The 56193-nt window shown below is 70.6% G+C and carries 54 protein-coding genes and 2 tRNA genes (2 of these 56 cut by a window edge); 36 read left to right on the top strand and 20 right to left on the bottom strand.

Translation table 11 applies throughout. The features are described from left to right. Positions 1 to 574, top strand: partial view of a polysaccharide deacetylase family protein gene (locus tag AB0E24_RS39500; protein WP_069863647.1) — the 3' portion only. 230 nt of this gene lie to the left of the window's left edge; 574 of the gene's 804 nt are visible here — the last part of the coding sequence; the start codon falls outside the window, past its left edge; the stop codon is at positions 572 to 574. A gap of 95 nt (positions 575 to 669) precedes the next feature. On the opposite strand, the gene gntA is transcribed toward AB0E24_RS39500, so the two are convergent. The 4 genes from gntA to AB0E24_RS39480 form a co-directional block, all read right to left on the bottom strand. Beyond that, positions 670 to 1362, bottom strand: coding sequence for a guanitoxin biosynthesis heme-dependent pre-guanitoxin N-hydroxylase GntA (gene gntA, locus AB0E24_RS39495; protein WP_283886487.1), 693 nt, complete (start codon positions 1360 to 1362; stop codon positions 670 to 672). Between the two features lie 287 nt (positions 1363 to 1649). Further along, positions 1650 to 5660: a non-ribosomal peptide synthetase gene (locus tag AB0E24_RS39490; RefSeq protein WP_359384427.1), complete on the bottom strand. Its 4011-nt coding sequence runs from the start codon at positions 5658 to 5660 to the stop codon at positions 1650 to 1652. A 323-nt stretch (positions 5661 to 5983) separates the two neighbouring features. Next, positions 5984 to 6058 (bottom strand) — tRNA-Cys (locus AB0E24_RS39485). A gap of 253 nt (positions 6059 to 6311) precedes the next feature. Then, the gene (locus AB0E24_RS39480; protein WP_359384425.1) at positions 6312 to 7187 is read right to left on the bottom strand and encodes an alpha/beta fold hydrolase; all 876 of its coding nucleotides are present in this window, start codon (positions 7185 to 7187) and stop codon (positions 6312 to 6314) included. A 196-nt stretch (positions 7188 to 7383) separates the two neighbouring features. Between AB0E24_RS39480 and AB0E24_RS39475 the strand changes: the two genes are divergently transcribed. The 9 genes from AB0E24_RS39475 to AB0E24_RS39435 all read left to right on the top strand — a co-directional run bounded on the left by AB0E24_RS39475 (position 7384) and on the right by AB0E24_RS39435 (position 16917). Continuing rightward, positions 7384 to 8289 carry a LysR family transcriptional regulator gene (locus AB0E24_RS39475; protein WP_069863657.1) on the top strand — a complete coding sequence of 302 codons (906 nt, stop codon included), beginning with the start codon at positions 7384 to 7386 and terminating at the stop codon, positions 8287 to 8289. A gap of 173 nt (positions 8290 to 8462) precedes the next feature. Next, positions 8463 to 9032, top strand: coding sequence for a cysteine dioxygenase family protein (locus AB0E24_RS39470; RefSeq protein WP_359384422.1), 570 nt, complete (start codon positions 8463 to 8465; stop codon positions 9030 to 9032). Then, entirely contained in the window at positions 9029 to 10135 is a 1107-nt protein-coding gene (locus tag AB0E24_RS39465) for a YeiH family protein (protein WP_359384421.1), read from the top strand. Before AB0E24_RS39470 ends, AB0E24_RS39465 begins: the two co-directional genes overlap by 4 nt. A gap of 306 nt (positions 10136 to 10441) precedes the next feature. Then, entirely contained in the window at positions 10442 to 11935 is a 1494-nt protein-coding gene (locus AB0E24_RS39460) for an MFS transporter (RefSeq protein WP_069863661.1), read from the top strand. Positions 11936 to 11968: 33 nt separating this feature from the next. Further along, positions 11969 to 12166: an Arc family DNA-binding protein gene (locus tag AB0E24_RS39455; protein ID WP_069863663.1), complete on the top strand. Its 198-nt coding sequence runs from the start codon at positions 11969 to 11971 to the stop codon at positions 12164 to 12166. Next, the gene (locus AB0E24_RS39450; protein WP_079257839.1) at positions 12166 to 12540 is read left to right on the top strand and encodes a type II toxin-antitoxin system death-on-curing family toxin; all 375 of its coding nucleotides are present in this window, start codon (positions 12166 to 12168) and stop codon (positions 12538 to 12540) included. The genes AB0E24_RS39455 and AB0E24_RS39450 overlap by 1 nt, the downstream gene beginning before the upstream one ends. Before the next feature lie 111 nt (positions 12541 to 12651). Continuing rightward, positions 12652 to 14448 (top strand): DEAD/DEAH box helicase, encoded by a 1797-nt coding sequence (locus AB0E24_RS39445; protein WP_079152962.1) that lies wholly within the window; start codon positions 12652 to 12654, stop codon positions 14446 to 14448. An 899-nt stretch (positions 14449 to 15347) separates the two neighbouring features. Further along, positions 15348 to 15989: an IclR family transcriptional regulator gene (locus AB0E24_RS39440; protein ID WP_069863676.1), complete on the top strand. Its 642-nt coding sequence runs from the start codon at positions 15348 to 15350 to the stop codon at positions 15987 to 15989. A gap of 142 nt (positions 15990 to 16131) precedes the next feature. Beyond that, entirely contained in the window at positions 16132 to 16917 is a 786-nt protein-coding gene (locus tag AB0E24_RS39435; protein WP_069863678.1) for a S16 family serine protease, read from the top strand. On the opposite strand, the gene AB0E24_RS39430 is transcribed toward AB0E24_RS39435, so the two are convergent. From AB0E24_RS39430 to AB0E24_RS39415, 4 genes are all read right to left on the bottom strand, one after another. Further along, positions 16856 to 18280 (bottom strand): MFS transporter, encoded by a 1425-nt coding sequence (locus AB0E24_RS39430; RefSeq protein WP_359384416.1) that lies wholly within the window; start codon positions 18278 to 18280, stop codon positions 16856 to 16858. The two genes, AB0E24_RS39435 and AB0E24_RS39430, sit on opposite strands and share 62 nt — an antisense overlap. A 1-nt stretch (position 18281) precedes the next feature. Beyond that, positions 18282 to 18485: a hypothetical protein gene (locus AB0E24_RS39425; protein ID WP_069863683.1), complete on the bottom strand. Its 204-nt coding sequence runs from the start codon at positions 18483 to 18485 to the stop codon at positions 18282 to 18284. Between the two features lie 23 nt (positions 18486 to 18508). Beyond that, positions 18509 to 19105, bottom strand: coding sequence for an ArsR/SmtB family transcription factor (locus AB0E24_RS39420; RefSeq protein ID WP_232639515.1), 597 nt, complete (start codon positions 19103 to 19105; stop codon positions 18509 to 18511). A gap of 94 nt (positions 19106 to 19199) precedes the next feature. Continuing rightward, on the bottom strand, positions 19200 to 19667 hold the full coding sequence (locus tag AB0E24_RS39415) for an Lrp/AsnC family transcriptional regulator (RefSeq protein WP_069863687.1): 468 nt from the start codon (positions 19665 to 19667) through the stop codon (positions 19200 to 19202). A gap of 158 nt (positions 19668 to 19825) precedes the next feature. Between AB0E24_RS39415 and hppD the strand changes: the two genes are divergently transcribed. The 3 genes from hppD (at position 19826) to AB0E24_RS39400 (ending at position 23786) form a co-directional block, all read left to right on the top strand. After that, entirely contained in the window at positions 19826 to 20974 is a 1149-nt protein-coding gene (hppD, locus tag AB0E24_RS39410) for a 4-hydroxyphenylpyruvate dioxygenase (protein ID WP_069863689.1), read from the top strand. A 331-nt stretch (positions 20975 to 21305) separates the two neighbouring features. Then, a complete protein-coding gene (locus AB0E24_RS39405) occupies positions 21306 to 22301 on the top strand; it encodes a phage baseplate protein (RefSeq protein ID WP_232564529.1) in 996 nt (331 codons plus the stop codon). Between the two features lie 117 nt (positions 22302 to 22418). Next, the gene (locus AB0E24_RS39400) at positions 22419 to 23786 is read left to right on the top strand and encodes an FAD-binding oxidoreductase (RefSeq protein ID WP_069863693.1); all 1368 of its coding nucleotides are present in this window, start codon (positions 22419 to 22421) and stop codon (positions 23784 to 23786) included. Between the two features lie 68 nt (positions 23787 to 23854). Here AB0E24_RS39400 and AB0E24_RS39395 read toward each other — a convergent pair whose 3' ends face one another. After that, positions 23855 to 24904, bottom strand: a complete 1050-nt coding sequence (locus AB0E24_RS39395; RefSeq protein ID WP_100807096.1) for an NAD(P)-dependent alcohol dehydrogenase — start codon at positions 24902 to 24904, stop codon at positions 23855 to 23857. Between the two features lie 137 nt (positions 24905 to 25041). Then, positions 25042 to 26037 (bottom strand): helix-turn-helix transcriptional regulator, encoded by a 996-nt coding sequence (locus AB0E24_RS39390; RefSeq protein ID WP_359384412.1) that lies wholly within the window; start codon positions 26035 to 26037, stop codon positions 25042 to 25044. Between the two features lie 304 nt (positions 26038 to 26341). On the opposite strand from AB0E24_RS39390, the gene AB0E24_RS39385 reads away from it, so the two are divergent. From AB0E24_RS39385 to AB0E24_RS39375, 3 genes are all read left to right on the top strand, one after another. Next, positions 26342 to 28015: an RDD family protein gene (locus AB0E24_RS39385; RefSeq protein WP_359384410.1), complete on the top strand. Its 1674-nt coding sequence runs from the start codon at positions 26342 to 26344 to the stop codon at positions 28013 to 28015. Between the two features lie 149 nt (positions 28016 to 28164). Further along, complete coding sequence (locus AB0E24_RS39380; RefSeq protein ID WP_069863701.1) at positions 28165 to 28740, top strand: RDD family protein; 576 nt, start codon at positions 28165 to 28167, stop codon at positions 28738 to 28740. 78 nt (positions 28741 to 28818) lie between these two features. After that, positions 28819 to 29325 carry an RDD family protein gene (locus AB0E24_RS39375; protein WP_069863703.1) on the top strand — a complete coding sequence of 169 codons (507 nt, stop codon included), beginning with the start codon at positions 28819 to 28821 and terminating at the stop codon, positions 29323 to 29325. 46 nt (positions 29326 to 29371) lie between these two features. On the opposite strand, the gene AB0E24_RS39370 is transcribed toward AB0E24_RS39375, so the two are convergent. Beyond that, the gene (locus tag AB0E24_RS39370) at positions 29372 to 29647 is read right to left on the bottom strand and encodes a hypothetical protein (protein WP_079257832.1); all 276 of its coding nucleotides are present in this window, start codon (positions 29645 to 29647) and stop codon (positions 29372 to 29374) included. A gap of 319 nt (positions 29648 to 29966) precedes the next feature. On the opposite strand from AB0E24_RS39370, the gene AB0E24_RS39365 reads away from it, so the two are divergent. Next, complete coding sequence (locus tag AB0E24_RS39365; protein ID WP_359384406.1) at positions 29967 to 32354, top strand: immune inhibitor A domain-containing protein; 2388 nt, start codon at positions 29967 to 29969, stop codon at positions 32352 to 32354. 134 nt (positions 32355 to 32488) lie between these two features. Next, complete coding sequence (locus AB0E24_RS39360) at positions 32489 to 32803, top strand: hypothetical protein (protein WP_069863709.1); 315 nt, start codon at positions 32489 to 32491, stop codon at positions 32801 to 32803. Between the two features lie 124 nt (positions 32804 to 32927). On the opposite strand, the gene AB0E24_RS39355 is transcribed toward AB0E24_RS39360, so the two are convergent. Continuing rightward, on the bottom strand, positions 32928 to 33512 hold the full coding sequence (locus tag AB0E24_RS39355) for a nicotinamidase (RefSeq protein ID WP_079257830.1): 585 nt from the start codon (positions 33510 to 33512) through the stop codon (positions 32928 to 32930). Positions 33513 to 33571: 59 nt separating this feature from the next. After that, the gene (locus AB0E24_RS39350) at positions 33572 to 34918 is read right to left on the bottom strand and encodes a nicotinate phosphoribosyltransferase (protein ID WP_069863713.1); all 1347 of its coding nucleotides are present in this window, start codon (positions 34916 to 34918) and stop codon (positions 33572 to 33574) included. A gap of 82 nt (positions 34919 to 35000) precedes the next feature. Here AB0E24_RS39350 and clpS point away from each other — a divergent pair, with 82 nt between their 5' ends. From clpS to AB0E24_RS39310, 8 genes are all read left to right on the top strand, one after another. Then, positions 35001 to 35312 carry an ATP-dependent Clp protease adapter ClpS gene (gene clpS / locus AB0E24_RS39345; RefSeq protein WP_069863715.1) on the top strand — a complete coding sequence of 104 codons (312 nt, stop codon included), beginning with the start codon at positions 35001 to 35003 and terminating at the stop codon, positions 35310 to 35312. Then, on the top strand, positions 35312 to 35923 hold the full coding sequence (locus AB0E24_RS39340; protein WP_099013906.1) for a DUF2017 domain-containing protein: 612 nt from the start codon (positions 35312 to 35314) through the stop codon (positions 35921 to 35923). The genes clpS and AB0E24_RS39340 overlap by 1 nt, the downstream gene beginning before the upstream one ends. A 213-nt stretch (positions 35924 to 36136) precedes the next feature. Beyond that, on the top strand, positions 36137 to 37552 hold the full coding sequence (locus AB0E24_RS39335; RefSeq protein ID WP_069863719.1) for an amino acid permease: 1416 nt from the start codon (positions 36137 to 36139) through the stop codon (positions 37550 to 37552). Between the two features lie 150 nt (positions 37553 to 37702). Next, positions 37703 to 38128: a M67 family metallopeptidase gene (locus tag AB0E24_RS39330; protein ID WP_069863721.1), complete on the top strand. Its 426-nt coding sequence runs from the start codon at positions 37703 to 37705 to the stop codon at positions 38126 to 38128. 91 nt (positions 38129 to 38219) lie between these two features. Further along, entirely contained in the window at positions 38220 to 38336 is a 117-nt protein-coding gene (locus AB0E24_RS39325) for a putative leader peptide (protein WP_313905793.1), read from the top strand. Between the two features lie 92 nt (positions 38337 to 38428). Continuing rightward, positions 38429 to 38761, top strand: coding sequence for a MoaD/ThiS family protein (locus AB0E24_RS39320; protein WP_069863723.1), 333 nt, complete (start codon positions 38429 to 38431; stop codon positions 38759 to 38761). Further along, on the top strand, positions 38761 to 39711 hold the full coding sequence (locus AB0E24_RS39315; protein WP_069863725.1) for a PLP-dependent cysteine synthase family protein: 951 nt from the start codon (positions 38761 to 38763) through the stop codon (positions 39709 to 39711). The genes AB0E24_RS39320 and AB0E24_RS39315 overlap by 1 nt, the downstream gene beginning before the upstream one ends. A gap of 189 nt (positions 39712 to 39900) precedes the next feature. Further along, on the top strand, positions 39901 to 40653 hold the full coding sequence (locus tag AB0E24_RS39310) for an MBL fold metallo-hydrolase (protein WP_079257827.1): 753 nt from the start codon (positions 39901 to 39903) through the stop codon (positions 40651 to 40653). Positions 40654 to 40731: 78 nt separating this feature from the next. On the opposite strand, the gene AB0E24_RS39305 is transcribed toward AB0E24_RS39310, so the two are convergent. The 4 genes from AB0E24_RS39305 to AB0E24_RS39290 form a co-directional block, all read right to left on the bottom strand. After that, on the bottom strand, positions 40732 to 42039 hold the full coding sequence (locus AB0E24_RS39305) for a glycosyltransferase (protein WP_359384400.1): 1308 nt from the start codon (positions 42037 to 42039) through the stop codon (positions 40732 to 40734). Next, positions 42036 to 44159 (bottom strand): peptidase domain-containing ABC transporter, encoded by a 2124-nt coding sequence (locus AB0E24_RS39300; protein WP_359384398.1) that lies wholly within the window; start codon positions 44157 to 44159, stop codon positions 42036 to 42038. Before AB0E24_RS39300 ends, AB0E24_RS39305 begins: the two co-directional genes overlap by 4 nt. A 63-nt stretch (positions 44160 to 44222) precedes the next feature. Then, positions 44223 to 44417 (bottom strand): hypothetical protein, encoded by a 195-nt coding sequence (locus tag AB0E24_RS39295; RefSeq protein WP_069863733.1) that lies wholly within the window; start codon positions 44415 to 44417, stop codon positions 44223 to 44225. Positions 44418 to 44651: 234 nt separating this feature from the next. Then, positions 44652 to 45917 (bottom strand): PTS transporter subunit EIIC, encoded by a 1266-nt coding sequence (locus AB0E24_RS39290; protein ID WP_069863735.1) that lies wholly within the window; start codon positions 45915 to 45917, stop codon positions 44652 to 44654. A gap of 225 nt (positions 45918 to 46142) precedes the next feature. Here AB0E24_RS39290 and AB0E24_RS39285 point away from each other — a divergent pair, with 225 nt between their 5' ends. From AB0E24_RS39285 to rdgB, 4 genes are all read left to right on the top strand, one after another. Then, positions 46143 to 46376 carry a PTS sugar transporter subunit IIB gene (locus tag AB0E24_RS39285; protein WP_069863737.1) on the top strand — a complete coding sequence of 78 codons (234 nt, stop codon included), beginning with the start codon at positions 46143 to 46145 and terminating at the stop codon, positions 46374 to 46376. Positions 46377 to 46463: 87 nt separating this feature from the next. Beyond that, positions 46464 to 47195 carry a ribonuclease PH gene (gene rph / locus AB0E24_RS39280; protein ID WP_069863739.1) on the top strand — a complete coding sequence of 244 codons (732 nt, stop codon included), beginning with the start codon at positions 46464 to 46466 and terminating at the stop codon, positions 47193 to 47195. A 79-nt stretch (positions 47196 to 47274) separates the two neighbouring features. Continuing rightward, positions 47275 to 47670 carry a hypothetical protein gene (locus AB0E24_RS39275; protein ID WP_069863740.1) on the top strand — a complete coding sequence of 132 codons (396 nt, stop codon included), beginning with the start codon at positions 47275 to 47277 and terminating at the stop codon, positions 47668 to 47670. 43 nt (positions 47671 to 47713) lie between these two features. Next, positions 47714 to 48349 (top strand): RdgB/HAM1 family non-canonical purine NTP pyrophosphatase, encoded by a 636-nt coding sequence (rdgB, locus tag AB0E24_RS39270; RefSeq protein ID WP_069863742.1) that lies wholly within the window; start codon positions 47714 to 47716, stop codon positions 48347 to 48349. Between the two features lie 66 nt (positions 48350 to 48415). Here rdgB and AB0E24_RS39265 read toward each other — a convergent pair. Next, positions 48416 to 48499, bottom strand: a tRNA-Leu gene (locus AB0E24_RS39265). A 58-nt stretch (positions 48500 to 48557) separates the two neighbouring features. Then, positions 48558 to 49025, bottom strand: coding sequence for a thioredoxin-dependent thiol peroxidase (bcp, locus tag AB0E24_RS39260; protein WP_102934811.1), 468 nt, complete (start codon positions 49023 to 49025; stop codon positions 48558 to 48560). A gap of 139 nt (positions 49026 to 49164) precedes the next feature. On the opposite strand from bcp, the gene AB0E24_RS39255 reads away from it, so the two are divergent. Both AB0E24_RS39255 and AB0E24_RS39250 read left to right on the top strand, forming a co-directional pair. Continuing rightward, complete coding sequence (locus tag AB0E24_RS39255) at positions 49165 to 49527, top strand: DUF3618 domain-containing protein (RefSeq protein ID WP_069863746.1); 363 nt, start codon at positions 49165 to 49167, stop codon at positions 49525 to 49527. 120 nt (positions 49528 to 49647) lie between these two features. Beyond that, complete coding sequence (locus AB0E24_RS39250; RefSeq protein WP_051886695.1) at positions 49648 to 49950, top strand: GroES family chaperonin; 303 nt, start codon at positions 49648 to 49650, stop codon at positions 49948 to 49950. Positions 49951 to 50646: 696 nt separating this feature from the next. On the opposite strand, the gene AB0E24_RS39245 is transcribed toward AB0E24_RS39250, so the two are convergent. Further along, positions 50647 to 52992 (bottom strand): transglycosylase domain-containing protein, encoded by a 2346-nt coding sequence (locus AB0E24_RS39245; protein ID WP_351382780.1) that lies wholly within the window; start codon positions 52990 to 52992, stop codon positions 50647 to 50649. 277 nt (positions 52993 to 53269) lie between these two features. Here AB0E24_RS39245 and AB0E24_RS39240 point away from each other — a divergent pair, with 277 nt between their 5' ends. The 4 genes from AB0E24_RS39240 to AB0E24_RS39225 all read left to right on the top strand — a co-directional run. Then, positions 53270 to 54070: an ABC transporter permease gene (locus tag AB0E24_RS39240; protein ID WP_069863750.1), complete on the top strand. Its 801-nt coding sequence runs from the start codon at positions 53270 to 53272 to the stop codon at positions 54068 to 54070. 34 nt (positions 54071 to 54104) lie between these two features. Beyond that, positions 54105 to 54881, top strand: a complete 777-nt coding sequence (locus AB0E24_RS39235; protein WP_351382862.1) for an ABC transporter permease — start codon at positions 54105 to 54107, stop codon at positions 54879 to 54881. 25 nt (positions 54882 to 54906) lie between these two features. Continuing rightward, positions 54907 to 55860: an ABC transporter ATP-binding protein gene (locus tag AB0E24_RS39230; RefSeq protein WP_069863753.1), complete on the top strand. Its 954-nt coding sequence runs from the start codon at positions 54907 to 54909 to the stop codon at positions 55858 to 55860. Positions 55861 to 56132: 272 nt separating this feature from the next. Beyond that, a protein-coding gene (locus AB0E24_RS39225; RefSeq protein WP_231981434.1) for a DUF1707 SHOCT-like domain-containing protein crosses the window boundary here: on the top strand, positions 56133 to 56193 show its 5' portion. It continues 731 nt past the right edge of the window; 61 of the gene's 792 nt are visible here — the first part of the coding sequence; the start codon lies at positions 56133 to 56135; the stop codon falls past the right edge of the window.

Below are 56193 nucleotides of genomic sequence, written 5' to 3'. Positions count from 1 at the left end.
CAAGGGCGCCAAGGGCGTCAACATCACGATCGACGACGGTCCGGATCCGACCTGGACCCCGCAGGTCCTCCAGGTGCTCGAGGCCAACGGCGTCAAGGCCACCTTCTGCATGGTCGGTCCGCAGGCCCAGGCCCATCCGGACCTGGTCAAGGACGTGGTCGCGGACGGGCACCGGCTGTGCGACCACTCCATGTCGCATGACACGGCGATGGACACCAAGTCATCCGCCTACCAGTCCAAGGAGATCCTCGACGCCCAGCGAATGATCACCAAGGCGTCAGGGGGCGTCAAGCCGCTCTACTACCGTGCTCCGGGCGGTGCGTTCACCCCGTACAGCCGTCAGATCGCCGCCTCGCGGGGCATGCGGCCGCTGGGCTGGAACGTGGACTCCAAGGACTTCGAGAAGCCGGGGGTCGAGGCCATGGTCAACACCGTCAAGAACGAGATCTCCAGCGGCCCCACCGTGCTCTTCCACGACGCGGGCGGCGACCGCGGCCAGACGGTCGAAGCGCTGCGCCAGGTCCTGCCGTGGCTGAAGCAGGAGGGGTACAGCTTCGGTTTCCCCGTGCGCTGATGGCCGTTCGCGCGGCGCGAGCCCCCGGGAACGATCCTGGTCACCGTGTCCGTCGGCGGCGGGCGGATGGCGCCCGCCGCCGACGGACACTCCGCTCAGGCCGGGGGCGGACCCGTCAGAGCGGGCTCGCGCTCGCCCTCGCGGGCGGTGAACGGGCACTGCCAGTCGGCCGGCTTCGGGCGGCCGGAGTAGCGGCGGGCCTCGGAGAGCTCCTCGTACTCGAGCAGGTTGGGGTTGATATCGCCCTGGAGCTGGATGTCCTGTTTGCGTATCTTCTCCGCGAGCCGGTCCCACATCTCGGCGGCCTTGATGCGGTCGAACTGCTCATGCGAGTTGAAGGCCAGCATCGGGAAGGGAGGACGGCGGCCCCAGCGGCGGTGGGTCTCGTGCAGACCGATGACGAAGAAGGGGTGACCGGCGACGCTGTAGGCGAACTCCCTGGCCTGCGGATCGGACGAACGGCCCGCGGCCCAGCGATAGGACCGGGAGTCCTGTTCGTGGAGCAGCTGGAGCTGTTCCCACAGCAGCTCCTCGAACCGCAGCTCATCCACCCCGCGAGGCCGCTCGAAGGTCGCGATGAAGCTCGTGAACGACCGGTGGCTCCAGTCGGCCGAGTCCACGAAATCCGCGAGATCGAGTGCCATCAGCCGGGCCGAATCATCGGATCCCATCAGGTCGTAGTGACGATGGGTGATGCCACCCTTGCGCCAGGCGGACCGTCCCGCCAGGCAGGCGAACCGGTCCCCCAGAATGAACCGCTCCACCTCGTCACGTGCGTCCACTGTCATGGCCAGCCTTCCTTCCAACTACCTGCCTCCTCGCTGGGAGCTCATCTCCTTCTCCGCATTCGAAGGCGCCCACCCTGCTCACCTGCGTAGGAGAGCAGGAGAACGAGATGGGTCGCCTGGCTGAATTGTGATCGTCAAGGGCCGATCGGCGAAATCCGCCGGCCGCCCGTCCCAGTGGACGGGACGGGCCGTCACCTCCCACCGCCCGCCTATGGCCCCGGCGAGGTGTTCGCCGGGCCGGGGCCGCCCCGAGGGAGCGGCCCCGGCCCGGAACCGAGCCCGGCCGTTCAGCTTCCGGCGCGGTCCAGCGCTGCCGCGATCACCGGGCCGATCCGGTCCAGGGATTCCTCCCGCATCATCCGGTAGTGGTGATCGGGGATGCCGTGCACCACCAGGGCGCCGTCCACGAAGGGCAGCCAGCCGTCCGCCACATGCAGCGCGTCGCGCCGGTAGCCGGGGATCTCCTCCATGGCCCGGAACATCAGCATGTCGCCGTGGAACCGCTCGGGCGCGAACTTCCGCATCAGCTCCTGGTCGTTGAGCAGGATGTCCAGCAGCGGGAAGCTGGTCTCGCCCGCCAGCAGCCGGGGCGGCAGCCCGGTCTCCCGGCAGAGGTCGGCCACCAGATCGGCGGTGCCCTCGGCCCCGTCCGGGTGTGCCTCCAGCCAGCCCGGGGCGAAGATGTCGCCGCCCCCGATGTCGTCGAGCAGCACCCCCAGCCACTGGCGCTTGCTGAGCTCCGGTGCGCCGGGCAGCGCCTGGGCGTTGTCGGGGTAGGCATCGACCACGGCCAGCACGGCGACCTCCTCGCCCCGGTCCTGGAGCCGGGTGGCCATGGCGTGTGCGATCAGCCCGCCGAAGGACCAGCCGAGCAGGTGGTACGGACCGGACGGCTGGACGGTGCGGATCTGCTCCAGATAGTCGGCGGCCATCTCCTCGACGCTCGCCGGGAGGACGTCCGGCTCGGTCAGCCCGCGCGCCTGGAGGGCGTACACCGGCTGGTCCGGGGCGAGATGGCGGAGCAGCCCGGTGTACGACCAGCCGAGGCCGCCGCCGGGGTGGACGCAGAACAGCGGTGGGCGCGGCCCCTCGCCGCGCAGCGGCAGCAGGATGTCCAGCGGCTGGCCCTGGTGCGCCCCGGCCGGGCCCGCGGCGTCCAGGCGGGCCACCAGCCGGGCGACGGTGGGCGCCTCGAAGAGGTCGCGCATCGACAGTTCGGTGGCCAGCGCGGCGCGGGCCTGGCTGGCCAGCTTGGAGGCGAGCAGCGAATGGCCGCCGAGCAGGAAGAAGTCGTCGTCGATGGTGACGCCGTCGACGCCCAGGACCTCGCCGAAGAGCGCGCACAGCGTCTCCTCGCGCGGGGTGCGGGGCGCCCGCCCGCCCGTGGTGGCCTCGAAGGAGGGCGCGGGCAGCGCGGCGCGGTCCAGCTTGCCGTTGGCGTCCAGCGGAAGGGCGTCGAGGACCACCAGCGCGCTGGGCACCATGTGCTCGGGCAGCACCTCGCCCAGCGCCTCGCGGGCCGCGGCGGCGTCCGGCGGGGTGTCTCCGGCGGCCGTCACATAGGCGACCAGCCGCTGGTCGCCGGGCCGGTCGGCGCGGACCGCCGCGGCCGCCCCGGCGACCTGCGGGAGCGCCCGCAGCGCCGCCTCGACCTCGCCCAGCTCGATGCGGAAGCCGCGCAGCTGGACCTGGCCGTCGGTGCGGCCCACGTACTCGACATCGCCGTCCGGCAGCCTGCGGGCCAGATCGCCGGTGCGGTACATCCGGGTGCCGGGCGGGCCGTAGGGGTCGGCGACGAACCGCTCGGCGGTCAGGGCGGGCCGGTTGAGATAGCCGCGGGCCAGCTGCGCCCCGGATACGTACAGCTCGCCGGTGACCCCGGCCGGGCAGGGCTTCAGTGCGGTGTCGAGGACGTACATCCGGGTGTTCCACACCGGCCGGCCGATCGGCACCGGTCCCTCGCCGCCGGGCGCCGAGGGGTGGTGGGCGATCTGGATCGTGGTCTCGGTGGGCCCGTAGAGGTTGTTCAGCGGCACACCGGGGAACCGCTCGTGGAACCGCTCGGCGGTCTCCCGCGGCAGCGCCTCACCGCCGCTGGAGGCCCGCCGCAGCACACCCGCGCACGCGTCGGCGGCGTCCGGCTCGGCGAGGAACGCCTGGAGCATCGACGGCACGAACTGGAGCGTGGTGATGCCCTCCTCGCGCACCGTGCGGACCAGGTACGCCGGGTCCTTGTGGCCGCCGGGCCTGGCCACCACCAGGGTCGCGCCGCTGAGCAGCGGCCAGAAGAACTCGCAGACCGAGGCGTCGAACCCGGCCGGGGTCTTCTGGAGCATCCGGTCCCCGGTGGTGAGGCCGTACGCGTCCTGCATCCACTCCAGGCAGTTGGCCACGGCCCGGTGCGGTACGAGGACGCCCTTGGGGCGGCCGGTGGAGCCCGAGGTGTAGATGATGTAAGCGGGGTGCTCGGGGTCGATCGCCACCTTGGGTGTGGAGTCCCTCGTGGCGTCCCAGGGGCCCGAGGTGTCCACGACGTCCAGCAGCAGCCGCCGCACACCACTTCGCGCGGGCAGCGCCGCGGCGCTGTCGGCACGGGTGACGACGAGGGCGGGCGCCGCGTCGTCGAGCATGTACGCCAGCCGCTCGGCCGGGTAGTCCAGGTCCAGGGGCAGATACGCGGCCCCCGTCTTCAGCACCGCGATCAGCGCGATGACCAGGTCGGCGGAGCGGGGCAGGGCCACTCCGACGGTGCGCTCGGGCCCGGCGCCGCGCGCGATGAGCACCTTGGCCAGCCGGTTCGCCGCCCGGTCCAGCTCGGCGTAGGTGACCGCGGTGCCGTCGCGGACCAGGGCCTGGGCACCGGGGGTCCGGGCGGCCTGGGCCGCCAGCAGCTCCGGGAGGGTGGCGCCGGAGATCGGATGCGCCGTGTCGCCCGGCGCGCCCAGCACCTGCCGGCGCTCCTCGGCGGACAGCAGCTCCAGGGAGCCGACGGTGCGCCCCATGTCGGAGGTGTCGGAGAGGGAGCGCAGCAGGCCGAGATAGCGCTCCCGGTGGGCGATGAGGGCGTCCTCGGTGTAGAGGTTGGAGTTGGCGTTGAGGTCGATCCGGATACCGGTGCCGTCGGACCGGTCGTACCCCATGATCGAGAGGTCCTCGACGGTTCCGTTGGAGAGGTTGTGGCCCTTGACCCGGTGACCGGCGAAGTGGAAGTCGTAGTCGTACGTCATGATGTTGACGTGCGGGCCGAGCAAACCGTTTCCGCCGTCCGGGAGTCGCAGATCCCGGGCCAGGTCGATACGGCGGTAGCGCTGATGGCGAAGGGCCTGCCTGACTTCCCGTGAGACCTGCCGTATCAGCTCCCGTATTCGCATATCCGTGCGCACCTGTATGCGCAGCGGCACGACATTGGCGAACATCCCGGGAATGGCACGGGCGATGGCATCGGTACGGCCCGATACCGGCAGCGTCAGAATGATGTCGGATTTACCGGTCAATCGATGCAGATACAACGCGGTCGCCGCGATGATCATAGCCGACCAGTGGGTGGCGTATTTACGCGCGGCGGCCCGCAGCTCGACCGCTTCCGCCTCGGTCAGGTAGGCGGTCTGCCGGAGAACGGTGGAAAGTTCCCTGGTGGGGTGGGTGGAAAGTCGTGCCGGACGCGGAGAATCACCGAAATGTTCCAGCCAGTACGCTCGATCTTTGGCGAAATCCGGTGAGGCCCGGTATTCCGCGTCCTGGTCGACCATCGCCCGCAGCGAGCCGAAGGCCGTTTCCCCCTCGGCCGGATCGGTCCCCGTCATGAGCGCGGTGTACACCTCGGCGGCCCGCCGGCCCAGCAGGGCCGCCGATCCGGCGTCCGACACGATGTGGTGCGTGCCCTGGTACCAGAGGAACCGCTCGGGCTCCACCTTGAGCAGGGCGAACGAGAACGCCGGATAGTCGCCCAGCTTGAGCGCCCCCGTGGCCAGGTCGTTCTTCATCCACCGCTCGGCCGTGGCCCAGGGGTCGTGCTCGCCGGTGAGGTCCAGCTTCGGCAGTTCCCAGTCGGTCACCGGGTCCAGGATCTGCCAGGGCTCCCCGTTGTCCTCACCGACCCGCACGTTGTAGGGCTCGGCCTCCGCCACGGCCCGGCGCAGGGCCCGCTCGAATATCTCGGTGTCTATCGGTCCTTGGATCTCCAGGTACTCACCGACCCGGAAGGTGGTGCTCTCCGGCGGCTCCAGCTGCTCGATGAACCAGATCTCACTCTGGCCGGTCGTGAGCGGCAGTCGGGCGGCCGGTACGGCGGGCTGCACATTTCCCCCACTGAGAAAGGGACGCGGTCGAAAAAGATGGCCGATGACCGGGAGTCGTTATTCCGCGCGGTCGCAGGCACTACATCGCGACCCTATGAGACGGAATTGCACTCAGTGCGGGGGTCAGGAGACCGTTCGGTGGCGAGACTGTGAAAATCGCCGCGCCCCTAGGGATTTACCTGGTGCACACCGCGATTCCGGGACGGCCGGATGGCGTCCACGAGCATGCGCCCCGCGGGCGCGTGTGTCCAGAGGATGTCCGGGAGTTCGCCGAGAGGCAACCCAATGCGCGGACGTCCGGTGAGGACGCCCGCGCTGGTGCGTGGAGGCCGTGGCGGGAATCGAACCCACGTAACTCGATTTGCAGTCGAGCCCCTCAACCACTCGGGCACACGGCCGATGTCGTGCTGTGTTCTCGACGATAGGGCGGGGGCGGGGCCGGGACAACGGCGCGGCGGGGGCCGCCATACGACTGACACACTGCGTTCATGGCGGCCGGGGGAGTCCGCCCGGGACGGGACGGGCCCCGGTTCGCGGCGCGGTGCGGGGCTTCCGGTTACGCCGTGGGGCGGCGCCCCGGATCACGGTGTGGGGCGATGTGCCAGGTCACGCCGTCGGGTGCGGTCCGGTTCACGGCGGCAGAGACCCGGTTCACGCCGTGGGGCGCTGGGTCAGGAAGTCCTCGATCGCCTGGCGGAAGAGATCCGGCTCGTCGACCCATGGATAGTGGCCCACCCCGGGCAGCGGCCGCACCTGGCCGTCCGGGAAGGACTCGGCGACCAGCTCCCCGGCGCGCATCCCGGTCACCGCGTCCCGGTCGCCGGTGACCGCCAGCACCGGGCACGGCACCTCGCGCAGCCGGGTCAGCACCGCGCGCCGTCCCGCCTCGTCGACGCCCTGCCAGAAGCCGGCCCGCGCCACCGGCCCCAGCTGCTCGCCCTCGCTCTCGGCGTGGGCCCGCTGGGGCTCCTCCCAGCGGCCGTACGCCATGGGGGCGGCCTGGAGCAGCAGTCCGCGCATCTCGGCGAGGTCGGTGGTGTCGGGCAGCAGCTGGACCGCCGTGTACGCCTCCTGCCACCACGGCTCGTCGGCGCGGGACTCGAAGATCTCCCGGGCGTCCTCGGGGAGTTCGCCCTGGAGCCGGGCGCCCGGGCAGACCAGGATCAGCCGGCTGAGCGGCTCGGGGTGGGCGGCCGCGTACGCCTGGGCCGTGGCGGCGGCCGCGTCATGGGCGAGCAGCGGGAAGCGGGCGAGGTCCAGATGGCGGCGGAGCGCCTCGAGGTCCTCGGCGAGCCCGGGAAAGGCGTAGCCGCTGGGGTCGACGGCCGGTGGCGAGTCCCCGGTGCCGCGGCTGTCGGGGATGACGAGGGTGTGATGGGCGTTCAGGCCGCCGAGGTCGCCCAGATACGCGGCGTCCCGCCCCGGCCCGCCCGCCAGGCAGATCAGCGGTGGCCCGGCCGAGCCGTCCCGGGCCTCCAGGACGCGGTAGGCCAGCTCGGTTCCGTCGTACGAGGTGTAGTGCGGCATGGGGTCAGCTTGCCCCAGCATCGCCGTCTTGACCGTGCTCGACCCGGTGAGCCCGGGCACCGGTGTGGCGCCGCGACGTGCCGCGGCGGCCCGGGTGACGGAAAAGCGCCGGTAGGGGTGATCTTGTGCGGCCCCAAATCGCGCTTATGGTTTCCGTCCCCCTCTCCGTCTCTCCGTCTCTCCGTATGATGCGAACGTGTTCGATTCCCGGCACATCAAGACGTTCCACGAGGTGGTCCGCTCCGGCTCCTACTCCGGGGCCGCCCGCGCACTCGGCTATACCCAGCCGGCCATCACCCAGCAGATGAAGGCGCTCGAACGGGCCGTCGGCAGTCCGCTGTTCATCCGGGTCGGCCGGGGGATGCGGCTCACCGAGGCGGGGGAGACCCTCGCCCGTCACGCCGACACCATTCTGACCAGCATCTCCACCGCCCAGCAGCAGATGAACGCCATCACCCGGCTGCGCTCGGGCCGGGTGCGCGTCTGCGCCTTCCCCAGCGCCAACGCGACCCTCATCCCCGAGGCCATGGCCCGGCTCGCCGCCGCCCATCCGGGGGTGCGGGTGGAACTGCTGGAGGGCGAGCCGCCGGAGTCGCTGGGGCGGGTGGTGCGCGGGGAGTGCGACATCACCCTCGCCTTCACCTATCCCGGGCTGCGCGAGGAGACCCCCGCCGAGCTGGTGGAGATCCCGCTGCTGGAGGACCAGCTGACGGTGCTGCTGCCGACCGGGCATCCGCTGGCCAGACGGCGGGCGGTCAAGCTGGCGGAGCTGAGCGAGGAGCGCTGGATCGCCGGATGTCTGCGGTGCCGCGCCAATTTCCTGCACGAATGCGCCGAGCAGGGCTTCGCCCCCGACATAGCCTTCACCACCGACGACAATCTGGTGGTGCAGAGCATGGTCGCGGCGGGGCTCGGCGTGGCGATGATGCCGGGTCTGGTGCTGTCGTTCCTGTGCCATCAGAAGGTCACCGGGCGCGCCCTGGACCCCGCCTCGCGCCGCCGGGTCTCGGCGTATGTGCTGCGCGAACATCTGGGGATACCGGCCACCGCGCGGGTGCTGGAGGAGCTGAAGACGGTGGCCGCGAACCGGGTCGGATGCTGAGCGGCGGTGCGCCGACCGTTCGTGGCCTGACCGTCCGTGCCCGGACCTCCCATGGCCTGACCGCCCGTGCCTTGACCGCCTATGCCCTGACCACCCATCCATAAGCGGAGCTTGGGGGCGGCTCAACAACCTGTCGTTGGACGTGATGGAGCGGGCGGCAGGACGCTGCCACCATGACCACCCCGACCGCGTATCCGTCCTCCCGCCTTCTCACGGCACGCCTCGGCGCGTTCGTCGGCGACGTCCGCGAGGTGGTCGGACGGGGCCTGGCACCCGATGTGACCGCCTATCTGGTGGGCGAGCGGCTCGCGCCCCACCTCGGCGCGGCCGATCTGCTCACCTCCGAACAGCGCGAGGGCGACCCCGACCGCTACCGCCAGCACATCCTGCACGCCGAGCCCGACGGCAGCTTCTCGATCGTCGCGCTGGTATGGCTGCCCGGTCAGCGCACGGCGATCCATGACCATGTGTCCTGGTGTGTCACCGGCGTCCATGAGGGCGAGGAGCACGAGCGGCGCTACCGCCTCGTCCCCGACGGTCCGGGTTCACGGCTGATCGCGGTCGAGGACGTGGTCAACCCGCGGGGCGCGGTGTGCGGTTTCGCGCCGCCCGGAGATATCCACAGGGTGTGGAACGCCTGCGGGACCAAGGCGATCTCGATCCATGTCTACGGGGCGGACATCGCCCGCCTGGGCAGCAGCGTCCGGCGGGTCTACGAGCTGCCGACGGCGGACGGCCAGTGACGCTGACCGCCGCGCCCGGCCGGGCGCGGCAGGCCGCCGGATGGCGGCCGCCCGCCACGTCGTACGGGCTCGGGCTCGCCGTGGCCGGGGTCGCGGCCGCCTGGGGCGTCCACCGGCTGCTCCCCGCCGTACCCCTGCTGACCGCGGCCGTGGTGCTGGGCATCGTCGCCGCGCATCTGCCGGGGGCCCGCGGACTCGTCCGGGGCGTCTGCCGCGCCGGGCTCTCCCTCGCCGGGAAGCGGCTGATGCGCCTGGGCATCGTGCTGCTCGGGCTCAAGCTCAGCCTGAACGATGTGCTGGGCCTCGGCTGGGCCACCGTGGCGATGGTCCTGGGTGTGGTCGCCGCCACCTTCTGCGGCACCTGGTGGCTCGGCCGCCGGATGGGGCTGCGCGGCGATCAGCCGCTGCTGATCGCGACCGGCTACTCGATCTGTGGGGCGTCCGCGATCGGCGCGGTGAGCGAGGTGTCGGACAGCGATGAGCGCGATGTGGCCACCTCCGTGGCGCTGGTGACGCTGTGCGGCACGCTCGCCATCGCCGTCCTGCCGCTGCTCCAGCACCCCTTGGGGCTCGGCGACGCGGCGTTCGGTCGGTGGGTGGGGGCCGGCGTGCACGACGTGGGCCAGGTCGTGGCGACCGCGCAGACCGCGGGGCCGGCGGCGCTGGGCGACGCGGTGCTGGTCAAGCTGGTACGGGTGGCCCTGCTCGCCCCGCTGGTCGCGGTGCTCGCGACATCCGTACGGGCGCGGGGGCGCGTCAAGAGGACCGGGGGCAGCGGGAGCCAGGAGATCGGCGGCCAGGAGACCGGGGGCCAGGAGGCCGGGGGTCAGGAGGCGAAGCGGCGGCCGCCGCTGGTGCCGCTGTTCGTCCTCGGCTTCCTCGCGATGACCGCCCTGCGCAGTACGGACGTCCTGTCCACCGCCGTGCTGGACACCGCCGCCACCGCCCAGGAACTCCTCCTCGCCGCCGCCCTCTTCGGCCTCGGCAGCGCCGTCCACCTCCCCTCGCTCACCCGCACCGGCGCCCGGGTCGCCGCGCTGGGGCTGTGTGCGTGGGTGGTGATCGCGGGGGCCTCGTACGGGGGCGTCCTGCTCACCACGTAGGGCTGCGCCTGGACTCACCGCGTAGGGCCATGGACGGACTCACCGCTTAGGACCAACGGGCGGACTCACCGCGTATAGCCACGGCCGGAGGAGACGCCGTCGATCGTCCGCGGCGCCGTCGTGGCCGGCCGCGCCCACGCGGCGGAGCCGCATATCGGCACAGCCGCATATCGACCGAGCCCGGCGCCCTTCGGGGCGCCCCTCGAACCGCGGCCGACTTCCGCCGATCTGCTTAGGGCCAACGGCCGAGCGCGGCTCCGTCCCGCGACAGGTGTGACATCCGGGAACGCCACTTACCCTGACGCCATGACCCCTCGTGACCCCCATGACGCCGACGCCGCCGTCGCGGACGGCGCCCCGCCGCCCCAGGCGTCCGCCGTCCCCGCCGTCCGTCCCGAGCCGGACGGCGGAGACCTGGGCCTGGAAGGCGGCGGCGACACCGTATGGGGGAAGCGCTACCGCGCCCTCACGCTCGGCATCGTCACCGTCGTCTCCCTCATCGCCTTCGAGGCGAGCGCGGTCAACACCGCGATGCCGGTCGCGGCCCGCGCGCTGGACGGGGTCGAGCTCTACGCGTACGCCTTCTCCGCCTACTTCACCGCGAGCCTGTTCGCGATGGCGCTGTCGGGGGAGTGGTGCGACCGCAAAGGGCCGCTGACGCCGCTGTTCACCGGGATCGCGGCGTTCGCCGCCGGGCTGCTGGTGGCCGGTTCGGCACAGCGGATGTGGATGTTCGTGGGCGGGCGCGCGATACAGGGCATAGGCGGCGGGCTGGTGATCGTCGCGCTGTACGTGGTGGTCGGCCGCGCCTATCCGCAGCGGCTTCAGCCCGCCGTGCTGGCGTCCTTCTCCGCCGCCTGGGTGCTGCCCGTCATCGTCGGCCCGCTCGCCGCCGGGACCGTCACCGAGCAGGCCGGCTGGCGCTGGGTCTTCCTCGCCATCCCGGTGCTGGTGGTGCCGCCGCTCGCGGTGATGCTCCCCGCGCTGCGCGCCCTGCCGCCGAGCGAGCGCTCCGCGGGTATGAACCGCCGCCGCATCCTGCTCGCGCTCGCCGTCGCGGTCGGCGCCGGGCTGCTCCAGTACGCGGGCCAGGACCTCAGCTGGCTCTCCCTCGTCCCGGCCGCCGCCGGGCTCGCCCTGCTCGTCCCCTGCGTACTGCGGCTGCTGCCCAAGGGCACCTTCCGCGCCGCCCGCGGACTGCCGTCGGTAATCCTGCTGCGCGGGGTGGCGGCGGGGTCCTTCCTGGGCGCGGAGAGCTTCGTCCCGCTGATGCTGGTGACCCAGCGCGACCTGTCCGCCACCGCCGCCGGGCTCTCCCTCACCGGTGGCGGACTCACCTGGGCCCTGGGCTCGTACACCCAGAGCCGCCCGCGTCTGGAGCCGCACCGCGAACGGCTGATGGGCCTCGGCATGCTGCTCATCGCCGTGTCCATCGCCACGGTGCTCCTGGCCCTCACCGACTCCGTCCCGGCCTGGATCGTGGCGGTGGCCTGGGTGATCGGCGGCTACGGGATGGGGCTGGCCATCTCCAGCGGGAGCGTGCTGCTGCTGAAGCTCTCCCGGCCGGAGGACGCGGGCAGCAACTCCGCCTCCCTCCAGGTCTCCGACGCCCTCGGCAACATCACGCTGGTCGGCCTCAGCGGCGTCCTCTTCGTCACCTTCGGCGGCGGCGACATCGCCGTCACCGGCCCCACGGCCTCCCACCAGCCGGCCGCCTTCGGGGCGGTCTACGTGGCGATGGCGGCGGTGGCGCTGGTGGGGGCGTGGGTGACGACGCGGCTGCGGCCAGAAAGCCGATAGCACCACGTAGTACCACGCAGTACCATCAGGCGCATGGCCGCGCTGAATCTACGTTTTACGGACGAAGAGCTCGACGCCTTGCGCAAGCGCGCGGAGGCGGAGGGCCGGAGCATGCAGTCGTTCGCCCACGACGCGGTGATGGCGGCGATCAATGAGCACTCCCGGCGGTTCGACGAGGCCGCCGACCATGTGTTGCGGGTGAGCGAAGAGCTCAACCGGAGGCTCGCCTGATGCACTACCTCACGCTGCCCGAGCTGCTGAACCTCGCCGAGCGCCTCGGGGAGAGCGAAGTGCGCGACTACGGGTTGCTGGAGTCCGCGCTGGCCCGTCCGCAGGCGAGTGTGTTCGGGCAGGACGCCTACCCGGACGTGTGGCAGAAGGCTGCGGCGCTGATGGAGTCGTCGGCTCGCAACCACGCCTTGGTGGACGGCAACAAGCGGCTCTCCTGGTACGCGACCTGGGTCTTCCTCCACATCAATGGGCATCCACTGCACGCGGACTTCGACGTCGACGAGGCCGAGCGCTTCGTACTGAGCGTCTGCCAGGGCGAGCTGGACGTGGCGAAGATCGCGGAGGGGCTGACCCGGTTCACGGAAAGAATGTGAGTCTGATCCCACCCTCGGGTGGGATCCCCGCGTACCCCGAAGCGTGAAGGACGGCACCGGTAGGCTGACGCGGTTCCCGATCGACCTCGCCGAGCCAGCCCGACGGAGACCGTGAGTACTACTGCCGCCTCCACCAGCCATCACCTCTCGCCCGCCTTCCCCGGCCGGGCTCCCTGGGGTACCGCGAGCAAGCTGCGCGCCTGGCAGCAGGGCGCATTGGACAAGTACATCCAGGAGCAGCCGCGGGACTTCCTCGCGGTGGCGACCCCCGGCGCCGGTAAGACCACCTTCGCGCTGACCCTCGCCTCCTGGCTGCTGCACCACCATGTCGTCCAGCAGGTGACGGTCGTCGCGCCGACCGAGCATCTGAAGAAGCAGTGGGCGGAGGCCGCCGCGCGGGTCGGCATCAAGCTGGACCCGGAGTACAGCGCGGGCCCGCTGGGCCGGGAGTACCACGGGGTCGCCGTGACCTACGCGGGCGTCGGCGTCCGGCCCATGCTGCACCGCAACCGGATCGAGCAGCGCAAGACGCTCGTCATCCTCGACGAGATCCACCACGCCGGCGACTCCCGTTCCTGGGGCGAGGCGTGTCTGGAGGCGTTCGAGCCGGCCACGCGGCGGCTCGCGCTCACCGGCACCCCGTTCAGGTCCGACACCAACCCCATCCCCTTCGTCACCTACGAAGAGGGCAACGACGGCATCCGGCGCTCCTCCGCCGACTACACCTACGGCTACGGCAACGCGCTCTCCGACGGTGTGGTGCGCCCCGTCATCTTCCTCTCCTACAGCGGCAACATGCGCTGGCGCACCAAGGCGGGCGACGAGATCGCGGCGCGGCTCGGCGAGCCGATGACCAAGGACGCCGTCTCCCAGGCGTGGCGCACCGCGCTCGATCCGCGCGGCGACTGGATGCCGAATGTGCTGCGCGCCGCGGACCAGCGGCTGAGCGAGGTCCGTAAGGGCATCCCGGACGCGGGGGCGCTGGTCATCGCCGCCGACCAGGACTCGGCCCGTGCGTACGCCAAGCTGATCCGCGAGATCACCGGCACCAAGGCGACGGTCGTGCTGTCCGACGAGGCGGCGGCCTCCCAGCGGATCGAGGACTTCAGCGGCTCCGACGACCGCTGGATGGTGGCCGTCCGCATGGTGTCGGAGGGGGTGGACGTGCCCCGGCTGGCGGTCGGGGTGTACGCGACCACCATCTCCACCCCGCTCTTCTTCGCCCAGGCCGTCGGCCGTTTCGTACGGTCGCGGCGGCGCGGCGAGACCGCGTCCGTCTTCCTCCCCACCATCCCGATGCTGCTCGGCTTCGCCAACGAGATGGAGGTCGAGCGCGACCACGTCCTGGACAAGCCGAAGAAGGACGGCGAGGAGGAGAACCCGTACGCGGAGGAGGAGAAGCTCCTCGAGGAGGCCGAGAAGCAGCAGGACGAGGACACCGGCGACCAGGACCAACTGCCCTTCGAGGCGCTGGAGTCGGACGCGGTCTTCGACCGGGTGCTGTACGACGGCGCCGAGTTCGGTATGCAGGCGCATCCGGGCAGCGCCGAGGAGCAGGACTACCTCGGCATCCCGGGGCTCCTCGAACCCGACCAGGTGCAGATGCTGCTCCAGAAGCGGCAGGCCAAGCAGATCGCGCACAGCCGCAAGAGGCCGGACACGGAGGCGGATCTGCTGGAGCTTCCGGCGGAGCGGCGGCCGGTGGTCACCCACAAGGAGCTGCTGGAGCTGCGCAAGCAGCTCAACTCGCTGGTCGGCGCGTATGTCCACCAGAGCGGTAAGCCGCACGGCGTGATCCACACCGAGCTGCGCCGGGTCTGCGGTGGTCCGCCGAGCGCGGAGGCGACGGCGGGGCAGATCCGCGAGCGGATCAAGAAGGTTCAGGAGTGGGCGACGCGGATGCGGTGACGCGGGCGCGCTGAGGCGCGGCTCTTTCCCCTCCCCGCCCCTTCCCGAACCTGGGGCTCCGCCCCAGACCCCGGGTCCGGGGGTGGAGCCCCCGGGTGCCCCTTGGTGGGTTGGCGCGCCAGTGTGGCGGGTCCTGGTGGCTGGGGTGGTGTGCCGAGCGGTTTTTCCGCTCCCCGCCCCTTCCCGAACCTGGGGCTTCGCCCCAGACCCCGGGTCCGGGGTTGGAGCCTTCGGGTACTGCTTGGTGGGGTGGCGCATCGGGCGGTTTTTCCCGTCCCCGGGCCTTCCCGATTCCTGGGGCTTCGCCTCAGGCCCCGGGTTCGGGGGAGCCCCCGGATGCCCCGTGGTGGGTTGGCGCGTCAGGGTGGTGGGTCTTGGTGGCTGGGGTGGCGTGTCGGGTGGCTTTTCGCCTCGCCGCGCTTTCCCGATTCCAGGGCTTCGCCTCTGGGGCTCGGGGGCTGGGCAAAGCTCGACCGGGGGCCTCTTGCCGCTCCTTTCTGCGGCGTCTCCGCGTGGTCCCGGGGTCCGGGGCGGAGCCCCGGTTTCGGGAAGGGGCGGGGAGGGGAGCGGCCCGCCGCAGGCGGCTCGTACTGCGCAACCCCCTTTCGAAAAATTTCATGAACCGGTCGCAGACCCTCCTCGCGAACCCGGGCGAACCGGGGTGATCTGGGGTGCGCAGATGTCGCACACTTTGGCAGGTCCGCTCGGATTCTGGACAAACCCTTCCGCAAAACGGACCGGCTCGCTAGCGTTCGGGCACGCACACGCCCCGTGGCAGCGCCGCCGCGGAGCGCAGCCGGTGCGTGACCACCGCGACCGGCGGCCTCTTCGCGCGCCGTCGTCGGGACCGGCGGGGCACCTCACGAAGGGCCGCCACTCATCACCGAGGAGGGGGCGTCGTGACCGCGGAGACCTCTCAGACGCTCGACCGGGGACTGCGCGTCCTCAAACTGCTCGCCGACACCGACCACGGGCTGACCGTGACCGAGCTGTCCAACAAGCTCGGCGTCAACCGCACCGTGGTCTACCGGCTGCTGGCCACCCTCGAGCAGCACTCCCTCGTCCGCCGGGACATCGGCGGGCGGGCGCGCGTCGGGCTCGGCGTGCTCCAACTGGGCCGCCAGGTGCATCCGCTCGTACGGGAGGCCGCGCTGCCCGCGCTGCGCTCCCTCGCCGAGGACGTCGGCGCGACCGCCCATCTCACCCTGGTCGACGGCACCGAGGCGCTCGCCGTCGCGGTCGTCGAGCCGACCTGGACCGACTACCACGTCGCCTACCGGGCCGGATTCCGGCATCCGCTCGACCGGGGCGCCGCCGGGCGCGCGATCCTCGCCGCCCGCGCCGGCCGCCCCGACGACCCCGGGTACGCCCTCACCCACGGCGAACTGGAGGCGGGCGCGAGCGGCGCGGCGGCCCCACTCATCGGGGTGACGGGGATAGAGGGCAGCGTCGGGGTCGTGATGCTCTGCGACTCGGTGCCCGAGCGGGTCGGCCCACGCGTGGTGGACGCGGCCCGGGAGGTCTCGGACGCCCTGAGCTGAGCATGCGCCGTAGGCGCGTGGGGCCCGGGGCGTGGCGGCATTCAGGACACGGCGGTGTCCAGGGCATGGCGACGCGCCGTCCGGCGGCCCCCGGGGCCGGGGCGGCGCCTCATGCGTCCCGGCGGTCAACTAGATTCGCACCATGCCTGCCGTCTCCCCCCGCGCCCGCCTCCTCGCGCTCTGCTCCGCGCCCGTGCTCGCCCTGCTCGCGGTGGCCGTGTTCGCGCCGCTGCCGTTCACCGTGGCCCAGCCCGGTTCGACCGTGAATGTCCTGGGTGCCAACCGCGGCAAGCAGGTGATCAGCGTCTCGGGGGCCGGCACCCGTAAGACCACCGGGCAACTGCGGATGACGACGATCCTGGCGACCGGCCCGGACGCCACCGTCCGGCTGAAGGACGTGATCAGCGGCTGGTTCGCCACCGACCGCGCGGTGATGCCGCACGACTCGGTCTACGTCGGCGGCACCACCAAGGAGATCGAGCGGCACAACGCCGAGGAGATGGAGAAGTCCCAGTCCTCGGCCACCACCGCCGCGCTCGGCTATCTCCACCGCTCCCCGCGCGAGGTCAAGGTCACCCTGCGCCTCGCCGACGTCGGCGGTCCGAGCGCCGGGCTGCTCTTCTCCCTCGGCATCGTCGACAAGCTGGACGGCGACGGCCGTGGCGGCGATCTCACCGGCGGTCGGACGATCGCGGGCACCGGCACCATCGACGCCAAGGGCAAGGTCGGGGCCGTGGGCGGGGTCCCGCTGAAGACGCAGGCCGCCAAGCGCGACGGCGCCACGGTCTTCCTGGTGCCGAAGGCCGAATGCGCCGACGCCACGGCCGAGCTGCCCAAGGGGCTGCGGCTGATCCCCGTCACCACCCTCAAGGGTGCCGTGACGGCTCTGCGGACGCTGCGGTCGGGCGGAGCCGTCCCGCACTGCTGAGCGATACCGCAGCCTCCTTGCTCACCGCCGTCTCCCTGTCCATCGCTGTCCCCTTGTCCGCGGCCGCGCCTTCGTCCGCCGCAGTCCCCACATCCATCCCGCGCCAGGCCGGGAAGACCAGCGGACTGAGCGTGGCCAGGAAGTAGACGCCGCCGGTCACCAGGAAGGCGGCGGTCAGCCCCACCCCCTCCACCAGACAGCCGGCCGCGAGCCCGCCGAGCGGCATCACCACCCACACCCCCGCGGTGAGCGCCCCCGAGACCCGGCTGCGCAGCTCATCGGGTACGGCCTCGTACGTCACCGTGGTCAGGATCGGGTTGAGCATCCCCGCCGCGACCCCGCTGGCCGCCATCGTCACGGCGAGCGGCGACACACCGGGGACGAACGCGGCGACCAGGAAGCGCGGCATCCCGCACACCAGGAAGCTCACCGCGAAGACGGTCCGGCGCGGAAAGCGGTCGCCCACCGCCCCGTACAGCAGCGCCCCCACCAGCGCACCGCCGCCGAACAGCGCGGTGAGCAGCCCCAGTTCCACCGAACCGCCCAGGTGCCGCTCGGCGTGGACGGGCAGCAGCACGGAGGACAGGCCCTGGTCGAGCCCGTTGGTGACCATGACCATCAGCACGATGGCCAGCAGCAGCCGATGGCGCAGCAGGAAGCGGTACCCCTCGGCCAGCTCCGCGCGGTAGGCGCGCGCGGACACCGGTACGAGGGGCTTCCGTGGCGCGGCGGCGGGCAGCCCGCGCAGCCCCGCCATGATCAGCAGTGCGGACGCCGCGAACGTCGCCGCGTCCAGCAGCAGCACGGCGGGCGGGCCGAGCAGCGCGATCAGCAGCCCGCCGAGCGCCGCGCCCATCATCCGGGCCCCGCGCGAGGCCCCGTCGTAGAAGCTGGCCGCACGGCTGAGGGTGGTGCCCGCCCGTTCGGCCAGCGCGGGGACGAGCACCTGGCGGGCGGTCTCGCCCGGTGCGTGGAGCAGCCCGGAGAACGCCATCAGCGCGCACAGCTGCCAGAACCGCAGCAGACCCGCGAAGTGCAGCACCGGAATCGCGGCGACGGCTACCCCGCACAGCGAGTCGGAGGCGATGGACACCCGTCGGCGGCCGATCCGGTCGATGACCGGCCCGCCGATGACGGCGGACACGACCACCGGCAGGGTCGCGCAGAAGGACACCAGCCCGGCCTTGGCGGCGCTGCCCGTGGTTTCCAGGACGAACCACGGGACGGCGATCAGGGTGAGGGAATTGCCCGCGATGGAGACGGTGTTGGCGGCGAGGACGAGTAAGAGAGGTCTTCGGTCCCCGCTGTTCCGGCCCCCGCTGTTCCCCCGGCGCGATCTGTCTCCTCTGTCGTCGGAGTCCATGTCAGTGGTCGAACCGGGCGGTCAGACCGGATTGCGGCAGCCGTGGGGTGGCCAGCCGCAGCCCGACCTCCACCAGCGTCCAGCCGACCCGGGCGCGCAACACCCCGGCGCGGGCGGGGCGGGAACGGGGCGCCTCGCGGGCCTCGCGGTGGAGTTCCTCGGCGCGTATGTGGTGCAGCCACAGATGGATGTCGTCGCCGTACATATGTGGTTCCCCCCAGGAATCGGTCAGTCCTCGTCGCGCGGGAAGGCGTGCAGATGGACGCGGTACGGGGCGGAGCCCTCGGTGTCCCGGTCCACTTCCTTCTCGCGGTAGCTCTCGATCACTTCGTGCACCCTGTCGCGCATTTCGCGGGCGAGTTCAGGGGTGAGGCGCATATAGAAGTCGCTGAGGTCCGAGGCGATCCGCCACTCCTCCGACCAGTCGTGCAGGGTGCCCAGAAAGGTGGACATCTCCTGCGTGTGCTGGGTGGCCACCTCGTGCAACGCGGTGTTCACCGCTCCCCGCACGGCCGGGTCGGGGTGGGCCAGGAACTTTTCGGCGTTCCAGCGCGTACCCCTGTGCACCGCCTTCCACCACCGCTCCCGCCCCTTGCCCCGCTCCGGGTCGTCCTTGACGAAGCCATGGGTGGCCAGCTGTCGCAGATGGTAGCTCGTGGCGCCGCTGGACTCGCCCAATCTGTCGGCCAGTTGGGACGCGGTGGCCGGTCCGTACTCGCGCAACGCACCGAGCAGACGCATTCGCAGCGGATGCGCGAGGCCGCGCAGGGAGCGTGGGTCGAGTACTCGGACTTCGTCGGACACAGGCTGTTCGTTCTCTGCCATGCGCGGCAGCCTAAGCATGCAAAGACTCAGTTGCAACATCTTCTTTGCAACGGAGTCTTTGGATCCGCTTCAAGGGCTCCCCGGACCTCGATGCTCAGTCCCGCGCCGCCTGCCGCACCAGCGGGATGATCCGCAGCGGAACCGGGTTCTCCATCACGATCGCCGTCGAGGCCCGGACGATCCCCTCGAACCCCACCACCAGGTCGATCACCCGCTGGAGATCGGCGTTGGAGCGGGCCACCAGGCGGCAGAGCATGTCGCCGTGGCCCGTGGTGGTGTGCAGCTCCAGCACCTCCGGGACGGTCGCCAGATGAGCCCGTACATCAGGCCCCTGCCCCTGTTTGATCTCCAGCGTCGCGAACGCGGTGACCGGATAGCCGAGCGCCGCCGGGTCCACATCGGGCCCGAAGCCCCGGATCACCCCCTGCGTCCGCAGCCGGTCCAGCCGCGCCTGTGCCGTACCACGGGCGACGCCGAGGCGGCGCGACGCCTCCAGCACTCCTATCCGCGGTTCCTCGGCGAGCAGCTCGATCAGCCGGGCGTCGAGCGCGTCGATTCCCATGCGGTCCCCCCTTGGGCTCCGGGTTCTCCTGAGGCGTTCTCTGTGACGGTAGTCACCCTGTACAGGATGCGCTGTCGCGGCAGGCTCTACCTATACACACTGACCAGCATTTTCGCGAAGTGTTGCGCACCTTGAGCCATAGGGGGACGCTGCGAAGTATGACTGAGACGACAGAGATGATGCAGCAGGGAGACGCACGGCACGCCGACCCGTTCCCTGTGAAGGGGATGGACGCGGTCGTCTTCGCCGTCGGAAACGCCAAGCAGGCCGCGCACTACTACGCCACCGCCTTCGGTATGAAGCTCGTCGCCTACTCCGGCCCGGAGAACGGCAGCCGGGAGACGGCCAGTTACGTCCTCGTCTCCGGCAGCGCCCGCTTCGTGTTCACCTCCGTCATCAAACCGGTGAGCGCCTGGGGCCGCTTCCTGGCCGAGCATGTCGCCGAGCACGGCGACGGCGTGATCGACCTGGCGGTCGAGGTGCCGGATGCGCGCGCCGCGTACGCGTACGCCGTCGAGCACGGCGCCTCCGGGATCGAGGAGCCGCATGAGCTCAAGGACGAGCACGGCACGGTGGTCGTGGCCTCGATCCGCACCTACGGCGACACCCGTCACACCCTCGTCGAGCGCACCGGCTACGACGGCCCGTACCTCCCCGGCTACGAGGAGGCCGAGCCGATCGTCGAACCGGTGGCGCGCAGGAACTTCCAGGCGATCGACCACTGCGTCGGCAATGTGGAGCTCGGCCGGATGGACCGGTGGGTCCGCTTCTACAACGACGTCATGGGCTTCACCAATATGAAGGAGTTCGTGGGCGACGACATCGCCACCGAGTACTCCGCGCTGATGTCGAAGGTCGTGGCGGACGGCACCCGCAAGGTGAAGTTCCCGCTCAACGAGCCCGCGGTCGGTAAGAAGAAGTCCCAGATCGACGAGTACCTGGAGTTCTACGGCGGCCCCGGCGTCCAGCACATCGCGCTCGCCACCAACGACATCGTCGCCACGGTGCGGGCGATGCGCGCGGCCGGGGTGCGGTTCCTGGACACCCCGGACTCGTACTACGAAACCCTGGGAGAGTGGGTCGGCGACACCCGCGTCCCGCTGGAGACCCTCCGTGAGCTGAAGATCCTCGCCGACCGGGACGAGGACGGCTATCTGCTCCAGATCTTCACCAAGCCGGTCCAGGACCGGCCGACCGTCTTCTTCGAGCTGATCGAGCGGCATGGCTCGATGGGCTTCGGCAAGGGCAACTTCAAGGCGCTGTTCGAGGCGATCGAGCGCGAACAGGCCAAGCGCGGCAACCTCTGACCGCCACGCGACCGCCGCGTGGGCAGGCGGGCCACGGCCCGCCCGTCTGCCCGCGTCGGCTCGGCGGCCTGACGGCGTCGGCGCGGCCCCGCCCGTATCGGCACGGCAGCCCGCCCCGTATCGGCACGGCCCCGCCCGTCCCCTCCCTCAATTCCGGTCAAATCCCGTCGACTCCCGTGCACCTGCGCCGCTGATGCCAGAAAAAGCGAACACCTGAATGGGAGCGCTTCCCCAAGGTCTACACTCACGGCGATCTGTTCACTCCAACACGGCGTGTTCACACGGGAGTTGTTGAGTATCAATGCACACGGAAAAGTACACTGCGGGGCGTTTGACCAGGCGTAGGTTCACCCTCGGTGGGGGAGTCGCCGCCGCCGGCGCGCTCGGCGCCTTCGCCGCCCGCGCCGGGGCCGCCACCGTGGCGGGGGGCCGGTTCGAGCTGTCGGTGCCCTCCACCCAGCTGATCCGCGAGAAGACCCCGCACAACTCCACCGTGGTGCAGTCCTTCGCGTTCGACGACATCAACGGGCATCTCTACACCGTCCAGCTGATGGAGGGCGGTATCCAGCTCAGCGGGGAGTCCGCCCCCGTCTCCGGCGCCGACCGCGCCGCCCACGGCGATCTGTGCGTCACCAAGCTCTCCCTCGCCGGTGCGAAGCTGGGCTCGATGTACCTCAAGGGATTCGGGCACGGTGTCGCCATGGGCTGTGAGCCGGTCGGCTCCACCGCCTATCTGTGGACCGAGACGGACGCCAACCCCGACTCCGGCTATGGGCGCGCGATCAGCCGCTTCAAGTTCGCCGACGGCACCGTGCTGTCGTCCGGTTCGTCCTCGCTGGTCAAGCACCGCCCCGTGGCGGGCTCCACCAGCAACCAGCCCGCCGTCGACATGCTCAACCGCCGGCTGCTGCTGCGCTACCGCCTCGACGGCGAGGCCCGCTACCGGCTGATGAGCCTCTCCGGGGTCAGCGCGGGCGACTACACCGCCGTGTACGACGACATACCCCAGACCGGCGTCGAGGACGGCGAGGTCTTCCAGGGCTTCACGGTCCTCGGCGACTACGCCTACCAGATGACCGGCACCGCCTACACCGACGAGGGCGGCGCCAACCCGCCCTCCGGCCACGGCAACACCTATGTCTCGTGCATCGATCTGCGCACCGGTGAGCTCGTCCAGCGCGCCCGTACCGAGGCCGCCTACTCGCTGGGCTACCGCGAGCCCGAGGGCATGGCCGTCCAGCTGTCCAGCCCCCGCCGGCTGTGCATGGGCTTCGCCTCGGGCGCCGCAGGGGACCGTAAGGTCAGCGTCTACTTCAAGGCGCAGTAGCGCCCACGAAGCCCGCCACCCCACGGCCTTCCCCACGGCCCTCCCGGCGGTTCCCCGAGGTAATCCGTACGCTCCCGCGATCTTCCCCGGGCGCTTCCCGGGTGCGAGTCTGGAGATATGACGGACCTCATCGAGCTGCTGCGGGAGGGCCTCCCCGAGGAGGCGGTGCTGACCGACCCCGATGTGACCGGTGCCTACGCCAACGACATGGCCAGCTTCTGCGAGGCGGGCGCGCCCTCCGTGGTCGTCCTCCCGCGCACGGTCGAGCAGGTGCGGCACGTCTGCCGTACCGCCACCGCGCTGCGCGTCCCGGTCGTGCCCCAGGGCGCGCGCACCGGTCTGTCGGGCGCGGCCAACGCGTCCGACGGCTGCATCGTGCTGTCCCTGGTCAAGATGGACCGCATTCTGGAGATCAACCCGGTGGACCGGATCGCGGTCGTCGAACCGGGCGTGATCAACGCGACCCTGTCCCGCGCGGTCATGGAAAAGGGCCTCTACTATCCGCCGGACCCCTCCAGCTGGGAGCAGTGCACCATCGGGGGCAACATCGGCACCGCGTCCGGCGGGCTGTGCTGTGTGAAGTACGGCGTCACCGCCGAATACGTCCTCGGGCTCGATGTCGTCCTCGCCGACGGCCGGCTGCTGACGACCGGCCGCCGCACCGCCAAGGGAGTCGCGGGCTACGACCTGACCCGGCTCTTCGTCGGCTCCGAGGGCAGCCTCGGCATCGTCGTCCGCGCGGTCCTCGCCCTCAAGCCCGCCCCGCTCGAACAGCTGGTCCTCGCCGCCGAGTTCCCCTCCACCGCGTCCGCCTGCGACGCCATCTGCCGGATCATGGAGCGCGGCCACGCGCCCTCGCTGCTGGAGCTCATGGACCGTACGAGCGTCCGCGCGGTCAACGCGATGGGGAACATGGGCCTGCCGGAGTCCACCGAGGCCCTGCTGATGGCGGCGTTCGACACCCCGGACCCGGCCCCCGACCTCGCCGCCGTCGCCGAGCTGTGCACGGCGGCCGGGGCGACGGAGGTGGTTCCGGCCGAGAGCGCCGCCGAGTCCGACATGCTGCTCCAGGCCCGTCGGATGACGCTTCCGGCGCTGGAGGCGGTCAAGGGCGTCACCATGATCGACGACGTCTGTGTGCCCCGCTCCCGGCTCGCCGAGATGATCGACGGCACGGCCGCCATCGCCGAGCGGTACGACCTGACCATCGGCGTCGTCGCCCACGCCGGGGACGGCAACACCCATCCCACGGTGTGCTTCGACGCGGCCGACCCCGATGAGTCCCGGCGCGCCCGTGAGTCCTTCGACGCCATCATGGCGCTGGGCCTGGAGCTGGGCGGCACCATCACCGGTGAGCACGGCGTCGGCGTCCTCAAACGGGAGTGGCTGGCGCGTGAACTGGGGCCGGTGGGGGTGGAGTTGCAGCGCGGTATCAAGCAGGTCTTCGATCCGCTGGGCCTGCTCAACCCCGGCAAGCTGTTCTGAGGCCGTCCGGACCCGGGGGTGGTCCGGACGGCCTCGGCCTGATCACGCCGCCGGTGAGGCGGCGTCGATCACGCCTTCAGGGAAGCGATGTCGATCACGAAGCGGTACCGCACATCGCTGCTCACGACGCGGTCGTAGGCTTCGTTGATCTGCTCGCCGTCGATCAGCTCGATCTCCGCGCCGAGCCCGTGCTCGGCACAGAAGTCCAGCATCTCCTGCGTCTGCCGGATACCGCCGATCTTCGAGCCGGCCATCGTCTTACGGGCCCCGATCAGCGAGAACTGGTTGAAGGCGCTGAGGTTCTCCGGCGCGCCCACGTGCACCAGCGTGCCGTCCCGCTTCAGCAGCGAGAGATAGCCGTCCAGCGGGAGGTTGGCCGAGGTGGTGTTGACGATCAGGTCGAAGGTGCCGGCCAGTTCGGTGAAGGTGGCCTCGTCGCCGGTGGCGTAGAAGTGGTCGGCGCCCAGCCGCAGCCCGTCGTCCTTCTTACGGAGCGTCTGGCTCAGCACGGTCACCTCGGCGCCCATCGCATGGGCGATCTTCACGCCCATGTGGCCGAGGCCACCGAGGCCGATGATGGCCACATTCTTGCCGGGCCCGGCGTTCCAGTGGGCCAGCGGGGAGTAGAGGGTGATCCCGGCGCACAGCAGCGGGGCGGCGATGTCCAGCGAAATCCCCTCGGGGATGCGCAGGACGTAGTTCTCGTCCACCACGATGTGGGTGCTGTAGCCGCCATAGGTGGGGGAGCCGTCGTACGCCGTGGCGTTGTACGTCTGCACCTCGCCCTTGAGGCAGAACTGCTCCTCGCCCGCGAGGCAGTTCTCGCACTCGCGGCAGGAGTCGACGAAGCAGCCCACGCCGACCCGGTCGCCCACGGCGTACCTGGTGACACCGGGGCCGACCTCGGCGACCACACCGGCGATCTCATGGCCGGGCACCATCGGGAAGAGGGCGGTGCCCCACTCCTCGCGGGCCTGGTGGATGTCGGAGTGGCAGATACCGGCGTAGGCGATCTCGATCAGTACGTCGTGCTCGCGCAGTGCGCGGCGTTCGATGGTGGTCTTCTCCAGCGGGGCCTTCGGAGCGGGGGCTGCGTAGGCGGTGACGCTGGTGGTCATAGAGATGTCTCCCTGGGAGGAATGCGAAGAACGCGAGGAATGTGCTGGATGAGAGGGCAGGCGGGGGTAGGGGTGGTCGGGCGAATGGTGCTCATCGCGCGAATCGGGAGGTAGGGGTGAAGGGGTGATGGGTGGGATCAGGGGGAAACGTCGGAGGACGGCCCCCGCGAAGGACGCGCATCGGAGCGGGACCCGTCGGAGCGGGACCCGTCGGAGCGGGACCCGTCGGAGCGGGACCCGTCGGAAGGGGCCCCTTCGGAACGGGGCGCGTAAGGATCGGCCGAGGGAGTCGCGGTCCAGCTCGCCAGCAGCCGCAGGGCCGCCTCGGAGGGGGAGCCGGGCTCGACCGTGTAGATGCACAGGGCCTGGTCGGGATCGCCGGGGACGATCACGTTCTCGTAGGCCAGCGTCATGTCCCCGACCACCGGATGGTGGTAGAGCTTGACGCCGTGGGTCTTCTCACGGACGTTGTGGTCCGCCCACCATGTGCGGAACTCCGGGCTCTTGATGGTGAGCTCGCCCACGAGCTCGGTCAGCCGGGGGTCCTCGGGATGGTGCCCGGCCTCCAGCCGGAGGGAGGCCACCATCTCCGCCGCGACCGTCTCCCACTCCGGCCACAGCGAACGGGCCGCCTCGTCGAGGAACATGAAGCGGGCCATGTTCCGCTCGTGGTACGGGAGCGCCTCGAAGTCGATGATCAGCGCCCTGGCCAGCCGGTTGGAGGCCAGGACATCGCCCCTGCGCCCGAGGACGAAGGCCGGTGAGACCCCGTCCAGCGTGCGCAGCAGCGCATGCACCCCGGGCCGCACCCGCTGGGCGCGGGGCGGCCGGCGGCGCACTGTGCGCCGGGGGCGCGGCCGGGTCAGCTCGAAGAGGTACGCGCGTTCGGTGTCGTTCAGCTGGAGCGCACGGGCCACGGCGTCCAGCACCGCCTCCGACACATTGAGATGGCGGCCCTGCTCCAGACGCGTGTAGTAGTCCGTGCTCACCCCGGCCAGCTGCGCCAGCTCCTCCCGGCGCAGCCCCGGGACCCGGCGGGGGCTGTCGTTGCTCACGTGCACGCCCGCGTCCCCGGGGCCCAGACGGGCCCTGCGGCTCCGCAGGAACTCACTGAGCTCGGTATTGCGGTCCATGGGTTCCAGTATTGGCAACGGAAAAGGCACCTGAGCGTGCCAAAGTAGGTCTGCTGAACCTAGGCCGGGCGGGGCCAGGTGGGCCGTGGCCGCTCGTACGGCTTCGTGGGGCTCGCACGGGAGAGTGGTGGCGGGAAGCTGTGGGCTGGAGGCGTTGGACCGGTCTGATAGACCTTGACAGCGCGCTCCGGGTTGCACTGCGGCTCCTGTACGGCAAACTGCTTACCGCCCACCCTCACCGCGAGGCACCGCAAAGGCGCAGCGCAGTACAGCACGGCCGAGCAGATACGGGACATCGGAGATCATGAGCGCCCCTACCTCAGGATCCGCGGACGGCAGCTCCATCCCTGGCTTTTATCCTGATCCGTCCATCCCCGGCTACATCCGGTACTGGAACGGCGCCGCCTGGGTGCCCGGCACCAGCCGTCCCGCCCCGGCCGAGGGCGAGGCCATGCCCGCGCCGCCGCCCGGTGTCACCCATACCCAGGTGATCAGCCCGCCGCCGGACGAGACGGGCCCGATGTTCCTGGACGAGGACCCGGCGCCGTCGGCCGCGGAGGAGACCGGCAGCGCACTGCCCGAGCTGCGCCGGAGCGCCGAGATGGACGTCCGGGGCGCGGGCGGGGCGCCCGAGGCGGCGGCCGGTGGTATCGGGGCCCAGCCGGTGCCGCCCGGCGGCGTCCCGGCGTCCGTGGACTGGAACGACCCGCAGCGGCTGTACGGCACCCGCCCCGAGGCCGGGTCGGCCTGGCAGGCGGACGCCTCCCGGCAGGGCGGGTTCGGCGGGGAGCAGGACCGCCGGATCTCCTGGGGCTCGGAGACGGACGCCCCCGGCGACCCCCGGGCCGGTGGCGGACAGCCCGGTGGCGGGCTGCGGCCCGGGGTGCCCGATCCGCGGAGCGCGGGCCCGGGTGAGGGCGGCGGTCGCGACGACGGCACGCTGACGATGCGCGCGGGCGGGAGCGGACGGACGGCGGACCGCTCGACGCAGGCCCTGCCGCCGGTGCGCCGGGCCCCGGAACTGCCCCCGGCGGACGAGGGGGAGACGCCGCCCGTGGCGGGCGACGGGACGATGACGATCCGCGCGGTGGGGCAGGGCGGCGGAGCGGCGCCCACGACGGGTCAGGGGCAGGGCCAGGGCCGGAACCAGGCGCCCGGCCGCGACGACGGGACGATGGCGATCCGGGCGATCGGCCGCCGCGGCTCGCGCAAGGGCGCCGGAGCGGCACCCCCGGCCCAGCCCCCGCACCAGCCCCACCAGCCTCAGCAGCCTCCCCAGCCGCACCAGGCCCAGCAGCCCCCGCAGCCGCACCAGCCCCCGCAGCCCTTCGGCGGGATCCCCGCCCAGGGCGGTGGCGGCCCGGTCTGGCCGCAGCAGGGGCCCCAGCACCAGTTCGCCCAGCAGCCCGGCCCGCCGCAGGGCGCGCCCGAAGGCGTCATCCCCTGGAAGCCGCCCGTCGACAACCCCTTCCTGCGGGCCGCCCAGGCCGAGGGACGGCCCGCCCCGCTCGGCCGCCGCCTCGCCGCCCGGCTGGTCGACACGGCCGTGCTGCTCGGCATCGTCGGCGCCGTCGCGTTCCCGCTGTGGGGCAAGGCCAGCGACCACATCGACGAGAAGGTCGAGACGGCCAAGCAGAGCGGCGAGACCGTCACGGTCTACTTCCTGGACGGCACGACCAGCGGCTACCTGGCCATCGTCCTCGGTCTGCTGCTCGTCCTCGGCGTCGTCCTGGAGGCGCTGCCGACCGCCAAGTGGGGCCGCACCCTGGGCAAGCGGCTGTGCGGGGTGCGGGTGCTGGACATCGAGGGGCACGACAAGCCGTCGTTCGGTGCCGCGCTGCGCCGCTGGCTGCTCTACTCGGTGCTGGGGGTGCTCGTCATCGGCGTGCTGAACGTGCTGTGGTGCCTGTTCGACCGCCCCTGGCGGCAGTGCTGGCACGACAAGGCGGCCCGTACCTTCGTCGCGTCCGCCACCTGAGCCGCCCCTTCCGCCCCGGCCGCCCCTTCTGCCCCGGCGGCCCTTCCCCGGACCGAACATCCGCCTCGGCTGAGGCGGATGGACGATCCCGGTCGCCCGAACGGGGCGCGCCGGATGCGACAGCCCCGGCTCCGGGGTCGACTCGGGCCATGAGCACCGACCAGCCGCCCCCCGGGCCCGATGAGCCCCGGGACGGGGACAGCCGCGACCCGTTCGCGAAATATCCGCGGGCGAACGGCTCCCCGTACGAGGACCACACCGCCGGAGCCGAGCCGTACCGCGGGATGCCGCCGCTCGCGCACCTCGGCCGCCGTCTGATCGCCCGGATCATCGACGCGCTGCTCATCGGCATCCCGGTCGGGCTGGTGGTGACCGCGATCGCGGGCGGCTACGACCCGATCGACGGCAGCGCCCGTTCGACCACCGTCACGCTGGTCTATGTCCTGGTCTACTTCCTCTACGAGGGGCTGATGCTGACCCGGGACGGCCAGACCGTCGGCAAGAAGGCGATGAAGATCCGGGTGGCCATGCTGGAGAACGGTCAGCCCCCGGTCGGTCAGGCGGGCTGGGTGCGGGCCGCGGTGTACGCCCTGCCGGAGATCGTGCCCTGCTGCGGCTTCTTCTTCTGGCTGATCAATGTGTTGTGGTGCACCTGGGACCGGCCCTACCGGCAGTGTCTGCACGACAAGGCGGCCAAGACCCTCGTGGTCTCGGCCGTTCCCTGAGCCCCTGAGCACCCCCTCGGCCCCCGGCGAAGCCACCCTGAGCTTCCGGTCCACCGGGGGCGCTGATGTAATCGGGGCATGGCCCCCGATCCGCTGCCCTCGCCCCCACAGATGTTCCCCCCAGGGATGCCCCCGCTGGCCACCCCTGGTCAGCGCTTCGCCGCCCGGCTCGTCGACATCGTCATCCTCGGCGCGATCTGGACGGTGGCGCTCATATCGACCGGCGCGCTCCAGTACACGATGGACCACCCGGGCGAGCAGCACATGGGGAAGGTCACCGCCGCACTGGTGATCACCATGGCGCTCTACTTCGTCTACGAGGGCGTCATGCTGGCCCTCAGCGGACAGACGCTCGGCAAGAAGGCGCTGCGCATCCGGGTGGCGATGCTGTCCGACGGGAATGTGCCGGCCGGTCAGGGCTGGGTCCGCGCGGCGGTCTACGTACTGCCCGGGATGCTGATCCCGCTGCTGATCGGCACGGTGTTCTGGCTGGTGAACTCGGCATCGCTGCTGTGGGACAAGCCGTTCCAGCGCTGTCTGCACGACAAGGCCGCACGGACCGTCGTGGTGTCAGCCGTGCAGTGAGCCGCCGTGCGGTGAGCCGCTGTGCCGCCGACCGTGGTGGTCGCTGTCAGCCGTGGATCGAGTCGGCGTGCGCCCGGGTGCGGGCGCGCTCCGACCCCGTCATGGGGCGGCTGGTGCGGACGGTGCGGCTGGTGCGGCTGGTGCGGGACACCCGAGCCACCGGCACGGTGAGTGCGACGAGGAGCCCGGACGCGAGCCCGACCACGGTGACCACCCCCACGCCGAGCCCCGATCGGGTCTGGGACAGCAGCAGCATGGCGAAGGTCGAGAGAACGACGGTGGCCGAACCATAGACGAGCTGTGCAGGAGTCGGACGCGGCATGACGGGATCCGTCCTCGGGGGCGATATGCAGGGGGCATGAGTCGGGCTGATGTGCACCGTCAGCGCTGACTCTACGGTGGTGAATGCCCTGGGGGAACGGAAGTAAGCGTGACCTCACCCACGACGCCGTTGCACAGGGGGCGCACGGAATCACCGGGTGTTCCAACCGGCGTGCGGGGCGCGCCCGTTGCCGTCCGTTAAACGGAACGCCGGGATCGCAGAACGTACTTGTCTCATCAGTCCAAGTCAAGGTCTGTCTTTTCTCCTGCCACTCCGGTCAAATGTCCGGCACTGGCGTGGAAAGGGGAGGACTGAGCGAGTGAACAGCCAACGGAGGACGGTCAGATCGGCCGCCATAGCCACAGTGGTGGCCGCGCTCGGAGCGGCGGCACTCTCAACCGGAATGGCTCAGGCGGACGCACCGTCTACGCGTGTCGAGCGCCATGACCCGGCGCCCGCGAAGACGGATGTCGAGCACGATCTCGAGGGCCCGTACAGCAAGCGGCAGGAAGCGCAGCGCCAGGAGGCGCTGCGTCAGGTCATCTCCGGCGACACCCGGGCCACCACGCGCGGGGCGTCCAAGGTGGTGAAGCTGGGCAAGGGCAAGTACGTCGAGCTGGCCCGGGAGAAGACCGACAAGATCTTCACCATCCTGGTCGAGTTCGGCGACAAGGTGGACGACACCACCATGTACGACCCGGACGGGGACGGCCCCGAGCCGCCGGTGAAGAAGTACGGCGGCGACCCGGGCCCGGCGCACAACACCATCGCCGAGCCGGACCGCGCCGACGACAACAGCACGGACTGGCAGAAGGACTTCAACCGCGAGCACTTCCAGGACCTCTACTTCTCCTCGGACAAGAAGAAGCAGTCCCTGAAGAAGTACTACGAGAAGCAGTCCTCGGGCCGCTACTCCGTGGACGGCGAGGTCTCCGACTGGGTCAAGGTCGACTGGAACGAGGCCCGCTACGGCTCCAACTACTGCGGCGACACCAACTGCGCCAACGCCTGGGACCTGATCCGCGACGGCGTCAACCAGTGGGCCAAGGACCAGAAGGCGGCCGGCCGCACCGACGCGCAGATCAAGGCGGACCTGTCCCAGTACGACCAGTGGGACCGCTACGACTACGACGGCGACGGCAACTTCAACGAGCCCGACGGCTACATCGACCACTTCCAGATCGTCCACGCCGGTGAGGACGAGTCCGCGGGCGGCGGCGTCCAGGGCGAGAACGCGATCTGGGCGCACCGCTGGTACGCGTACGGCACCGACGCGGGCAGGACCGGCCCGGCCGACAACAAGTCGGGCGGCGCGCAGATCGGCGACACGGGCATCTGGGTCGGCGACTACACCATGCAGCCGGAGAACGGCGGCCTCGGCGTCTTCGCCCATGAGTACGGCCACGACCTGGGCCTGCCGGACGAGTACGACACCACCGGCAAGGGTGAGTCGTCCGTCGCCTACTGGTCGCTGATGTCCTCGGGTTCCTGGCTCGGCACCGGTAAGGACGCCATCGGCGATCTGCCCGGCGACATGGGCGCCTGGGACAAGCTCCAGCTGGGGTGGCTGAACTACGCCACGGCCAAGGCCGGTAAGAAGTCCACCCACACCCTCGGGGTCGCCGAGTACAACACCAAGGACAAGCAGGCGCTGGTCGTCGAGTTGCCCGCCAAGCCCGTCACCACCGAGGTGGTCGCCCCCGCCGAGGGCACCAAGCAGTGGTGGAGCGGGATGGGTGACGACCTGAAGAACACCCTGACCCGGTCCGAGGACCTCACCGGCAAGTCCAAGGCGAGCCTGGACCTCCAGGGCTGGTGGGACATCGAGGACAACTACGACTACCTCTACGCCGAGGTCTCCACGGACGGCGGCGCCAACTGGACGCCCGTCGACGGCACCGCCGATGGCAAGGCCATCCCGCGCGACGCCGGTGACAAGCCCGCGCTGACCGGCACCTCGGGGGCGTACCAGAAGCTCTCCTTCCCGCTGGACGCCTACGCGGGCAAGAAGGTCGACCTGCGCTTCCGCTACCAGACCGACGGCGGTGTGGCGCAGAAGGGCTTCGCGGCCGACGCGATCACCCTGACCGCGGACGGCGCCCCGGTCTTCAGCGACGGCGCCGAGGGCGATGACAACGGCTGGACCGCGAACGGCTTCTCGCGCATCGGCAAGTCCTTCAGCAAGGACTACCCGCAGTACTACATCGCCGAGAACCGGCAGTACGTGTCGTACGACACCACCCTGAAGACCGGTCCGTACAACTTCGGCTGGCCCTCCACCCGGCCCAACTGGGTCGAGCACTTCCCGTACCAGAACGGGCTGCTGATCTGGCAGTGGGACACCTCGCAGCCGGACAACAACGTCGGCGTCCACCCGGGCAGCGGTCAGATCCTGCCGATCGACGCGCACCCCGGCGTCGAGAAGTGGGCGGACGGCACGCTGATGCGCAACCGGATCCAGGCGTACGACTCGCCCTTCAGCCGGCTCCCCTCGGACGGCTTCACACTGCACAAGGACGGCAAGGCCGCCAAGGTGAAGCCGAAGACCGGCATCTCGGTCTTCGACGACCGTAAGGGGACGTACTGGGACGAGAGCAACCCGACCGGCAGTGTGAAGGTTGCTGACACCAACACCCGGATCAAGATCCGCAAGGAGCTCCCGGGCGGCTCGACGATGACCGTCCAGGTGGGACCGTCCGCCTCCTAGATCCACACCAGTCTGCGTCTTCGCAGGTCAGAGCGGTAGCGGCCGTCGCCCCCTAGCGGGCGGCGGCCGTTAGCGTTTAGATGCCCCTACGACCTTCTTGTTGACACGACGTCTCACGGGGGACATGACCCGCAATGGCCGATGGAGGATTCACCAAGCTGCCCGGCGGCAGCGTGGTGGTCGCACTGACGCTGCCGCGCCCGCTGGGCGACGGCGGCGTCCGCGTACTCGTACACGCCGCGAATCGCCAGCGCGCCCTGACCAGGCTGCGCAATCTCGGGCTTCGCGCCGTCTATCTGCGCGGTAACAGCGCGCCGCCGACACCCGACGAGGTGACGGCGGTGCTGCACCATCCCGAGGGGCTGGTCTGGCGCACCGCGCCGGATCACGGAGGGGAGCTCTGGCATCCGATCGCCGCCCTTCTCAGACCGCCGGCCCCGGCCTCGTAGCGCCGGGGCCAGGGCCGGGGTCCAGGGGGAGGCTGGGAGGCGCCCAGAGCGCCCCCAGCGCCCTCGGACGGGGCCGCCGGACTCAACGGGCCAGGTTGCCTCGGGCGACGACCGGCCGGTGCCCTCAGACCACCGGCTTGCCGCTGAGCTCGACCCCGGCCGCCCGCAGCTCCCCGAGGGCGCGCTCGGTCGTGCCGGGGGAGACGCCCGCGGTCAGGTCCAGCAGGACATGCGCCGCGAACCCCTCGCGGCGCGCGTCCAGCGCGGTGGCCCGCACACAGTGGTCGGTGGCGATGCCCACCACGTCCACCTCGGTCACCTCGCGCCGGCGCAGCCACTCGGCGAGCGGGGTGCCGTGCTCGTCGCTGCCCTCGAAACCGCTGTACGCCGCCTGGTAGGCGCCCTTGTCGAAGACCGCCTCGATCGCGCCGGAGGCGACGGCGGGCGCGAAGTTCGGGTGGAAGCCGACGCCCTCGGTGCCCGCGACACAGTGCACCGGCCAGCTGTGCTCGTAGTCCGGGTTGTCCGAGAAGTGATCGCCCGGGTCGATGTGGTGATCACGGGTGGCGACGATATGGCGGTAACCGGGCGTGGCCTCCCCGATCAGATCGGTGATCGCGGCGGCGACGTCCGCGCCCCCCGTCACCGCGAGGCTTCCGCCCTCGCAGAAGTCGTTCTGGACGTCGACGACGATCAGTGCCCGGTGCATGTCACCGAGGGTAGACACTTCACGTCGATTGCGGCAGTGGGCGTGCCCCGCGTTCCCGCTCATGACCCGCCCCGGGCCCGCAGGTACTCGGTGGGGAGGACCGGCTCCCCGCGCGAGAGCTGGGTGGCCGAGAGCGGCAGCCCGGCCCGGGCCGCCTTGTGCCGGTCCCGCGCCGCGTCCAGCGGCTCCCGGGCCACGATCTCACCGCCGCGCACCAGCTCCACCAGCAGCTGATGGTCCGCCAGCTCCCCGGGGACCTCCCCGGTGCCGACCACCTCGGCCTCGGCCACACCGTGCTCGTCCACCCGCCGCGCGGCCCATTTGCGGCCGCCCACCGAGCTCTTGGCGCCCATGGACTTCTTGGCCACCGGCAGCAGCGGCGCCCCCGGATCGTCCGAACCGGCCCGCGCCACCAGCTTGTAGACCATCGAGCAGGTGGGGTGGCCGCTGCCGGTGACCAGCTGGGTGCCCACCCCGTAGGCGTCCACGGGGGCCGCGGCCAGCGAGGCGATCGCGTACTCGTCGAGATCGCTGGTCACCACGATCCTGGTGTTCTTGGCGCCCAGCTCGTCGAGCTGCTGGCGCACCCGGTGGGCGAGCAGCAGCAGATCGCCGGAGTCGATCCGCACGGCGCCCAGGTCCTTCCCGGCCACCTCCACGGCGCTGCGCACCGCCTCGACGACGTCATAGGTGTCCACGAGCAGGGTGGTGTCGCTGCCGTGCGCCTGGACCTGCGCGATGAACGCGTCCCGCTCGCTGTCGTGCAGCAGGGTGAAGGCGTGGGCGCTGGTGCCCACGGTGGGGATGTTGTAGCGGAATCCGGCGGCGAGGTCGGAGGTGGTGGTGAAGCCGCCCACGTAGGCGGCGCGGGCGGCGGCGACGGCGGCCAGCTCATGGGTGCGGCGGGCGCCCATCTCGATCAGCGGCCGGTCGCCGGCGGCGGTGGACATCCGGGACGCGGCGGCGGCCACCGCGGAGTCGTGGTTGAGGATGGAGAGGATGACGGTCTCCAGCAGCACCGCCTCGGCGAAGGTGCCCTCCACCCGCATGATCGGCGAGCCGGGGAAGTAGACCTCGCCCTCGGGGTAGCCCCAGATGTCGCCGCGGAAGCGGTAGTCGGCGAGCCAGTCGACGGTCCGCTCGTCCACGATCCGCTGCTGGGCGAGAAAGTCCAGCACATCGCGGTCGAAGCGGAAGTTCTCGACGGCGTCCAGCACCCGCCCGGTGCCCGCGACGACACCGTAGCGGCGGCCCTCGGGGAGGCGCCTGGTGAAGACCTCGAAGACCGAGCGGCGGTCGGCGGTGCCCGCCCGCAGCGCGGCCTGCAACATGGTGAGTTCGTACCGGTCGGTGAAGAGTGCGGTCGACGGCACGTCCACCGGCAGTCCCAAGTCCGCAGTGTCCATGGTTGACGATGCTACCTCCCGTACTCGTCAGAGTGACGAGATGTGGTGCCGGTTTATGCGACGGCCCGTACCGGGTGGCAGCATGGGACGTGTGAGTGTCACGCCCGTGGAGATCGAACGTCCTGAATCCCGTGAGGCACCGATGTCGGTGCCCGAGCCCGACGTTCCCTGGGTGACGGTGGTCCATAACGACCCCGTCAATCTCATGAGCTATGTGACCTACGTCTTCCAGAGCTACTTCGGCTACCCCAAGGACAAGGCGCACCGTTTGATGCTCGACGTCCACCACAAGGGTCGCGCGATCGTCTCCAGCGGCACCCGCGAGGAGATGGAGCGCGACGTACAGGCGATGCACGGCTACGGCCTGTGGGCGACCCTCCAGCAGGAGCGCTGATGTCGGGACGTTTCGAACCGCTGCCCGACGGCGGCGCCGCCATCACGCTGGACGAGGTCGAGATCTCCATCCTGCGCAGCCTGGCCATGCAGCTCGCCGAGCTGATCGGCCCGGGTGACCAGCCCGCCGGGGGCGGCGACCCGCTGGACGCGCTCTTCGCCGACGGCCCCAGCAAGCCGCCCGCCGATCCGGCGCTCGCCCGGCTGTTCCCGGACGCCTACAGCCCCCCGGACCAGGAGCTGGGGCCGCGGGAGGAGAAGGCGGCGCGTGAGGCGTCCGCGGAGTTCCGCCGCTTCACCGAGAACGACCTGCGGGCGCGCAAGCGCGAGGACGTCCTGACGGTGGTGCGCGACCTGGACGCGCTGACCCCCGGACCGTCCGCGGGCGGCCCGGCCGTGCTGGAGCTGGCGCCGGACAGGTCCCGGCAGTGGCTGGGCGCCCTCAACGACCTGCGGCTGGCCATCGGGACCCGGCTGGAGGTCAGCGACGAGGACGACGGCGGTGAGCTGCTGCGGCTGCCGGACTCCGATCCGCGCAAGCCGATGGTCATGGCGTACTTCTGGCTCGGGGGGCTCCAGGAGACCCTCGTCGAGACGCTGATGCCGGAATGATCTCCTCCGACAATTACTGAGTGTTCGTTTAGAGGATGCTCAACTCCGGATAACGATCGCATCACCGCGCTCATCAACTTTGTTGAGCGCGGTAACTTTTGTCCACTTCTTCCTGTGGTCTGTGCCACACGTGGCCCGCTCGATCGATGGCGTGGCCGTGGTAAATCTTCACGATCGCCAGACCAGCCGCCACAGGGAGAAAGGCGCAGCAAAATGACCTCAGCGGCTCCTGAAGAGGACTATGAGCGGGGCCTTGGCAGTCGCCAGGTCCAGATGATCGCGATCGGCGGCGCCATCGGCGTCGGCCTGTTCATGGGCGCCGGGGCGAACATCGCCAAGGCCGGCCCGAGCATCATCCTGATGTACGCCCTCGCGGGTGTGATCGTCTTCTTCATCATGAGAGCGCTCGGTGAGCTGCTCCTCTACCGGCGGTCCTCGGGCTCCTTCGCGGAATACATCCGGGAGTTCCTGGGCCCGTTCTTCGGCTATGTGACCGGCTGGACCTACTGGCTGCTGTGGGTGGTGACCGGCATGGCCGAGCTCACGGCCGCCGCCATCTACATCAACTTCTGGTTCCCCTCGATCCCGCAGTGGGTCAGCGCCCTGGTCTTCCTGGTGGTGCTCTTCGGGGTCAACCTGATCTCGGTCAAGGTCTTCGGTGAGATCGAGTTCTGGTTCTCGATGGTCAAGGTCACCGCGATCATCGGCATGATCGTGATCGGCCTCGGTGTGCTCACCCTCGGCTTCTCCGACGCCGGTGACACCGCCGCCGCCTCGAACCTCTGGTCGCACGGCGGGTTCTTCCCCAACGGCATCGGCGACAGCCTGATGACCCTCCAGGGCGTGATGTTCGCCTACCTCGCCGTCGAGCTCGTCGGCGTCACCGCGAGCGAGTCCGAGGACCCGGAGAGGACCCTGCCCAAGGCGATCAACACGCTGCCGTGGCGCATCATCATCTTCTACGTGGGTGCGCTGACGGTGCTGCTGGCGGTCGTCAAGTGGACCGAGTTCTCGGCCGGCGAGAGCCCCTTCGTGCACGGCTTCTCCAAGATCGGCATCCCCCTCGCCGCCGGTATCGTCAACTTCGTCGTCCTGACCGCGGCCCTGTCCTCCTGTAACTCCGGCATGTACTCCACCGGCCGGATGCTGCGCGACCTGGCGACCAGCGGTGAGGGGCCGAGGATCTTCGCCCGGCTCAACCTCCGCAAGTCCCCGGCCCTCGGCATCACCTTCTCCGTCCTCTTCATGGGCATCGGCGTGCTCCTCAACTACGTCGTCCCCGAGAAGGCGTTCACCTACGTCACCTCGGTGTCCACGGCCTGCGGTATCTTCACCTGGCTGATGATCCTGTTCGCCCACATCCGGTACCGCCGCGCGTTCCGCGCCGGCCAGCTGCCCGCCTCGAGTTTCCCGGCCCCGGGCGGCTCGTTCTTCAGCTGGGTGGCGGTGGTCTTCCTGCTCTTCGTGACCTGCCTGGTCGCCTACGACAAGGACGCCCGGGTCTCCCTGTACATCGGTGCCGGTTGGGCCGTCTGCCTGGTGATCGGCTGGTACGTCCTCAAGGCCCGCGGCGGTGCGCAGCCGCTCGGCCAGTCGGACGCGGTGGAGCCGGAGTACGCGCGCAAGTAAGTCCGCCGCGAATCCGTATCGCCTTTTGGGCACCGCATCTCAGTAGGCGGGCTCCGGACCACTGTCCGGAGCCCGCCCGCCCGTCTCCCACCACCACCCTCAATGGAGGGCGCTGCGCGCCGCCCCCTTTTTCTTTCCTATTGTGTGCTCATGCTGACCATCACCCAGGCGCTCCACGACAAGATCGTCGCGCACGCCCGCGCCGACCACCCCGACGAGGCATGCGGTGTGATCGCGGGCCCCGCCGGAAGCGGCCGCCCGGAGCGGTTCATCCCGATGCTGAACGCGGCCCGTTCCCCCACCTTCTACGAGTTCGACTCGGGTGACCTGCTCAAGCTCTACCGCGAGATGGACGACCGGGACGAGGAACCGGTGGTCATCTACCACTCGCACACCGCCACCGAGGCGTACCCCTCCCGTACCGACATCTCCTACGCCAATGAGCCCGGCGCCCACTACGTCCTGATCTCCACGGCGGAGTGCGGCAATGACGAGGGCCCCTTCCAGTTCCGGTCCTTCCGGATCGTGGACGGTGAGGTCACCGAGGAAGAGGTGGAGATCGTCCCGGGCGGCTGAACCGGTGCCTGGTCTCGTATCGCGGTCGCTACCCGTCCGTATCCCGGGATTGCCTACCGGAGCCCGGTTCGGGAATCGATACGATGAGTCCATGGTTTTCGATGACGTGAGCGAGAAGACGCCGGGCACGCTGCTCGTGGCGCGGCTCCACGTCGACCTGTGCCGGCTCGCCAGCGCGATGTGTCCGCGCCGCGCCGTGGCCGCCTGAGCGCGCGCCCCAGACGCCCGACGCCCTTCGACGACGTCCTCCCGGCCGCTCCGGTCCGGGAGCCCATCCCGCCCTCCGACAGGAGCTCAGACATGGCCATCGAGGTCCGCATCCCGACCATCCTCCGCACCTACACCGACGGCCAGAAGGCGGTCGAGGGCAGCGGGACCACGCTCGCCGAACTCTTCGCCGACCTCGAGTCCCGGCACTCCGGGATCCAGGACCGCCTGGTCGACGGCGGTGAGCTGCGCCGTTTCGTCAACGTCTACCTGAACGACGAGGACGTCCGCTTCCTCGACGGCATCTCCACCAAGCTCTCGGACGGCGACAGCGTGACGATTCTCCCGGCCGTCGCAGGTGGGGCTCTCGGGGCGGAGCCCCGTCCTGCCGGGGTGGTGGCCGGGCGACGGGTGGGCAGGCTCTGATGCGGTACGACAGCCCCCTGGCCGCGGTCGGCAATACGCCGCTCGTCCGGCTGCCGCGGCTCTCGCCCTCCTCCGAGGTACGGGTCTGGGCCAAGCTGGAGGACCGCAACCCGACCGGTTCGATCAAGGACCGCCCCGCGCTCCATATGATCGAACAGGCCGAGAAGGACGGCCGGTTGACCGCCGGCTGCACCATCCTCGAGCCGACCTCCGGCAACACCGGTATCTCGCTCGCGATGGCGGCCAAGCTCAAGGGCTACCGCATCGTCTGCGTGATGCCGGAGAACACCAGCGAGGAGCGGCGTCAGCTGCTCGCCATGTGGGGCGCGGAGATCATCTCCTCGCCCGCCGCCGGCGGCTCCAACACCGCCGTCCGGGTGGCCAAGGAGCTGGCCGGGCAGCACCCGGACTGGGTGATGCTGTACCAGTACGGAAACCCGGACAACGCCGGCGCCCACTACGCCACCACCGGCCCGGAGATCCTGGCCGACCTGCCCTCCATCACCCACTTCGTCGCCGGTCTGGGCACCACCGGCACCCTGATGGGCGTCGGCCGCTATCTGCGCGAGAACAAGCCGGACGTCCAGATCGTCGCCGCCGAGCCGCGCTACGACGACGTCGTCTACGGACTCCGCAACCTCGACGAGGGCTTCGTCCCCGAGCTGTACGACGAGTCCGTCCTGACCACCCGCTTCTCCGTCGGCTCCGAGGACGCGGTGGCCCGCACCCGGGAACTCCTCGCCCAGGAGGGCATCTTCGCGGGCGTCTCCACCGGGGCCGCGCTGCACGCCGCCCTCGGTGTCGCCCGTAAGGCGGTCAAGGCCGGGCAGAGCGCCGATGTGGTCTTCATCGTCGCCGACGGTGGCTGGAAGTACCTCTCCACCGGTGTCTACACGGCGGCCACCACCGAGGAGGCGATCGAGACGCTGCACGGCCAGCTCTGGGCATAGCCCGGGCCGATCGGCCGGCGGGGGGCAGGGCCGGGCGCCACCCGGCTCCGTCCTGGTGATTCCGCCCACAACGCGGGCCTGTGGAGGAGCTGCCTGGGCTTTTGCGCCTTACGCTCGTGGGCACCGCATGACCCCCCGCACCTGCCCATGGCCCTCGGCATGGGGACCCCTCAAGGAGGTTCCTGCTTCATGAAGCTCACCGTCGTCGGATGCTCAGGGTCGTTCCCGTCCGCGGAATCGGCCTGCTCGAGCTACCTCGTAGAGGCCGACGGCTTCCGGCTGCTCCTCGACATGGGCAATGGCGCCCTTGGCGAGTTGCAGCGCCACTGCGGTCTCTACGACCTCGACGCCGTGCTGCTCTCCCATCTCCACCCCGATCACTTCATCGACATGTGCGGATACTTCGTCGCGCGCTACTACCGGCACGACGGGGGCCGCGCCGAAGCGATCCCCGTCTACGGCCCCGAGGACACCGAGCGGCGGCTGGTCCAGGCGTACGACGACGTGCCCGACGAGAAGTCGATGCGCGAGGTCTTCGACTTCCGCACCCTGACGTCCGGCGGCTTCGAGATCGGCCCCTTCACCATCCACGCCGAGCGAGTCTGCCACCCGGTGGAGGCGTTCGGGTTCCGGATCGAGTCCGGCGGCCGCACGCTGGTCTACTCGGGCGACACGGGCCCCTGTGAGGCCCTGGTGGACCTGGCCCGCGGCGGTGACCTCTTCCTGTGCGAGGCGGCCTTCACGCACGGCAAGGAGGACATCCCGGAGCTGCACCTCAACGGCCGCCAGGCGGGTGAGCACGCGCTGCGGGCAGGGGTCGGGACCCTGGTGCTCACCCACATCCCGCCGTGGACGGACCCCGAGATCAACCAGCGCGACGCACAGGCGGTTTTCGGCGGCCCGGTGGAGCTGGCCGCCCCGGGGATCACGTACGAGGTCTGAGCCCAGCCCCGGCCCTCCCGGAACGGACCGTCCTGGAACGGTCCGTCCCGGGAGCCGGCGGGCGGGCACCATGCCGGGTCAGGCGGCCCCGTCCGGCAGCTGTGCCAGCACCCGGGCGAGCATCCCGAAGTCCTCGGTCACATTGTGACCGGCGCCTCGCTCGACCGACTTCTGGTACGCGGGCAGGACCGTCTCGTAGCGGCCGCTGGCGAGGGCCAGCGTCGACTGTAGTTCGAACAGACGGGCCATGAGATGGCGATTGGCCGGTTCCTCGGCGCCCTGTACCGACCCGATCTCGTCGACGAGGGCCGAGAGCCGGCCGAGGAGCCGGCTCGACTCCAGCAGCGTGCGATAGTACGTGGCCTCCACGGTCCGTCCCGCCTCGCCGAGCAGGGCCGCGTACGTCCGCAGTGCGTCGGCCTCGCCGAGCCCGAGGGCCAACTCGCACAGCAGACTCCAGGAGTCGACGATCCGCTCGGAGCGGTAGCCGGGCGGACCGGCGGGCAGGGGGGTCTCGCCCGCATGCGCGGCCAGCAGCACGAACGCCGCGCGCAGCTCCTCCTCGGACGCCGATCGGTGGTCGAGCCCGTCTCGGACCTCGTAATACACCCACTTCGGATTGTCCGGCTCCTCGGTCCGCGCCAGCCGGTCCAGCCTGACGTACCGCTCGCGCTTGCCCCTCTGGTCGACCACTTCCGGCAGATACCCGGAGTGGTCGAAGCGGACGTCGACCTGCACCCGGGCCGGGGCGCGGCCGTCGGGGTCGTACGGGTGCTCGTGGACCCGTCCCCGGAATCGGAACGGGCCGTCCGCCCGTAGCACCCGCTGGGTATTGGTGTACACCGGGCCGCCCACGTCGGCGATGACGGGGGAGACGACGAAATCGGAGTCGGGCAGTAGGTAGTCGAGCACCGATAGTGCACGGCGGAGCCGGCCCGCGTGCGACATCGCGAGGACCTCGTCGGCGTCCACATGGCACAGCCAGCCGTCGGTGACCTCGCCGAAGGCGAGATTGCGCTGCCGGGAGAAGTCGTCGGCCCAGGGCGCGGACAGGATCCGCGCGTCGCCTCGGGCGCGCAGCGCCTGCCCGGCGGTGCCGTCGACGGACCCGGAATCGACCAGTAGACAGTGGTCGACGTCGTCGGCGAGCGCGCTCAGACAGCCGGCGATGCGCTCCTCCTCGTTGTAGGTGAGCACGACGGCGGTCACCGGGCGGGGACGGTACGAGGCGTAGCCGGCTGCCAGGTCCGCGGGGTCGGCGGAGGACAGCGGGGTGTCCGCGAGGTCCAGTGACACGGAGGTGACCAGGGCCAGGTCGGACGACAGGCGGGAAGCGGCGATGCCTCCGGGCACGTGGACGAGATCGAGCAGATGCGAGAACTTCATCGCGGCAGAGGGCTTTCCTGGCAGAGGTCGGACAAGGGGGAGAGGGAGTGCTCCAGGACGAACGCGCAGTCCCCGACGTGCCCGTGCGAGACCACGATCTTCGTCCCCTCGACCGTCTGGAGCGCGTCCCAGATCCGGGTGAGGGTGTTCCGGTCGATGCCGCTGAACGTCTCGTCGAAGAGATAGATCCGGGGGCCGTGCAGGATGGCTCGGGCGATCGACAGACGCTGGATCTGGCCGCGCGAGAACCCCGCGCCGGTCTCCCGTACCGGCTCGTCCAGCCCTTCAGGAAGGCTGTCGACGACGTCCAGGAAACAGGCCACGCGGCAGGCATCCAGAACGTCGGCCGTGCTGTGCGGTACGCCCAGGGTCAGATTCTCGCGCAGGGAGGCGGTGAGCAGGACCGGGGTCTCCGGGACGTACAGGACGTGGCGCGGCAACTCGGCCGACGGGATATGGCTGATCTCGGCGCCACCGAGGGTGATGCTGCCCTCGTACCCGGCGTGCGCGCCCGCGAGCAGGGTGAGGAGCGTGCTCTTGCCCGAGCCGTTCGCACCGCGCAGGAGCATGCTTGCGCCGTACGGGACATCGAGGTCGAGTCCGCGGATCGTGTCCTGCCGGGCGCCGGGATGGCGGAAGTGCAGGGACCTGATCGAGAGGTCGGCCGGCTCCCGTGGCGTCTGCGCCCGCTCCGCCGGCAGCGAGAGCCGGGCGTCGTCGCGCTGCATCACCACGTCCCGGTACCGGCCCAGGGCGGCAGAGGTGCGCTGAACGGTCACCTGGAAGGACGCGACGGAGTCCATCGCGCCGAGGAAGTAGCCGGCCATGGTCAGGAATCCGAAGACCTGGCCGACGGTGAGCGCCCCGGACATCATTCGGCTCAGCCCCGCCCAGGCCGCCACCACCGTGAAGACGGTCTGACTGGCCGTCTTGATCACGGAGTTGACGTTCTCCAGACGGCCGAGCCGCGTCTCCGACTCGATTCTGCGCCGCAACGCCCTGCTCATGCGGCCGAAGGCGTAGTCGCCCCTGCCGTAACCGGTCAACTCCATGTGTCCCCGCAGGGAGTTGAGTGTCTCGGATTTGAGTGTGGCGTCCCGCTGGAGAGCTTCCGCCGCGGCATTCCTGATGTGCGGGTAGAGGAGGACGGAGCTGAGCACGTTGACCGCGGCGGGCGGGATCAGGAACAGGAAGAGCGAGGGCCCGGTCACGAGCAGATAGCCGCCGACCGAGAGGACGACACAGATGTCGATGGCCGCCCTGACGGAGGCCGCGGTGACGAGCCCCTGAATTTCCTGCACATCGTCGATCCGGCTCACCAGGTCACCGGCTCTGCGGCTTTTGAAGTAACCGGCCGGAAGCCGCAGGAGTTTATGCAGGTAGCGTTCCGACAACTGCCGTTGGAGCGACTGGCTCAGGGCCACGATGGCGCGGCCCCGCAGATACTGGACGCCCGCTGCCGCCAGGGCGATCCCGATGAACTCGGCCGACATGACAGCCAGTGCCCGCCGCGAGCCGTCCCGCATGACGCGATCCACGGCCATCTGGACGAACAGGCTGTTCAGCAGGGCCACCAGGGCCACGACGACGGTCGCCGCCAGGATCAGCAGGAGCCGCCCCCGATGGGCGCGGACGGCCTGCCACACCAGACCCTGCGCACGGGAGGCGCGGATCCGGGCCCCCAGCGGCAGCCGCGCCATCGGCCTGTCGGTGACCAGGGCCTCCCCGTGGAAGACCTCGGCGAGGACCTCGGGCGCGACGCGCATCGGACGCTGGAGCAGTGGGTCGCCGACGATGAAGTGGCCGCTGTCGGTGGCCTCGTGGACGACAACGAAGTGCCGGTCACCGTCCTCGTCCAGCAGGATGATCGTCGGTCCCGCCAGCCGTACGGCCTGCCGCAGCTGGTCGGTGTCCAGCCGGAGGAGTTCGCTGTCGACGCCATAGCCCCGCAGGACCTCGCGCAGCCGGAGCAGATTGGAGCCGCGTTCGCCGAGCCCCGTGGACTCGCGCAGGAGTGCCGCGTCGACCACGACCCCGTGCCGCATGAGCACGGCGCGCAGAGACGCCGGGCCGCAGTCGGTGTCCCCCGACTGATGGGTGTGGTATCTCTGCCACTTCACCGAAGAACTCCTGGCGGGGAAAAGAGCGCGCCCGCCGCCGGACGGGGCGGGCGCGGATCCGTACTACAGCTTGTCGCAGCCCAGCGACTTCCAGAGCTTGTAGTAATCGCCGTAGCTGCAACCCATAGGATTGCCGATCTGAGCGAAAATCCACTCGCACTGGGCGCGGCTCGGCTTCTTGCCCTCGCCGGAGGCGGCGGCCGCCTCCTCGTCGCTGAGTGCGGCGAACTTCAGCTCACGCAGAGCTTGCAGGCTCATAGTTTCCCCAGTTTGTCGTTGGTCTAGGCCAAAATTGACCCGGTCGACACCGTAGGCTGAAGATTTCGGTGTGATCAAGGAGAGGATCCGTGATTATGATCACTGGATCTTCCGGGCCGGAAATTGCATCTGGTAAACAGGGCGCTTTCGGCGGGATTCATGGAACGGGCACGCCGAATTCCCCGATCCGCAGTGCGGCCGGGGAATTCGGCGTGATCGAGTTTCGGGAAAGTCCTACTTGGCCTCGGCCTTCAGAATTTCTTTCAGCTCCTCGTCCGACTCGCGGCCCGGGGTTGGCAGGTTGAACTTGGTGATGGCGAAGCGGAAGATCGCGTAGTAGACGGCGCCGAAGCACAGGCCGACCAGCATCAGTCCCCATGGATTGCTTGCGATGCCCAGGTTCAGAGCCCAGTCGATCACGCCGGCCGAGAAGCCGAAGCCGTCCCGCATGCCCAGCGCCCAGGTCAGAGCCATGGAGATACCGGTGAGGACCGCATGGATCGCGTACAGGACCGGCGCGATGAACATGAAGGTGAACTCGATCGGCTCGGTGACGCCGGTGACGAAGGACGTCAGCGCGAGCGAGAGCATCATGCCGCCGATCACCTTGCGGCGCTCCGGGCGGGCGCAGTGCACGATGGCGAGGCAGGCGGCCGGGAGGCCGAACATCATGACCGGGAAGAAGCCGGTCAGGAACTGGCCCGCGGTCGGGTCGCCGGCCAGGAAGCGCGCGATGTCGCCGCTCTTGCCGTGGTAGTCGCCCGCCTGTAGCCAGGGGAACGAGTTCAGCAGGTGGTGCATGCCAATCGGGATCAGCGCGCGGTTGGCGACACCGAAGATGCCGGCGCCGATGGAGCCCGAACCCACCAACCACTCACCGAAGTTGTGCAGACCGGTACCGAGGACCGGCCAGATGTAGCCGAAGACGATGCCGAGTATCAGACCGGCGAGGGCCGCCAGGATCGGGACCAGTCGACGGCCGCCGAAGAAGCCTGCCCAGTCCGGCAGCTTGGTGCGGTAGAAGCGCTGGTAGATCAGCGCGACGGCGAGACCCATCACCACACCGCCGAGCACCTTGGCGTCGGCCGGGGCGTCCACCATGACGACCTTGCCGTCGACGGCCGTCGCCACCTTTGGCAGGCTCTTGTCGGTGAAGGTGCCGAGCACGTTCTTGAAGACCAAGTAGCCGACGACCGCGGCGAGCGCGGTCGAGCCGTCCGACTTCTTCGCGAAGCCGATCGCGATGCCCACGGCGAACAACAGCGGCATGTTGTCCAGGATCGCGTTACCGCCGGCGGCCATGAATGAGGCGATCTTCGTCAGGAAGGCGGGGAATTCCGGGCGCCCGAGCATGTCGGTGTTTCCGAGGCGCACCAGGAGGGCGGCGGCGGGCAGCACCGCCACCGGCAGCATCAGGCTGCGGCCGATGCGCTGGAGCGCGGCCATCACGCTGGCGCCCTTCTTCTTCTCCGCCGCGGGGGCGGCGCTGGCCGTCGTCACGAGTTCCTCCTGGTGAGGCGGGCTCTCAGGGGATGGGGGCGGCCCGCGCTATGGTCTAAACCACATGTGGTGTAGACCTGTTGTAGCACGTAGGACTCCGTTACACGTAGGGGTCCGATAAAGGAATCTATCCTTCCATGTGACGGCCGACCCTCCACCCCGCATAATGGTGTAGACCATTCTCGGTTGGTTGTAACGCGGACAGCAGGACGACAGGGAGCGAACATGGCCAGCAAGGCTGAGAAGATCGTCGAGGGGCTCGGCGGCATCGACAACATCGTCGAGGTCGAGGGCTGCATCACCCGGCTCCGTACCGAGGTCAAGGACGTCTCCCTGGTCGACGAGGCGCTCCTCAAGGCCGCGGGCGCCCATGGCGTGGTGAAGATGGGCAGCGCGATCCAGGTGGTCATCGGCACCGACGCGGACCCCGTCGCCGCCGAGATCGAAGACCTGATGTGACCTGCTGAGCCTCCAGCGCCGTCCCCCGGGGCGGCGCCCGCGCCCGACGGGGACCGGGGGTCCTCGCGATGCCGATAGGCTCATCCCATGTCTCGTATCGACGGCCGCACCCCCGACCAGCTCCGCCCCGTGACCATCGAGCGCGCTTGGAGCAAGCATGCCGAGGGCTCGGTCCTCGTCTCCTTCGGCGATACGCGGGTCCTGTGCACCGCGAGCTTCACCGAGGGCGTGCCGCGCTGGCGCAAGGGCAGCGGCGAGGGCTGGGTCACCGCGGAGTACGCGATGCTGCCGCGCTCCACCAACACCCGGGGCGACCGCGAGTCCGTCCGCGGCAAGATCGGTGGCCGTACGCATGAGATCTCCCGGCTCATCGGCCGCTCGCTGCGCGCCGTCATCGACTACAAGGCGCTCGGCGAGAACACCGTCGTCCTGGACTGCGATGTCCTCCAGGCCGACGGCGGCACCCGCACCGCCGCCATCACCGGCGCCTATGTGGCCCTGGCCGACGCCATCGGCTGGGCCCGGGGGAAGAAGCTCATCAAGGCCACCCGGCAGCCGCTGACCGGCACCGTCTCCGCCGTCAGCGTCGGCATCGTCGGCGGCGTCCCCCTGCTCGACCTCTGCTACGAGGAGGACGTGCGCGCCGAGACCGATATGAACGTGGTCTGCACCGGTGACGGTCGCTTCGTCGAGGTGCAGGGCACGGCGGAGGGCGAGCCCTTCGCCCGCGAGGAGCTGAACGGACTGCTGGACCTCGCCGTGGCGGGCTGTGACGCCCTGTCCGGAATCCAGCGCGCGGCGCTGGCCGAGGAGAGCTGACGGCGGCACCGGGCAACCGCCGGGCGGTGCTTGGCGTTTAGTCAGGTACCAGCACCGCTCCCGGGGAAGGACCCATTCCATGGCGCCGCGTCACCGTCACCGCCGCACCACCGCCGTCACCGCTCTCGCCGCCGTCGCGCTCGTCGTGCCGGTCACCGTCGGCTGTGGCGCGGTGGAGAAGGCCCTGGACTGCGCCCAGCTCGCGGTCGACATATCCAACGACGTGGACAACCTCCAGGACGCCCTGACCGGTGCCGCGGTCGACCCGCAGGAGGCCGACAAGGTCCTGGACGCCCTCGACAAGGACATCGACACGATGGACGACCGCACCGACAACGCGGACGTCGGCAAGGCCGTGGACGACCTCCAGAAGGCCGTGGACAACGTCCAGAAGTCCGTCGACAGCGGCGACCGCCCCGATCTGACCCCGGTCAGGGACGCGGCGGGCGAGCTGACCAAAGTCTGCACCCCCTGACCTGCCGTCGACAGCCCGGACCTCCCCTCGATAATCGAGAGCTATGCAGCACAGCACCGAGGGACACCTCTCGCACCCCCGCCGTCTGGTCCTCGCGACCCGCAACGTCTACAAGATCACCGAACTGCGCTCGATCCTGGGCGAGACCGGCCTCGATGTCGAACTCGTCGGCGCCGACGCCTATCCGGAGATCCCGGACGTCAAGGAGACCGGCGTGACCTTCGCGGAGAACGCCCTCCTCAAGGCCCACGCCCTGGCACGGGCCACCGGCCACCCCGCCATCGCCGACGACTCCGGCCTCTGCGTGGACGTCCTCGGCGGCGCCCCCGGCATCTTCTCCGCCCGCTGGTCGGGCCGGCACGGCGACGACCGCGCCAACCTCGACCTGCTGCTCGCCCAGCTGGCCGACGTCCCCGGCGAACACCGCGGCGCCCACTTCGAATGCGCCGCCGCCCTCGCCCTCCCCGACGGCACCGAGCGCGTGGTGTCCGGCCGGCTCACCGGCACGCTGCGCCGCGAGCCCGTGGGCGGCGGCGGTTTCGGCTACGACCCCATCCTCGAACCCCACGGCGAGACCCGCACCTGCGCCGAACTGACCCCCGACGAGAAGAACGCCATCAGCCACCGCGGCAAGGCGTTCCGCGCCATCGCCCCGATCGTCCGCGAACTCCTGGGGTGAGCGCCCCCGTAGGACGCCGCGAGCCCGGCCCGCGACGAGGCGGGCCGGGCTCGCGTATGCGTGGCGTGCGGCCGGAGGGACTCGAACCCTCACGGGAGTTACCCCACTGGGACCTAAACCCAGCATGACTGCCAATTCCATCACGGCCGCTCGGCACGGTCATGGTACTGCCTGGTGACGGGGCGCCGGGGCCGGAGCCCCGGGTCCGTCACAGCCCCAGGTCTTTGATGATCTTGGCTACGTGGCCGGTGGCCTTCACGTTGTACAGGGCGCGCTCGACCTTGCCCTCTTCATCGACGATGACGGTGGAGCGGATCACACCCGTGACCGTCTTGCCGTAGAGCTTCTTCTCGCCGAAGGCGCCGTACGCCTCCAGGGTCTCCTTGGAGGGGTCGGCGAGGAGGGTGACCTTCAGGTCCTCCTGGGCGCGGAACTTGGCCAGCTTCTCCGGCTTGTCGGGGGAGATGCCGATGACGTCGTAGCCGTGGCCGGAGAGGAATTCGAGGTTGTCGGTGAAGTCGCACGCCTGCTTGGTGCAGCCGGGGGTGAGGGCCGCGGGGTAGAAGTAGACGATCACCCTGCGGCCGGCGTGCTCGGCGAGCGAGACCTGCTTGCCGTCCGCGTCGGGGAGGGTGAAGGCGGGGGCGGTGTCGCCGGGCTTCAGTCGCTCGCTCATGGTCTGGTGCTCCTCGTGGCATCGGGCGGTACCCACCCGACATTAGCCAGCTTCTCGTCCGGGGGTGCCGTGGGGCGGGGAGCAGGGCGAGCTGACAGACTGTCCACTACGAATCATCGAGACTGACGGAGGCAGCGCGGTGTCGGATGCCAGGACCCCTGCGCAGATCGAGGCGGACATCGCCCGCAGGCGGCAGGAGCTCGCCGTGACGCTCGACGAGATCGGGGTGCGGGTGCACCCGAAGACGATCATCGGGGATGCGAAGGCCAAGGCGGCGTCCGCCGTGGACCGTACCGCCGGGCGGGCCTATGTGTCCGTCAACCGAGTGGTGACGGGCGTGCGGGGCCAGCTGGTGTCGGAGGAGGGCGAGCCCCGTATGGAGCGGATCGTGCCGGCCGCGCTCCTCGTGGCCGGGCTGGTCGGGCTGCTCGCGCTCTCGGCGAGGTCCTCCAGGTCCGCCAAGACGTCCCGCTCCTCGCGGTGCACCAAGCGGCACCGGTGAGGTAGGGACGCCGGCGAGGTGAGGGCGGCCGGGCCCCGCCCTGAGGCGTCATCCCGCCGTCCGGCCAGGTACGGTCATGGCGTGAGTGCGAACACGACCCATGACAAGCTGCCCATCCGGATGCTGCACGACCGCGTGCTGGTCCGCACCGACATTCCGGAGGGCGAGCGCCGGTCGTCCGGCGGAATCGTCATCCCCGCCACCGCGGCGGTCGGCAGGCGGCTGGCCTGGGCCGAGGTGGTCGCGGTCGGGCAGAACGTACGGACCGTGGAGCCCGGTGACCGGGTGCTCTACGACCCGGAGGACCGGGCCGAGGTCGAGGTCCGCGGGGTCGCCTACGTCCTGATGCGGGAGCGCGATCTGCACGCCGTGGCCGCCGAGCGGCTGGAGGGCGCGGAGGACTCCACGGGGCTGTATCTGTAGGGCTGCCCAGGGGCGCCCGCCGGGTTTTGACGCCTGCGGCGCGCTGTTCCCCTCCCCGCCCCTTCCCTCAACTGGGGCTCCGCCCCAGACCCCGGACGGGGGCTCCGCCCCGGGCCCCGGGGCTGTGCCCCTGACCCCTGGCCCTGGGCTGGGGCTGCGCCCCGGACCCGCTGGGGCTCCGTCGCCTCAGTCCCCGGCCCGGGGGTTCTGCTCCAGACTCCGGGGCTGTGCCCCTGACCCCTGGCCCTGGGCTGGGGCTGCGCCCCGGACCTGCCGGGGCCCCGTCGCCTCAGTCCCCGGCCCGGGGGTTCTGCTCCAGACTCCGGGGCTGTGCCCCTGACCCCTGGCCCTGGGCCGGGGTTGCGCCCCGGACCCGCTGGGGCCCCGTCGCCCCACTCCCCGGACTGCGAGGGCTCCGCTCCAGACTCCGGGGCTGCGCCCCAGACCTCTGACCCCGGGCCGGGGCTGCGCCCCAGACCTCTGACCCCGGGCCGGGGCTGAGCCCCAGACCCGCTGGGGGCCCCGTCGCCCCACTCCCCGGACCGCGAGGGCTCCGCCCCCGAGCCCGGGGTCCAGGGGCGGAGCCCTTGGTATCGGGAAGGGGCGGGGAGGGGAACAGCCCGCCGCAGGCGTCAAGATCCGCCGGGCACCCCGTAACCCCGTAAGCGCTCCCCGCGCCCCTTCAGAGCGCGCCCCTCAGCCGCCCACCGGACCCCCTGGGCCGCCCGGATCCCCTGGCCCACCCGGGTCGCCGGGCCCGCCGGGACCGGGCTCGGTCGTCGGCCCGCCGGTGGGGAAGTCCGTCGGCGGGGTGGGGATCGTCGGCTCGTCCGTCGGCAGGGTCGGCTGGGTGTCGGTCGGCGCCGTGGGGACCGAGGTGTCCGGCGGGGCGTCGGTCGGGGGAGTGGTGACCACCGGCGGCAGTGAGCCCGGGGGCTGGGGGCTGGTCTGGGAGCCGTCGGGGTTGTCCGCACCGTCCTCCAGCCGAAGATCGAACTCGGCCGGTTCCTTGCCCTCCAGCGCCCCCGACGTGTACTGCGCCCAGATCTCCGCGGGGTACCCGCCGCCGTTGATCCGCTCCAGGCCCGTCGCCCCGTACAGCGGCTTCTGCACGCCCGTATTGGAGTCCTGGCCCATCACCGCGACCACGGTCGCCAGATCCGGGGTGTAGCCCGCGAACCAGGCGGCCTTGTCCTCCTCCGCGGTGCCGGTCTTGCCCGCGGCGGGGCGCTCGGCGGCCTGGGCGGCGGTGCCGGTGCCGCCGTCGACCACGCTCTGGAGTATCGAGGTGGTGGTGTCGGCGGCGCCGCGCGGGATGGCCTGGCGGCTCTCCCGCTCCGGGAGCTTGATCCGCGCACCGTCCTTGGTGACCTCCTCGACCAGGCTGTACCGGCCGTGCTCGCCGTGGTTGGCGAGGGTCGCGTACGCCTCGGTCATGTCCAGCACGCTCGCGGTGGCGGGGCCGAGCGCGATGGAGGGGGAGGCGTGCAGATCGGGGGTGTTCCTGGGGATGCCCAGGTCGAGGGCGGTCTGCCTGACCTTGGACGGCCCCACGTCCTCGGCCATCTGCGCGTACACCGAGTTCACGGAGTTATCGGTGGCCGTGGTGACGTCGATGTCGCCGTAGTCGACGTCGTCCTCGTTGGCCGGGGCGTAGCCGGTGGGCCCGTCCGAGCCGATGACCTCGCGCTTGTTGTCGCCGTTGTAGAGGGTGTCCGGGGTGATCGTCTGGCCGTCCTGGGTGGTGGCCCCATAGCGCACCGCCGAGGTGAAGACAAATGGCTTGAAGGTGGAGCCCACCTGGTAGTCACGGCGGGTCGCGTTGTTGACGAACTGCTTGGTGTAGTCGATCCCGCCGTAGAGGGCGACCACCTTCCCGGTCTTGGGGTCGATCGAGGCGCCGCCCGCGCGGACGTAGCGGTCCACCTTGCGGTCCGGGCTGAGCTTGCTCATCAGCCGGTCGCGCACGGCCTCCACGAAGGCGTCCTGCTTCTTCTTGTCGATCGTGGTGGTGATGCGGTAGCCGCCGCGCGCCAGGGTCTGCTCGTCGATGATCCCGTTGCTGGTGAGGTAGTCCTCGACGGCCTCGATGAGATAGCCGCGCTGGCCGGACATGCCCGAGGGGGCCTTGGCCTCGGAGGGCCCGGGGAAGGTCATCTCCTTCCGGTCGGCCCTGCTCAGCCAGCCCTTCTTGACCATGCCGTCCAGGACGTAGTTCCAGCGGGCCATGGCCCGCCCCTTGTTCTGGGGGTGGGCGACGATGTCGTAGGAGCTGGGGGCGTTCAGCAGGGTCGCCAGATACGCGCCCTGGGCGGTGCTCAGCTCGCCGATGTCCTTGCCGTAGTACGCCTGGGCGGCGGCCTGGATCCCATAGGCGTTGCGCCCGAAGTAGCTGGTGTTGAGGTAGCCCTCGAGGATCTTGTCCTTGCTCACCTCCCGGTCCAGCTTGATCGCGATGAAGAACTCCTTGGCCTTGCGGGTGACCGTCTGCTCCTGGTCCAGGTAGTAGTTCTTCACATACTGCTGGGTGATGGTGGAGCCGGACTGCTTGCCCTTGCCGGTGGCGGTGTTCCAGGCGGCCCGGACCATCGCCTGGGGGTCGATGGCCGACTCCGAGTAGAAGTCCCGGTCCTCGGCCGCGAGCACCGCGCGCTGGATCCGCTTGGGCACCTGGCTGAGCTGCACGCTCTCCCGGTTGACGGTGCCCTCGCGGGCCAGCTGGGAGCCGTCGGAGTAGAGGAAGACATTGCTCTGGGCGATGGCGGCCTTGTTGGCCGGGGGGATGTCGACGAGCAGATAGCCGGTGACGAGCCCGCCCGCGACCAGCAGGACGATCAGCAGGAAGCCCCCGAGGACCATGCGCCAGGTGGGCAGCAGACGGCGCCATCCGGTGCGCTGGGGACGCCCCTTTCTGCCCTTGGCCGGTTTGCCCTCGGGGAAGCCGTCCGAACGGTGCGGCGTGTCGTGGTTGCCATCGTCGATGCCGGGCCGGTCACCCGTTCCGGCCGCGCCGCCATCGATCAACTGGGGCTCGTCGCTCATGTCTCCTGAGACTCCTCGGCCGCCGTCGAGGGTTGTGCGGCGGCAGGATCGTGCACGGTCGGGCGATTCGCGTCGTACGCCCGATAAAACACTGTCGCATCATCCGTTCCGGGCCGAGGACGTGGCGCGCACCTGTGACTGGTCTGTGACCGGTCGAATGGATGATTCCGCTCACACCATCCGGTGAATAATGCCTGGCCGTCCCTCCCGCCACCCCACTAGGCTCCGGATTTTGGCGCCGGTCGGGCGGTGTGGTCGGGGAGGGAGGCACGGGCGGATGCGGCTGTACACGGCCGTCGCGGTCAGCGGCTTCAAACGCTACGCGACGTATAGGGTCGCCACGGTTGCCGGGGTGTTCACCAACACCATTTTCGGCTTCATCCTCGCCTACACCTACACCGCGCTGTGGGACGAGCGGCCGCACCTCGGCGGCTATGACCTCGCCCAGGCGCTGACCTTCGTCTGGCTCGGCCAGGCGCTGCTGGCGGCCGTCGCGCTGATGGGCGGGGGCTTCCAGGAGGAGCTTCAGGACCGCATCAGGTCCGGTGACATCGCCGTGGACCTCTACCGCCCCGTCGACCTCCAGCTGTGGTGGCTGGCCACCGAGCTCGGCCGGGCGCTGTTCCAGCTGCTGGGGCGCGGTGTGGTGCCGATGGCCATCGGGGCGCTGGTCTTCGAACTCCGCCTGCCCGCCTCACCGCTGACCTGGCTGTGGTTCCTGCTGGCGGTGGTGCTCGCGGTGTGCGTCGGCTTCGCGGTGCGCTATCTGGTGTCGCTCGCCTCCTTCTGGCTGCTGGACGGGACGGGGCTGTCGATGCTGAGCGGGCTGCTGTGCCTGTTCTTCTCCGGGATGATCCTGCCGCTCAATGTGTTCCCCGGGCGGCTGGGCGAGATCGCCCGCGCGCTGCCCTGGGCGGCGATGCTCCAGGTGCCCGCGGATGTCTTCCTGGAGGAGCGCCGGGGGCCGGGGCTGCTGGGGGCCTTCGCCTTCCAGGTGGGATGGGCGGTGGCGCTGCTGGCGGCAGGGCGGGCGCTCCAGTCGGCGGCGACGCGGAAGGTGGTGGTCCAAGGTGGCTGAGTCCGCCGTGGCCTCTGGGCTCCGGGCCTACGCCATGATCGTCGGGATGTGGGTGCGCTCCACGATGGCGTACCGCACCTCGTTCCTGATCATGACGGTGGGGAACCTCCTCGCGACCGGGCTGGACTTTGTCGCGATCGCGCTGATGTTCACCCACATCGGGGAGCTGGGCGGCTTCACCCTTGACGAGGTCGCCTTCCTCTACGGCACCACCAGCGTCGCCTTCGGCCTCGCCGACCTCGTGCTGGGCACCATGGGCCGGCTGGGCCAGCGGGTGCGCGACGGCACGATGGACACCCTGCTGGTGCGGCCGGTGCCGATACTCGCCCAGGTGGCCGCCGACCGCTTCGCGCTGCGCCGGCTGGGCCGGATCACCCAGGGGGCGCTGCTGCTCGGCTGGTCGCTGGCCCGGCTGGACATCGACTGGACGCTGGACCGGGTGCTGCTGATGCCGGTGATGCTGCTGAGCGGGGGTGCCATCTTCGGGGCGCTGTTCGTGCTCGGCGGCGCCTTCCAGTTCTGGGCCAAGGACGCCTCCGAGGTGCAGAACGCCTTCACCTTCGGCGGGACCACGCTGCTGGAGTACCCGCCGACGGTCTTCGGCAAGGAGCTGCTGCGGGGCGTCACCTTCGTCATCCCGCTGGCCTTCGTCAACTGGCTGCCCGCGCTGCACATCCTGGGCCGACCCGATCCGCTGGGGCTCCCGGCCCGGATCGGCTTCGCGGCGCCGCTGGTCGCGGCCGCCTGCTGTGCGGTGGCGGGGCTGGCCTGGCGGGCGGGGCTGCGGGCGTATCAGAGCACGGGGAGCTGAACGGGGAGTGGAGGGGAGCATTGGCGTGGACGATCTGATCGAGCTCGACGGTGTCGAGAAGGTGTTCCAGGTGCGGCGCAAAGCCGGGCTGATGCGCCGTGAGCGCCGCGAGGTGCGCGCCGTGGACGGCATCAGCTTCCGGGTGCCGCGCGGCGAGATGGTGGGCTACATCGGCCCGAACGGCGCCGGGAAGTCCACCACCATCAAGATGCTGACCGGGATCCTGGTGCCCAGCGGCGGGCGGCTGAGGGTCGCCGGAATCGACCCCTCCAAGGAGCGGACGAGGCTCGCCCGCCGGATCGGGGTGGTCTTCGGGCAGCGGACCACCCTGTGGTGGGATCTGCCGCTGCGCGATTCGTACGCGCTGGTGCGGCGGATGTACCGGATCCCCGACGACCGCTACCGGCAGAACCTGGACCGGTGTGTGGAACTGCTCAACCTCAGCGCGCTGTTGGACGTGCCGGTACGTCAGCTCTCGCTCGGCCAGCGGATGCGCGGCGATATCGCGGCCGCCCTGCTGCACGACCCCGAGGTGCTCTACCTCGACGAGCCGACCATCGGGCTGGATGTGGTCAGCAAGGCCAAGGTGCGGGAGTTCCTGCGCGATGTGAACGCCGAGCAGGGCACCACCGTCCTGCTCACCACCCACGATCTGACCGATATCGAGCTGCTGTGCAAGCGGGTGATGGTCATCGACCACGGCCGGCTGGTCTACGACGGCGGGCTCGACGGGCTGCACGCGGTGGGGGAGAGCGAACGCACGCTCGTGGTCGACCTGGAGCGCGAGCTGCCGCCCATCGAGATCCCCGGCGCCCGGACGGTGCGGGTCGAGGGGCCCCGGCAGTGGCTGGCCTTCCCGGCCACCAGCAGCGCGGCCCCGATCGTCGCGGCGGTCGCCGACGGCTATCCGCTGGTGGACCTCTCGGTGCGCGAGCCCGAGATCGAGGACGTCATCGCGAGGATGCTGCACGGGGCTTAGGGGTCCTTGCACTATGAGCGCCCGATGAGGCCGCGTGGTCTGGTGCCGTGCATCGCAAGGCGCCGGAGAGCCCTCGTAGCGGAGCTACTAGGGCTTTTCGGCAACGCGGCGAGGTGCGGTGCCAGGCCGCGCGACCCGGGCGGGCATAGTGCAAGGACCCCTTAGGGCGGGGCGTGGCCAGGGCGGGGGCGCGGCGCGGTGTGGGTGAGAGACCGCCAGGGGCACGGTGTGGGAGAGGGGCCAGGGGCGGTGCCCGCCATTAGTCTGTCCGTATGACGAGCGCTGGTTCTTCCCAGGGGTCCGGTCCCGACCTCCCGGACCCGGCCGGGATGC

Origin of the sequence: Streptomyces malaysiensis subsp. malaysiensis, assembly GCF_040653035.1 — a bacterium.
GTDB classification, from domain to species: domain Bacteria; phylum Actinomycetota; class Actinomycetes; order Streptomycetales; family Streptomycetaceae; genus Streptomyces; species Streptomyces malaysiensis.
This window is presented reverse-complemented; position numbering and strand designations above follow the sequence as displayed.

Coding starts and splice junctions, on each gene's coding strand:
- gntA (WP_283886487.1), bottom strand. CDS start 1,362: ATGACAGTGGACGCACGTGACGAGGTGGAGCGGTTCATTCTGGGGGAC.
- AB0E24_RS39480 (WP_359384425.1), bottom strand. CDS start 7,187: ATGCCGCACTACACCTCGTACGACGGAACCGAGCTGGCCTACCGCGTC.
- AB0E24_RS39470 (WP_359384422.1), top strand. CDS start 8,463: ATGACCACCCCGACCGCGTATCCGTCCTCCCGCCTTCTCACGGCACGC.
- AB0E24_RS39460 (WP_069863661.1), top strand. CDS start 10,442: ATGACCCCTCGTGACCCCCATGACGCCGACGCCGCCGTCGCGGACGGC.
- AB0E24_RS39455 (WP_069863663.1), top strand. CDS start 11,969: ATGGCCGCGCTGAATCTACGTTTTACGGACGAAGAGCTCGACGCCTTG.
- AB0E24_RS39450 (WP_079257839.1), top strand. CDS start 12,166: ATGCACTACCTCACGCTGCCCGAGCTGCTGAACCTCGCCGAGCGCCTC.
- AB0E24_RS39435 (WP_069863678.1), top strand. CDS start 16,132: ATGCCTGCCGTCTCCCCCCGCGCCCGCCTCCTCGCGCTCTGCTCCGCG.
- AB0E24_RS39430 (WP_359384416.1), bottom strand. CDS start 18,280: ATGGACTCCGACGACAGAGGAGACAGATCGCGCCGGGGGAACAGCGGG.
- AB0E24_RS39425 (WP_069863683.1), bottom strand. CDS start 18,485: ATGTACGGCGACGACATCCATCTGTGGCTGCACCACATACGCGCCGAG.
- AB0E24_RS39420 (WP_232639515.1), bottom strand. CDS start 19,105: ATGGCAGAGAACGAACAGCCTGTGTCCGACGAAGTCCGAGTACTCGAC.
- AB0E24_RS39415 (WP_069863687.1), bottom strand. CDS start 19,667: ATGGGAATCGACGCGCTCGACGCCCGGCTGATCGAGCTGCTCGCCGAG.
- hppD (WP_069863689.1), top strand. CDS start 19,826: ATGACTGAGACGACAGAGATGATGCAGCAGGGAGACGCACGGCACGCC.
- AB0E24_RS39400 (WP_069863693.1), top strand. CDS start 22,419: ATGACGGACCTCATCGAGCTGCTGCGGGAGGGCCTCCCCGAGGAGGCG.
- AB0E24_RS39395 (WP_100807096.1), bottom strand. CDS start 24,904: ATGACCACCAGCGTCACCGCCTACGCAGCCCCCGCTCCGAAGGCCCCG.
- AB0E24_RS39390 (WP_359384412.1), bottom strand. CDS start 26,037: ATGGACCGCAATACCGAGCTCAGTGAGTTCCTGCGGAGCCGCAGGGCC.
- AB0E24_RS39385 (WP_359384410.1), top strand. CDS start 26,342: ATGAGCGCCCCTACCTCAGGATCCGCGGACGGCAGCTCCATCCCTGGC.
- AB0E24_RS39380 (WP_069863701.1), top strand. CDS start 28,165: ATGAGCACCGACCAGCCGCCCCCCGGGCCCGATGAGCCCCGGGACGGG.
- AB0E24_RS39375 (WP_069863703.1), top strand. CDS start 28,819: ATGGCCCCCGATCCGCTGCCCTCGCCCCCACAGATGTTCCCCCCAGGG.
- AB0E24_RS39370 (WP_079257832.1), bottom strand. CDS start 29,647: ATGCCGCGTCCGACTCCTGCACAGCTCGTCTATGGTTCGGCCACCGTC.
- AB0E24_RS39360 (WP_069863709.1), top strand. CDS start 32,489: ATGGCCGATGGAGGATTCACCAAGCTGCCCGGCGGCAGCGTGGTGGTC.
- AB0E24_RS39355 (WP_079257830.1), bottom strand. CDS start 33,512: ATGCACCGGGCACTGATCGTCGTCGACGTCCAGAACGACTTCTGCGAG.
- AB0E24_RS39350 (WP_069863713.1), bottom strand. CDS start 34,918: ATGGACACTGCGGACTTGGGACTGCCGGTGGACGTGCCGTCGACCGCA.
- clpS (WP_069863715.1), top strand. CDS start 35,001: ATGGGACGTGTGAGTGTCACGCCCGTGGAGATCGAACGTCCTGAATCC.
- AB0E24_RS39340 (WP_099013906.1), top strand. CDS start 35,312: ATGTCGGGACGTTTCGAACCGCTGCCCGACGGCGGCGCCGCCATCACG.
- AB0E24_RS39335 (WP_069863719.1), top strand. CDS start 36,137: ATGACCTCAGCGGCTCCTGAAGAGGACTATGAGCGGGGCCTTGGCAGT.
- AB0E24_RS39330 (WP_069863721.1), top strand. CDS start 37,703: ATGCTGACCATCACCCAGGCGCTCCACGACAAGATCGTCGCGCACGCC.
- AB0E24_RS39325 (WP_313905793.1), top strand. CDS start 38,220: ATGGTTTTCGATGACGTGAGCGAGAAGACGCCGGGCACGCTGCTCGTG.
- AB0E24_RS39320 (WP_069863723.1), top strand. CDS start 38,429: ATGGCCATCGAGGTCCGCATCCCGACCATCCTCCGCACCTACACCGAC.
- AB0E24_RS39315 (WP_069863725.1), top strand. CDS start 38,761: ATGCGGTACGACAGCCCCCTGGCCGCGGTCGGCAATACGCCGCTCGTC.
- AB0E24_RS39310 (WP_079257827.1), top strand. CDS start 39,901: ATGAAGCTCACCGTCGTCGGATGCTCAGGGTCGTTCCCGTCCGCGGAA.
- AB0E24_RS39305 (WP_359384400.1), bottom strand. CDS start 42,039: ATGAAGTTCTCGCATCTGCTCGATCTCGTCCACGTGCCCGGAGGCATC.
- AB0E24_RS39295 (WP_069863733.1), bottom strand. CDS start 44,417: ATGAGCCTGCAAGCTCTGCGTGAGCTGAAGTTCGCCGCACTCAGCGAC.
- AB0E24_RS39285 (WP_069863737.1), top strand. CDS start 46,143: ATGGCCAGCAAGGCTGAGAAGATCGTCGAGGGGCTCGGCGGCATCGAC.
- rph (WP_069863739.1), top strand. CDS start 46,464: ATGTCTCGTATCGACGGCCGCACCCCCGACCAGCTCCGCCCCGTGACC.
- AB0E24_RS39275 (WP_069863740.1), top strand. CDS start 47,275: ATGGCGCCGCGTCACCGTCACCGCCGCACCACCGCCGTCACCGCTCTC.
- rdgB (WP_069863742.1), top strand. CDS start 47,714: ATGCAGCACAGCACCGAGGGACACCTCTCGCACCCCCGCCGTCTGGTC.
- bcp (WP_102934811.1), bottom strand. CDS start 49,025: ATGAGCGAGCGACTGAAGCCCGGCGACACCGCCCCCGCCTTCACCCTC.
- AB0E24_RS39250 (WP_051886695.1), top strand. CDS start 49,648: ATGCTGCACGACCGCGTGCTGGTCCGCACCGACATTCCGGAGGGCGAG.
- AB0E24_RS39245 (WP_351382780.1), bottom strand. CDS start 52,992: ATGAGCGACGAGCCCCAGTTGATCGATGGCGGCGCGGCCGGAACGGGT.
- AB0E24_RS39240 (WP_069863750.1), top strand. CDS start 53,270: ATGCGGCTGTACACGGCCGTCGCGGTCAGCGGCTTCAAACGCTACGCG.
- AB0E24_RS39235 (WP_351382862.1), top strand. CDS start 54,105: ATGATCGTCGGGATGTGGGTGCGCTCCACGATGGCGTACCGCACCTCG.